A 41,564-nucleotide genomic window follows, 5' to 3' on the forward strand; every position below is an offset into this window, starting at 1 on the left:
ACACCGTCGATGTCTTCGTCACTCGCACCCTTCAGGACCCGGCAGGCGGCGGCAGCCAGCAGATCACCGACGTCCTGCTTCAAGGCACGCGGGTGATCGCCATCGACCAGAACGCCAATGACACGTCCAAGGACCCGGCCGTCGGCAAGACCGCGACGCTGGAGGTCAACCAGGTCGACGCGCAGAAGCTGGTTCTGGCGCAGCAGGTCGGGCAACTCACGCTGGTCCTGCGCAATATCACCGACAAGCCCAATCCCGCCGTGCAGACCGTCGGCATAGAGGATTTGCGCGACGGCGCCTATGTGGGCGGTTTTGCCGGCCCGCGCGCCCGCGTTGCCGACCTTGCCTATCTGCCGCCGCGTCCGGCCTCCTCGTTCCGTCCCGCACGCCGCGCGATTCCGAAGAACACGAACGCTCTGCCGTCGACCGCATCGGTCGAGATCGTGCGCGGCACGACCGGCACCAGCTATGAGGTGAAGCGCTATGGTTCCCGCTAAGTCCTTGCCGATGCTGGCATTGTCTCTGGCGCTGGGCGCCGGTGCGTCGCTGCTGCCCATGCAGGCGCAGGCGCAGGTCGCCTCGCTCAACGTCAATAACGCCAACCATGCCGGCCAGCTCGACGTGCCCCTCAACAAGAGCCAGGTGCTGACCGTCGACCGGCCTTTTTCCAAGGCGTTGGTCGGCAATGCGGAAATCGCTGACGTCCTGCCCATGACCAACCGTTCGGTCTATGTGCTGGGCAAGAAGATGGGCACCACCAGCCTGACGCTCTACGACAGCCGCAACATGATGATCGCGGTAGTCGATGTGGCCGTAGGCCCCGATGTCGTGACGTTGAAGCGGCAATTGTCGGAACTGTTGCCCGGTCAGCCTATCGGCGCCCGCATTTCCAATGACGCTGTGGTGCTGACCGGCACCGTGTCGAGCGCGGCGGCGGTCGACCGTGCGGTGCAGATCGCCAAGACCTATGCCGGTGACAAGGTCGTCAACATGATGTCGGTAGGCGCCGCTCAGCAGGTGATGCTGGAGGTGCGCTTTTCCGAAATGACCCGCAGCGCGGCGAAGCAGTTCGGCATCAACACCGCTTTCCTGTCCGATAGCGGCAAGGTGGTGGGCGGCATCGGCAACGCGGCGCAGTCCTCCGCCATCCTGTCCGACACCAATGGTCGGCCGATTGTGGATCTGAGCAAGATTCTGGACAGCTTCGGCATCGGGGCGGCGAATTATTCAGTGGGCAGCCTCAACCTCACCACTGCACTGGACGCGCTGGAGCGCAAGGGCGTCGTGACCACGCTGGCCGAGCCGACACTGGTCGCGCTGTCGGGCGAAACGGCGTCTTTCCTGGCGGGCGGCGAGTTCCCGATACCGGTATCGCAGGGCGGCAATAGCGGCGGCAGCGGCAATAACGGCGGCAATTCCATCACCATCGAATTCAAGCCCTTCGGTGTCAGCCTGGGTTTCACGCCGACAGTGCTGGAGGATGGCATCATCAATCTGGTGGTGGAGCCGGAGGTCAGTTCCATCGATCCATCCGCTTCGGTGACGATCAACGGTCTCACCATCCCGGGCCTGCAGACGCGGCGCGCCAGCACCACGCTGGAATTGCGCGATGGGCAGTCCTTCGCCCTGGCAGGGCTGCTGCGCAAGGATTTCCAGGACACGGTGCGGCAGTTTCCGATCCTGGGTTCCATCCCGATCATCGGCGCACTGTTTCGTTCCAGCGGTTTCCAGAAGAGCGAGAGCGAGCTTGTCATCATCGTGACGCCGCGCCTTGTGAAGCCGATGCGGGCAGAGGATGTGCGCCTGCCGACCGACCGGGTCGCGCCCCCGCACGAACTCGACCTGTTCCTGATGGGGCGGACGGACAAGGCGGTGGGGATCAATCCGCTCGATCCCAATGCGATGCCGCCCGAAGCGCCCAAGAACGCGCCTGCGCCTGCCAAGGAAGCGCCCGCGACAGGCAAGGCGCCCAGCGGATATGAGCTGTGAGCAGGAGGTTGACGATGCGTGCACTTTATCTTGCCCCGGCTCTGCTTCTGCCCCTGCTGGCAGGCTGCACGGCGAACGACCCGACCTTCGGCGGCGCGGTGCGCAGCAATTATGCGATGCAGGTGATCGATCCCGACCCGCATTATGAAGGTACGTTGGTCGAGGGCGGTGATGGCCAGCGCTCGGCCGCGGCGGTGGAACGCTATCGCACCGACAAGGTGAAGAAGCCCCAGTCGATCCGTACCACCAGCGGTACTGGAGGCGGTGGCGGCGGTTCCGGCGGTGGAGCCAACTGAACGAGGAGGATGAGAGATCCCATGTCTCGCGCTCGGAAAAGCTTGCTGCAGTCAACAGGGGGTGCGGTCGCTCCGACGGTTGCGCTGTCGCTTTTCGCGCTGATCGCGGCAGGCGGGATTGCTTTCGATTATGCACGGCTCGCCGGAATGGACAGCGAGTTGCAGAGCGCGGCGGATCAGGCGGCTCTGGCAGCGGCAAGTCAACTTGACGGTGCGACTGGCGCGTGCAGCAGAGCTGCAAATGCGGCAAGGAACCTGATTGCCAATAACAGCCGTTTCGCAAATGATGGCTCAACGCCGCGCATCACGATTGCGGATGAGCCCGCCTGCGATGCTACAGGGGCAATCCGTTTCTACGAGACCAAGGACAAATCCAAGGCCGCAACGAACGACGCAACAGCCAATTTCGTTGAAGTCACCGTTGGCACGCGATCCGCCTTTTATGCCTTGACGCCGATAGTATCCGCAATTTCCTCCGGCCCTGTTTCGGGGACAGCTTATGCGGGTGTGGGTTCCGCCATCTGTGGAGCCGTTCCATTCTTCATCTGCAATCCTGACGAGCCTGATGGCAACACCAATTCCCATTACGCGGTTTCAATTCCATCCGGCACAGGCATCGTGATGGCGGAAGGAGGCACGCAATGGGGGCCCGGTAATTTCGGCTTCGTCGATCAGGCAGGCAGGGGCGCAAGCAGCGTAGCAGAGGCTCTTGCTTCTAATGCCTTGTATAGCAATTGTGCGCCGACCGAAAATGTGACGATGGAAACGGGCAACCTACTCAACGCCGTGCGGGATTCGCTCAATATGCGGTTCGACTTTCCGCCCGGCAATAGTTCCGCATGTTCCAATCCTCCCTGCTCACCTTCCACTAATGTGCGCAAGGACGTGGTTCGCGGTGCAACCTGTTCCTGGCAGGAAAATCCGGCTGACAATACCAACTATGAGAGCAAACGTTACCGGCCAACGACCGCCGCTGTGCTGAGTCCTACCATTACGCCGGAAATCATGGGCTTCCCGCGCGACCTGATGCATTCCATCGGCGCGAGCAATTATACCTCGCGCATCGGCAACGGCGTGTGGGACAGGGCCGCCTATTTCCGATCCAATCATCCGAGCGTTGATTGGCAAAACACCGCTGGTCTGGGGCCCAATGTCACCCGCTATCAAACCTATCTTTGGGAAGCGGAGGATCCAGCGGCCCGCCTGGCACCAAGGGCGACGACGGGTAATCCCAATCTTTCCACTTACAGCACGCCTCAGGCGGGACAGTGCAATTATCCGGGCGTCGCGCCCAATACGAACAACATAGACAGGCGACGTCTGACCGCTGCCGTGGTCAATTGCAAACTTGCCGATAAGAACAAGCAACTGAATGGCAAGAAGACGATTCCGGTGGCGGGTTACATCGACGTCTTCATGGTGGAACCTAGCATGGATCGCACCAAATGTGGGGGCACTCCGAGCAACCAGACTGGCTGTTCCGCTTCCTACACGAGCAGAAATGACGTTTATGTGGAAGTCATCGGCTCATCGGGCACCGGCGAAGGTGGCGGCACCCCGCAGATCACGCGGCGCGATACTCCGCGTCTGATAGAGTGAGGCGGAGCGATGTTTGTGCACCTTTTCAGGGAGCAGTCGGGTTCGTCCGCCGCCGAAATGGCGCTCGTGACACCCTTGCTCATCGCGCTGATGTTCGGCGCTTTCGAACTCGGCAATTATTTTCTGAGCGAGCATGTCGTGGTCAAGGCGGTGAGGGATGGCGCCCGCTATGCCGGCCGGCTGAGTTTCTCGAATTTCAGTTGCACCACGGCGTCGACCGATAATGTTCCGGGCGGCACCGTCGAGGCGGACACGCGCAATCTGGTTCGAACCGGGCAACTGACCGGCGGCAATGCGCGTCTCACCGGATGGACCGATCCGCAGTCGATCAGAGTCACCTATGATTGCGTCGATCCGGCAAGTGTCAGCGCTTCGGGTATTTACGAAGGGATGAATTTCATTCCCGTCGTGAAGGTGGCGACGTCAACCGACAATGCTCACCGGCTTCAATATCAATCGTTATTCAATAAGCTGGGATTCGACAGTAGCACCTTATATCTGAACGCAAGTTCTCAATCGCCGGTGATGGGGTTATGAGCAAATCCTTCACCGCCCTGATCAGAGACAGCCGGGCCTCCTCCGCAGCCGAGTTTGCGTTAGTTTTGCCGCTGCTGCTTATCTTCCTGCTGGGTATCATTGATGTCGGGCGATTGATGTGGACCTGGAACCGTGCGGAAAAGGCTACCCAAATGGGCGTCCGTTACGCCGTCGCCACCGATCCGGTGGCAACCGGCATCGCGACATACAGCTTCGCGACCGGGAGTAGCAGCATCGCACAGGGGTCATCGATAGGCACATCCTATTTTTCATCGATGACATGCAATTCCACTGCCTGCGGTTCATGCAGCGGCAGCGCATGCAATTCCCTGATAACACCCTATAACTCGGCGGCTTTCACCAATATTGTCAATCGGATGAAGGCATTCCTGCCGGAATTAGGTGCGGCCAATGTCGAGGTTCAATATGATAATTCCGGTATCGGTTATTCCGGTGATCCAAATGGCCCAGATATAGCGCCGCTGGTCACGGTACGAATAAAAAACATGGCCTTTCGGCCCATAGCGCTCATCCTTTTCAGGGCATCGATTCCATTACCCAGTTTCAGCGCCGCTCTCACCATGGAAGACGGCCAGGGCTCGGCATCAAATTGAGGGACAAGATCGTGGGCATCGTGACGAACGCAACGGAACCCGTCGAGAGCTGGACCCTCAATATCGGGGATGAAGGCCTTCACCTCATCCTGTCGGAGCAGGAGGTGCAGGCATCCGACATATTGGGCGATCGCCTGACGGGCCAGTCGCTCACCCTGTCCATGCTGGGCGCGGGGGAGGCTGTGCCGGCGCAACTGGTGGCCGATGCCAAGGCGATCATCATCGAGGTTCAGCCAGACAATGAAGCCTCCATGGTGCGGCTCGCCGGCCTTCGCGCGGCTCATCCGAAGCTGATGCTGGTGGCGGCCGTGCGTGGCGCGCAGATCGCGGTTGTGCGCGCCCTGTTGCGCAGCGGGATCAACGACGTCATCGAACTGCCGCTGCGCGCCCATGATCTGGCGGCGATATTGGACGATCTGCGCAGCCGCATCGCAGCCAGCCGTCAGGACGACGTGAAGACCGGACAGCTCGTGTCCATCATCAAGAGCGTTGGCGGCGTCGGCGCGACGACCATAGCGACGCAGGCGGCCAGTCTTCACGCACGCTCGACAAAGCAGGGCAGCGGTGAGGTCTGCCTGTTCGACTTCGACATACAGTTCGGCAATGCCGGCACCTTCCTGGGGATTTCCTCGCCCCTGACACTGGCGGACCTTCTCAACGCGGGCAGCCGCGTCGACAATGAGCTGTTGCGGACCGTCACCGTGGAAACTTCGACCGGCCTCAGGGTCGTGACCGCGCCGGCGGACATCATGCCGATCGAGGCGGTAAACGCCGATCAGGTCTTCCGCATCGTCGAACTGGCGCAGCGCAGTTTCGATACGGTCTATCTGGACCTGCCGGGCAACTGGACCAACTGGTCGATGTCGCTGGTGGCGCGTTCGCAGGTCGTGTTTCTGGTGTGCGAACTCACCATCGCCAGCCTGCGGCAGGCGCGCCGTCAGATTTCGCTGCTCCGCGATCAGGACATCGATCCCGCGCGCATCCATGTCGTCGCCAACCGCGTGGAGAAGAAATTCTTCCGCGCCATCGGTCTGGAGGATGCGGCGGCGGCGCTGGATCATCCGGTGAAGCTCAGCATCGCCAACGATTTCCCGCTGGTCAGCTCGGCGCTGGACCAGGGCGTATTGATCCAGGAGCTGAAGGCGCGCAGCCGCATCTGCAAGGATATGCAGGACATCGTCGATTGCTGCATCCAGGCTGCTGAGGCCGAAGGTCAGGCGGAGAAAGGCTGATGTGGCAGATCCGAAAAGGCGAACGCGGCGACCCTAGGGACGAGGTGGGACCGGTAGAGACCGAGGCCGCCCATCTGGAGGAGGACCGGCATACCGAACTCAAGGTGGCGCTGCACCAGAAGCTGATCGACATCATCAATCTTTCCGCGCTGGAAACCATGTCGCGGGCGCAGGTGGAAGCCGAAGTGGGCGAGATCGTCCATGAGCAGCTCGCGCTGCAGAAGCATGCGCTCAATCTGGAAGAGCGTCGCCGGCTGGTGTCGGATATATTGGATGAGCTGCTGGGACTGGGACCGCTTGAGCCGCTGCTCAAGGACCATAGCATCACCGACATATTGGTGAACGGGCACAAGGTCGTCTTCGTGGAGCGCAATGGCCGGCTGGTCGAAACCGCGACCCGGTTCAAGGACGAGAAGCATCTTCTGCGCATCATCCAGAAAATCGTGGCGGCGGTGGGCCGGCGGATCGACGAATCCTCCCCCTTTGTCGACGCGCGCCTTGCGGATGGCTCCCGCGTCAATGCCGTGGTTCCGCCGCTGGCCATCGATGGATCGCTGCTTTCCATCCGCAAGTTCGCGAAGGTGCCGATCAGCATGGCGCGCCTCACCGAACTGGGCAGCGTGCCCGCGCCGATGGCGCAGGTCCTGTCCGCCGTGGTGGAGGCGCGGCGCAACGTGCTGATTTCCGGCGGCACCGGTTCGGGCAAGACGACCCTGCTCAACGCGATGTCAGCCGCCATCGATGAACATGAACGCATCGTCACCATCGAGGATTCGGCCGAACTGCAATTGCAGCAGCGCCATGTCGCGCGGCTGGAAACCCGCCCCGCCAATATCGAGGGCAAGGGAGAAGTCACGCAGCGCGACCTGGTGAAGAATGCGCTGCGCATGCGGCCCGACCGCATCATCGTGGGAGAGGTCCGCGCCGGTGAAGCCTTCGACATGCTTCAGGCCATGAACACCGGCCATGACGGATCGATGACGACCGTGCACGCCAACACGCCGCGCGATGCGCTGTCCCGGGTCGAGCAGATGATCGGCATGAGCGGCATCGACATCTCGCCGCGTTCCGCCCGCGCGCAGATCGCTTCGGCGCTGAATGTGATCGTGCAGGTGGGACGGCTGGCCGATGGCCGCCGCCGTCTGCTCAGCCTGTCGGAGATCACCGGCATGGAAGGGGAAGTCATCACCATGCAGGAAATCTTCCGCTTCAAGATGACGGGCCGCGACGAGAACAACATGGTGCGCGGCCATTTCGAGGCGACCGGCATCCGTCCCAAATTCATGGGCGAACTGGCCGACCGGGGCATCGCCCTGCCGGCCGAATTGTTCCGGCCCGATGCGGTGATCCACTGATGAACCCGCTTTACATCCGCGTCTTCGTCCTCGTCCTGCTGTTCGCGGCGGTGATCCTGACGATCGAGGGCATTGCAGGCTGGCTGCGCGCGCGTGCGACGACCGATCGCGTGGTGAACCGGCGGTTGAAGATGATCGCGGCCGGTTTCGAGCGCAGCACGGTACTCTCCAAGCTGCGGCGAAGCGACGAGGCGGTGAGCTTCGACCGCGCCTCCCTGTTCGGACGGGCGGGGCTGGGGGTGATGCGGGTGCTGCATGGCGCCGGGCTGACCTTTCCGGCGCGCACGGTGCTGATGCTGATGCTGATCGCCGCGGGCGTGCTGTTCCTGCTGGTGATGGTGGGCGGCATGGCGGCGGGTTACGCCCTGACGGCGGGGATGTTCGTGATGGCGCTGGCCTTTGCGGGCGCACTGGGCATCGCGCTGCCGATGATGGTGCTGACGCGGCTTGCCCAACGGCGGCGCAAGAAGATGGAGGAGCAGTTTCCGGTCGCGCTGGACACCTTCGTCCGTGGTCTGCGCGCCGGCCATCCGATTGCCGCTGCGCTGGACCTGCTGACCAAAGAGATGCGCGATCCGATCGGCAGCGAATTCGGCATCGTCGTCGATGAAGTCACCTATGGCGCCGACCTGCGCGATGCGTTGCAGCGCATGGCGGAGCGCTGGGACATGAACGAGATGCATATGTTCGTCATCTCCCTGTCGGTGCAGAGCGAGACGGGGGGCAATCTTGCGGAGATCCTGGAAAATCTGTCGACCGTGATCCGCGAGCGGGCGAGCCTGTTCATGAAGGTCCGGGCGCTCAGTTCCGAAGGACGCATGACGGCGGTGATGCTGACCGCCCTGCCGATCCTGGCCTTTGTCGGCCTGTTCCTGGTCAATCCTGCCTTCTATCTCGATGTCGCGCAGGACAGCATGTTCATCATCGGCTTTGTCGGCTTGATCGTCCTCTACCTGATCGGCTTCGTCACGATACGCCGCATGGTCGACCTGAAGGTGTGATGCGATGTTGAGTTCGGCACTGTTCATCCAGTTGCGGCCTTTCCTGTTGGGCTTGCTGTTCATCGCCATCGTTGCGCTGGTCTTCGGACTGTCGGAAGTCGTGATGCGCAACGCGCGGGTGCGCAGCCGGCTCGACCTGGTCGGGGAAGGCGGGGCGTCCCAGAATGACAGTCAGACGCTGCGCGGTGAACGCAACAGCAGCGAGTGGAAGAAGCTGGTCGACCGCATCGAGAAGATGGGGATCTCGCTGGTCGATACGAACAATGTGAACCTGCGCCGGCGCCTGATCGCGGCGGGTTACATGTCGCCCGAAGCGCCGAAGCTATTCACCCTTTTTCGCCTTGTGCTGACCTTTGCCCTGCCTGCGATATTCGTGATCACATCGCTCGGCAATCCGGAACCGCCCGCTCCGATCACCCTCTATATGATCGCATCGCTGCTGGCGGTCTCGGGGCTTTACATGCCCAACCTCTATATTTCGGCCAAGGCAGCGCGCAGGCGGGAAGAAATCGTCCACGGTTTTCCCGATGCGCTGGACCTGATGCTGGTCTGCGTCGAGGCGGGCCTGGGCCTGGAGGCGGCGATGGATCGGGTGGGCCGCGAACTGGCCCTGTCCCATCCGCTGGTATCGGCGGCGCTGGGCAAGGTGGTTCTGGAACTGCGCGCGGGGCGCAGCCGGCAGGATGCTTTGCGGCGCATGGCGGACGATGTCGACGTGGACGAAATTCGCTCCTTCGCGACGCTGCTGATCCAGTCCGATCAACTGGGTTCGAGCGTGGGTCAGACCTTGCGCGTCTATGCAGCGGAGATGCGGGAGAAGCGGCGTATGCGCGCCGAGGAGAAGGCGCATCGCCTGCCGGTCCTGCTGTCGGTGCCGCTGGTCGCCTGCATGCTGCCGGTGATGATCGGCGTGCTGATGCTGCCGGCGGTAGTGCGGGTGGTGCGCGACATCCTGCCGGTCATGACTCGTTAGGATAAGGGGGAGGGGGGACCATGAGCAAAGGGATAATGGCAGTCGCTCTCATCATGGCGACGACGGCGTGCAGCGGGCCGCAAAAGGGCGTCCTTTCGATAAGGCCCGTCAATCAGCAGCCTGCCGGACCGGCGCAGGATGCGCTGGCGCGGGGGGATCTGCTGTTTTCGCGGGGGGAATATGCGCTGGCGCTGGATGCCTTCCGCCGTGCAGTGCGCAACGATCCGACCGATGCGCATGGCCTGAACGGGGTGGCGATCAGCTATGCGGCCATGGGGCGGCATGATCTGGCGCGGGAATTTTTCGAACTGGCCCTGTCGCAGGCGCCGGAAGATGCCCGCATCGCGCGCAACTTCGCGCGGAGCCTGTCGGCGCAAGGCCTGAAAGGCGAGGCCGATGCGCTGCTTGCCCAGGCCGGCGCGGCGCAGGCGGGTGCGGCCGTCGTTGCTCGTCCGACGCTGGCTCAACTGGCTTCGGCTGCGCCGGCCGCGCGCCCGGCGCCGGTCGCGGGCGTCGAGTTGGAACGCCTTTCCTTGGGCGAGGTGCGGTTGCGGACGATGGAAGCAGCCGCACCGGCGGTACGCACCAACCCGCAGCTGACGACCCGGATCGTCACCGTGGCCGAAACGCAGGCCCGGCCCGAACTGACGGCCCCCATCATCGCCGTCGGCAGGCCGGATGCGGCGGCTTTGCCCAATCTGGCTGCACGCGAAGAAGCAAAGCCCGCTTATGACGGTCTGTTCGAGCACTTGTGGAAGAGCATGGTGCGGCCCGACCGGAAAGGCGCTCGGGGATGATCCGGGCGCTGCTGCTGGCGGTTGCGGCGCCATCCGCCGGGGCGGTACCGCCGCCGCTGGACTATGCCCGGCTGGTGGACGAGGCGATAGATGGCGGGCGGATCATCCAGGCGGATGCGATGTTGAGCCAATGGCGGGCTGGCGCGCAATCGGGCGACCTGCAAGCGATAGAGATTGCGGATGCGCGCATGGCGCTCGAAAAGCGGCGGGATGAGGAGGCGCTGGCGCGTTTCACCGCGCTGGAACGAAGTGGCCTCAACAACTGCCGCGTCGATGAGGGGAGGGGGATCGCCCTGCTGCGCCTCGGCCGGTCGCAGGAGGCGCTCGAGCCATTGCGCCGGGCTGTGACCGGTTGCGACGGTCGCTGGCGCTCGTGGAATGCGCTGGGCGTGGCCTATGACCAGGCGCAGTCCTGGGCGTTGAGCAATGCGGCTTATGAGCGGGCGTTCCAACTCACCGACAAGCCTTCCCAGGTCCTCAACAATTACGGACTGTCGCTGCTCAAGCAGGGCAAGGCGGAGAAGGCGGCGGTGATATTCGACAAGGCGCGCGAAAGCGCACCGGACGATGCGTGGGTGATCGCGAATGGCGACACGGCCTATGTGATGGCGGGACAGGACATCAGCCGCCGGCCTGCCGACACCGCCGATGAGTGGGCGCGCCGGCTCAATAATGCCGGGCAGGTGGCGATGCGGATGGGCGATCTGCCGAAGGCGCAGGCCTATCTCAGCCGTGCCGTGACCGAAGCCGACAGTTTCGTGCCCGAAGCCGCGGCTGCGCTCGACACCTTGAAGACCACGGGGAAGTGATGAAGGATCTGGTGCTGCTTGCCGTTTCGCTCGTCCTCATCGCGGCGGCGGTGGAGGATATGGCCCGGCTGCGCATATCCAATATCTTCCCCCTGTTGGTTGTCGGGCTTTATGCGGTCTGGGTCGCTGTGGCGGGGTGGGAAAATGACATCTGGCGGAACGGCACCGTTTTCCTGGGCATGTTCGCGGTGGGATGCGGCCTGTTCGCCATACGCGCGATGGGCGGTGGCGACGTCAAGCTGATGACGGCCTGTGCGCTGTGGTTCGACTGGGCGGGGGTGATTCCCTGGATCGTCTATGTCACCGTCGGGGGCGGTGTGCTGGCGCTGGTGCTGATGGCCGGCCGGCGGCTGGTGCCGCAGAGCGTGCGGGAAGGTTCGTCCGTTGCGCTGTTCGGCAAGAAAGGGCCGATTCCCTATGGCGTGGCGATTGCGCTGGGCACGATCATGGCGCTGTATATGGCTGGACCCAATCCCAGCGGCGTGGCGCGTCTGCCGGATTTCGTGCATGGGCTGAGTTAGCGCATCGTGGGTTGAATCGGATCGCGCATCGGGTACGGGTTGAGCCATTCGGCAAGCCCAGGCCGAGGGGTGTCGGGTGATCCGGATACAGGGCATGATGGCGTTTCCGGCTCGCCTTTCGGCTGGTTGGCGCCATTATGCGCCCGCGCAGGCACCCGAATTGATCGGGTGGCTCGTGCAATCTCAGTTCAACCGGTGCGATGACATGCTGGCGGCGGGATTGAATTCCAGCCAGTGCGGGAGCACGCGACGCCGCAAGGGAAAGCAGACGATCCGCTTTCCGCTATTTCGCCGCCAAACAGCCGCTCAATGCTCCATCCCTACGGCGGGCATTTCACTGTCCATCGACATCATCATGATGATCAGTTCCGAGCGCGACTTGATGTTGAGCTTCTGGAAGATGCTGTGCAGGTGCACCTTCACCGTGCCTTCGGTGAGGCCGCACCGGCTCGCTATTTCGCGGTTGCGCAGGCCGGCGCGGATCAGGCCGGCGATCTCCAGTTCCCGCTCCGTCAGCACCGCAAGCACATTGGCTTCGCTGGCGGGCGCGGAAATGCTGTGCACCAGCGCCTGTTCCATGACGAAGGGGGCGATGCTCTTGTTGCCGCTCATGACCTGCTGGATGCAGCTTAGCAGGTCGTTGGGATCGCTGTCCTTCAGCACCACTCCGTCGACGCCCAGCTTGATCGCTTCCAGCGTCTGTTCCGGGCGGATATGCACGGTCATGAAGATGACCGGCACGGTGCTGCCGCTGTTGCGGATGGCGGACAGGATCGCAAGGCCGCCGCCACTCTTCATGCTGACATCCAGGATCAGCAGGTCCGGTTCGCCGGCCTGCATCCGCTCCAGCGCTTCTTCGACCGAGCGGGCGCAGAACAATATGTCATGGCCGTGGGAGTTCAGGAACTGCGCCATGCCGTCCAGGAAGATCGGATGATCGTCGACTATCGCAATCTGGGTCATCATATCGGAGACCTTGGTAAGGAGGAGGGTAATCTGATCGAGATCAGTGAATTCATGCTCAGATTATGAAAATATGCCGTTCCGCCGATCTTGCCCAGCCGCTTCATGATTGATTGCGACTGGAGTTCGAAGTCGCCGGTATAGTTTTCGCGGGCGACCGCCTGCGGTCCGGGATTGTCCTTCAGCGCGATCAATATCTCGTCGTCGACCTGCGCGATCGACACGGTGATGTGGCGCGCATGGGCGTGCTTGACCGCATTGGCCGCGGCTTCGCGGATCAGATATTCGACCTCCGCCGCCGTTTCGGCCGACACGGTCATGGAGCGTTCGGCCAGGTTCAGGCGGCAATCGATCGCCCATTGCAGGGCGATGAAGCGGCAGCAGCGTTCGACTTCGCGGCCAAGGTCCACATCGGTTTCGGCCGACACCGGACTTTGCTGGCTGAGCAGCCGGCGCAGATGCGCCTGTTCCGCCGTCACCAGTTCCTCCATCGACCTGAGTTCCGCCAACTGGTCCGGAACGGCGGCATCCGACAGGCCGTGGATCGTGGTCGCCAGTCTGACGCGCAGCGCCGCCAATGTCTGCAGCACGCTGTCGTGCAGATCGCGGCTCAGCGCCTGACGCGCCTCTGCAAAGGTGCGCTGGCGCCAGGCGAGGAAGAAGAAGTGGCGTTCGAGGAAAAGGTCGATCCCCTCCTGTATGCGCAGGCAGCGCAGCAGAACGGCGGGCGACCAGCCATGGCTGGTCCCGATGAACAGCCGGCCGCGCAGTTCCCCCGCCTGGATATGGATACTCGCGCCCTGCCCGGGGCCGAACACGTCCGATATGCTGTCGATCAGGTCCGGCGCGCGCTCGTTCCGCAATATGCCGAGGCGGCTGCGCAGCAGCATCCGCGGCGACTGGGTGGAATAGAGGAAGGGCGCCTCCCGCGGCGTCACGTTGGACAGGCCGTCGATCTGCTTCTGCGGCAGGGCGAGGTGACGCACGCCGTCGGCATCGTACAGTTCGCAATGGACGGCGGTATCGTCCATCATCTCCCACACGAACGCGCAATAGCGGGAGTTCATCAATTGGGAGACCTGCTCCACCAGAAATTGCGCCAGCGACTTCTGGAAGGAAAGGCCGACGCCCTGTAGCCGTTCCGACCAGCTTATCAGCCGCCGCTCCAATATGTTCATGCTCAACATGGAGGCGGCGATGACGCAGCCGATGACGATGGTCAGGCTGTCGATCGCGCGGTCCACCGCCGGCACATGGCGGGCCGAGGCCCAGCTTTCATAATATCCCCGCGCGATGAAGGCGAAGATCAGGCAAATCCCCAGGATGAGGACCGCGCCGCGTCCGAACCGGTCGGATGCGGACCAGGCGACGAAGAACAGGCAGCCCAGCGCCGCGATCTGCAAGGGTTCGCACAGCACGATCACCGTCAGGAAGGCGATCAGGTCGAATATCAGGAAGATGGGCCGCAGCAGCAGGCCCAAAGGCGGCGTGAGCGAATTCTGCGCGATGCTGATCGCCGTCCACGTCCACACGGCTGCCTTCAACAGCAATGCCGTGCGGGCAAAATCCGGCTCGTTGCTGAACATCGCTTCGATCTGCCACGTCGCCGCAGCGGAAAAGGCGACGCGGGATATGGCGAAACCCAGCGTCGGTGAACGTCCCAGCCAAAGCACCAGGCGGTCCATCACGGAAGATGACGCCAAGGGCATATGATACATGGCGAAAGTTGTCCCCCGACAAGTCCCCGCCGATAATTGTGCGCATGACCTGATCGAAAAGCAACATATATCAAAAGGCAGAAGGGCCCTGTGCGGCGATTTTGCGCGATTTCGGGACAGTTGGGCTGCGAAAGGTCATGGATGGCGCCCCGGGCCGTTGGCCGATATGGAGTGGGCATGGCGACGCTGATCACCCCGGCCCTGGTCTGCGCGTTGCGGCCCCATGGCGAACATGGGGCGATCGCGCGTCTTCTGACGCCCGGCCATGGCCTGCTGGCCGGCTATGTGCGGGGGGGGCGTTCGCGGCAGTTGCGTCCCGTCCTGTTGCCAGGCAATGCCGTCAAGGCCGAATTCCGCGCCCGGACGGAGGAGCAACTGGCCGGGCTGACCGTCGAACTGGAGCACAGCCGCGCTCCCCTTCTGGCGGAGCCGTTGCCTGCGGCCGCGATCGATTGGGTCTGCGCGCTCACCGCCGTGGCCCTGCCGGAAGGGACGCCCTATCCCGCGCTCCATCAGGCGCTGGACGGCGTGCTGGGCGCCGTGGAGGCGGCGCCGGCTGCGCGGGGCTGGGCGGTGGCGCTCATCCGCTATGAGTTGCTGTTGCTGGCGGAATTGGGCTTTGGGCTGGACCTTACCCGTTGCGCTGCGACCGGCGGGAATGAGGATCTGGCCTATGTCAGCCCTCGCAGCGCGGCGGCGGTCAGCCGGGCGGGGGCCGTCGGCTATGAGGACCGGCTGTTGCCCTTGCCCGCTTTCCTGCTGGAGGGCGGGGCAGGGGACTGGCCCGCCTTATTGGACGGGCTGCGGCTGACGGGCTTCTTTCTCGAACGGTCCGTCCTTACCGACTGGCGCGTCGATGTCCTCGCGGCGCGGGAGCGCCTGGTGGACAGGCTGAAAAGAGCGGTTGCCTGAATTTTAGCGGTCGGTGTTCCTGCGCCGCGCCTCCTTCTCCCCTCGCCTAAATGCTTGCGCTGGCGGCGGCGGCTTCATAAGGGGCAGCCACGCGTTTGAAGGAGTTGCCCATGTTGATCGCCCTGTTCCCCGGAGACGGTATCGGTCCCGAGATCGTCGCGCAGGCGAAGCGCGTGCTGGACGCGCTGGCGATCCCCGGCATCACCTATGAGGAAGGGCTGGTCGGCGGCGCGGCCTACAAGGCGGTGGGCCATCCGCTGCCGCCCGAGACGCTGGAACTGGCCAAGCGCGCCGACGCGATCCTGTTCGGTGCGGTGGGCGATCCCGATTGCGACTCGCTGGAGCGCCATCTGCGCCCGGAACAGGCGATCCTCGGCCTGCGCAAGGAACTGGGCCTCTTCTCCAACCTGCGCCCGGCGAAGGTCTTCCCCGAACTGGCCGATGCCTCCGCGCTCAAGCTGGAGGTGGCGAGCGCCATCGACCTGCTGATCGTGCGCGAGACCAATGGCGACGTCTATTTCGGTGAAAAGGGCATGCGCAAGACGCCCGAGGGCCTGCGCGAAGGCTATGACATCATGTCCTATAATGAGGAGCAGGTGCGCAAGATCGCGCATCAGGGCTTCCAGGCGGCGCGCGCCCGCCGGGGCAAGCTCTGCTCGGTGGACAAGGCCAATGTGCTGGAGACGAGCCAGCTCTGGCGCGACGTGGTGATAGAGGTGTCGGCGGACTATCCCGACGTGGCGCTCAGCCACATGTATGTCGACAATGCCGCGATGCAGCTGGTGCGCAATCCCGGTCAGTTCGACGTCATCGTCACCGGCAACATGTTTGGGGACATCCTGTCCGATCAGGCGAGCATGTGCGTGGGTTCGATCGGCATGCTGGCTTCGGCCACGCTCAACGACAGCAACCAGGGCCTGTACGAGCCGATCCACGGCTCCGCGCCGGACATCGCCGGGCAGGGCAAGGCCAATCCGCTGGCAACGGTCCTGTCGGCGGGCATGATGCTGCGCTACTCGCTGAACCTGCCGGAACAGGCCGACCGCATCGAGGCCGCCGTGGCCAAGGCGCTGGCCGATGGCGCCCGCAGCTTCGATCTGGGCGGCACGATGAGCACGGTCGAAATGGGCGATGCCGTGCTCGCGGCTTTGATCTGAGGGTAAGAAAATGAAGCGCAAGAGCGGGCAGAATCCCGAAATCACCCGGAACTGGCGTCCGGCCACTCTGGCAGTACGTGGCGGCAGCGCCCGTACCGAATATGGCGAGACGTCCGAGGCGCTGTTCCTGACCAGCGGTTACAGCTACGACCGGGCGGAGGACGCCGCGGCGCGCTTCGCCGGGGAACAGGAGGGCATGACCTATTCGCGCCTCCAGAACCCGACGGTGGAGATGCTGGAACAGCGCATCGCCCTGCTGGAAGGCGCCGAAGCCTGCCGCGCCACCGCGACCGGCATGGCGGCGATGACGGCGGCGCTGCTGTGCCAGTTGTCGGCGGGCGACCATGTCGTCGCGGGCAAGGCGCTGTTCGGCTCCTGCCGCTGGCTGACCGATACGCTGCTGCCCAAATTCGGGATCGAGACGACCACTGTCGACGCGACCGACAATGCGGCGTGGGAAGCGGCGGTGCGGCCCAACACCAAGGTCTTCTTCTTCGAGACCCCGGCCAATCCGACCATGGACGTGGCGGACCTTGCCGCGATCTGCGGCATCGCGAAGGCGCACGGCATCACCAGCGTCGTCGACAATGCCTTCGCCACGCCCGCGCTCCAGCGGCCGATGGAGTTCGGCGCGGACGTGGTGGCCTATAGCGCGACCAAGATGATGGACGGGCAGGGCCGCGTCCTCGCGGGCGCGATCTGCGGCACGGAGGATTTCATCCTCAACACGCTGCTGCCCTTCCACCGCAACACCGGTCCGACGCTGGCAGCCTTCAACGCATGGGTCGTGCTGAAGGGTCTGGAGACGCTGGACCTGCGCATCCGCCGCCAGAGCGAGAATGCGCTGAAGGTTGCTGAATTCCTCGAAGGCCGGGTGGCGAAGGTGCTCTATCCGGGCCTCGAAAGCCATCCGCAGCATGCCCTGGCCATGAAGCAGATGGCGATGGCTGGCCCCATCTTCTCGCTCTATGTCGGCGGCGGCCGGGCGGAGGCGCACGGTCTGCTCAACGGCCTCGAACTGGTCGACATCAGCAACAATATCGGGGATTCGCGCTCGCTGATGACGCATCCGGCCTCCACCACCCATTATGGCATGGCGGAAGCGGCGCGGCTGGAGGTCGGCATTACCGAGGATATGCTGCGCCTCAATGTCGGGCTGGAAGACCCGGACGATGTGATCGAGGATCTGGATCGCGCCCTGAAGTCGATAGGGCGTTGACGGAAGAGGGGTGAAAGGCGCATTTCTTAAGCCGTGAACGCACTTTTCCCCTTCCATGCGACGACGCGCGACATCAACGTGCACGTCGCCGTCACCTTCCTGCCCGAACAGTCGGAGCCGGACCGGGGCCGCTGGTTCTGGGCCTATCATATCCGCATAGAGAATGACGGGGACCAGCCGGTGCAACTGCTGACCCGTCACTGGATCATAACCGATGGACGGGGCACGCAGCATCGGGTCGATGGAGACGGCGTCGTGGGGGAACAGCCAGTGGTGCAGCCGGGCAAGAGCTACGACTATGTGTCGGGTTGCCCGCTCAACACGCCGACGGGATCGATGAAGGGGCATTATCATATGATCGGCGCGAGCGGCGAGACGTTCGACATCGCCATCCCGCATTTCGCGCTGATCGCGCCGGCGGTGGCTGAATGAAGCGTACCCATTTGCCGCTCAACGGCCTGCGCGTGCTGGATGCGGCGGCCCGGCATCTGTCCTTCACCCGCGCGGCGGACGAGCTGGCGGTGACGCCTGCGGCCGTGGGCCAACAGATCCGCGCGCTGGAGGACCTGCTGGGCGTCGTCCTGTTCCGCCGCACGCCCAAGGGGCTGGAACTCACTCCCGAAACCGAGGCAGGCCTTGCGGCCCTTCGCGCCGGTTTCCTGGAGTTTGAGGAAGCGGTGCGCGCCATGCAGGCTGGCCAGTCCAGCAGTTCCCTCACCATCGCCGCGCCGCGCGACATCACCGCCAAATGGCTCCAGCCGCGCCTTGCGGGCTATGCCGCAAGCCAGCCGGACCTCAAATTCGCATTGGTCGCGGCGGACGAGACGCTGGACTTCACCGAAGCCAATCTCGACCTCGCCTTGCGACTGGCCGAGGGGCCGGGCGAGAATGAAGGCATCAAGCTGGGCGAAGCGGCCTTCGTCACCGTGGAAGCGACGGAAGGCGGCCCTGACCATCGCATCGAATGGCCCGGCTGCCCGAAGGGGGACGCGCCCGCGACGATCCGCGTGGCCGATGCGGGGCTGGCGATAGAGGCGGCGGCCCATGGCTTCGGCCATGCCTGCGTGCCGTTCCTGCTGGCGCAGGCGGATATTGACGCAGGACGCATCCGGCAGGTGGGCGACGCTGCGCCGTCCCCGCTCGCCTACTGGCTGATCGCGCCCTTGCCGCAATGGCGGCAGAAGAAGGTCAAGGCTTTGGTCGAGGCGCTGACGGGGTAAGTGCTCATCCGTCATGCCGAACTGGCTTCGGCGTAGATTTCTTCTCGCGCCTTAGGCGGGCGGGCTCCACGTCGCGCTTGCACTTTCTTAATCCTGTCGCGCATAGCCTGATATAGGGAAGGCTTAGCGCGGGGAGGATGGCCATGACCGGCGGCAACAGGGGCTGGATATTGCGGGGCGCCTTGCTGCTCTGCCTCGCGCCGCCGTTGCATGCGCAGGCCCCCTATGTCCCCGATGTTACCGAGGCGCGCGAAAAGGAGTGGCGCAAGCTGGTGGCCGCATCCCAGGCGGCCTATGCGTCCGGCAATCCGGCCGACGGCGTCGATCCCGCGCGCAGGGGGCTGACGCTCGCCGATGAGTTGTTCGGCGCGGACGATCCGCGCACGCTTATCTCCGCCAACGATCTCGCGCTGCAACTGGAGTCGACCGGTCGCTATCGCGAGGCGGAAGGCCTCTACCGGCGCGTGTTCGACAGCTATTTGCGAACGCGGGGAGAGGACGATCCCAATACCCAGCTTGCCGTGGAAAATCTCGTCGATTTCTACATCGCGCGCAAACGCTATGATGCGGCGGAGCCATTGGCCGATTATGCGATGGCCAGCTTTCGGCGGACGACCGGATCGGGCAGCGCGCGCAGCCGGCGGATGGAACAGATACTGGCCGCCATGCCCAGACCTGCGCCGCCCATCGCCGCCGCCGCGCCCACGCAACCGTCCGGGATCGTCGCGAACGGTGCGATGAACGGCACGGACGGACCAGTAACCTCAATGTCTCCGGCGGCCACGCATGAAAATGATGTGGAAAAAGCTCCGTCCGAGGGGTCGGAGGCAACAAGAGAATCCAGTCCTTGAGGACGGATGTCCTTGTCTTTCTTCATCGTGTCTTGAGAAATTATCCTTGGATATAAGTCATCGGGTTAATTGTTAAAACCGCCATAGCCGCTATTCCTGATTCCTGTCGGAGGGGGGTTGATTTTCCATAGCTTATCGCCAGTCACAGGCCGACTGGACGAAGCCGGGGAAAGGAACGCACGGCTCCGCACGATAAGTCTATGGGTCGCATTTTGGACGGGCGGCCGGCTGCACAAGCCGGTCGCCCGTTTTCATTCCTTCCTTGCAACTTCCAATCCGATTGGGGCGGTCGGGAAGCCCTGTCGCGGCAGCCATTGAACGAATGGAGCAAGATCGACTCGCCCGAGTCGCATATGTCGTAAGCCTTGTTTGTTAACCAAATCCAAGTTCAGCATAGGCTGAAGGATATAAGTATGAAATTCCGCCTATATCGTTCGTAATAGAGCATAAGTTATTTTTTCCGCCGTATCGCGTTTAAATGGTTAACAAAACTGGAATCTTCGTGACTCATTTTGCAGGCGGAGAATAAGATCGGCCATCGGGTCAGTAAAAATACAGATGCAGAAGGTTAATCCGGGGCGGCGGTCGACTTGGCAAAAGGGTCCTGCCGGCGGGAGAACGTTGACTAGGGGCAATAGCTGATCCGCTGATTGCCGCAATGTCGGGAAAAGATGTCAGCTCCGTATGCACTGTGCATTCTGGGCCAGGCCTCTTGCGCGCTCCTTCCATGCCCCCATGGCGACAGGTGGGATGGACAATGGATTTCGAGCGCGATTGGGATAGCAAAGACGCCGCTGACCATCAGCAGGCCCTTCATCCGGAAGCGGCTGCTCTGGCCGCAAGGGGCAAGGCGGTCCATCCCGGCAAGATGCATCGGGCGGAGGTTGTCCGCACGGTCGAACCCAATCCCGACGGCACCGTGGTCCTGCCAGCCGGCACCGACATCAATGGGATCGAGGTTTCCGGACGCAATCTGATCGTCCACCTGCCGGACGGCACCGATTTGGTGATCCTGGACGGCGCGGTGGTCATGCCGCGCCTGGTCGTGGGCGATGTCGAAATTCCCTCGGTCAACCTGGCGGCCTTGCTGATCGGGGAGGAGCCGCAGCCTGCAGCCGGTCCGCCGCGCAGCTCCGGCGGCAATTTCACCGGTCCCGACGGCGATGTGGGCGATCCGCATGGCCTGGGCGACCTGCTGCCGCCGACGGAATTGCTGTTTACCCAGCCCGAGGAGCGCGAGATCCTGCCCATCGCGCCCAATGAGGAGCCGGAAGTCACCATCATCACCCCCGATCAACCCGCTGGCGCGACTGCCGCGACCGCGGGTGTGAGCGAGGCTGGGCTTCCCGCGCGCGGCAACGAGCCGGCCGGTTCGGCCGCGGCAGGGGATGGCGAGCGCACCACGGGCACCATCGCGATCACCGCCAGCGACGGCCTGGCGGGCGTCACCATCAACGGCGTCGCGATCACGGCGGTCGGGCAGACGGTCACGACGCCGCTCGGCGTGCTGACGATCACTTCCATCGCGGACGGTGCGATCGGCTACAGCTATGTGCTGGGCGACAATGTGGTCGGCACGCCGCCCGCCGAAGTCTTCACCGTAGTCGTAACCGACAGCGACGGCGACCAGGCGAGCGCCACGCTCACCATCTCGATCGCGGACGATGCGCCGACCGCCGTCAACGATGCCGACAGCGTGACCGAAGACGGCCCGCTGGTCGCGGACGGCAATGTCCTGACCGGCAGCGGCGGCAGCGACGCGAACGCCACCGATGGCGTTGCCGACATCCAGGGCGCGGATGGGGCGGTCGTGTCGACCACCGGCACCTTCCAGGGCACATATGGCACGCTGACGCTGAATGCGTCGGGCGCTTATAGCTATACGCTGGCCAACGGCAATGCGGCGGTGCAGTTCCTGGTCCCCGGCCAGACGCTGACCGACAGCTTCAGCTACACGATCACCGACGCCGATGGCGACACCTCCACGGCGACGCTGACCATCACCATCAACGGCGCGGATGACGGCATCACCATCACCGGCCTCAATGGCGCGCCGGGGATAGAGGGCGCGGAAGTCGTCCTGCTGGAAAACGACCTGGCGGACGGCAGCTCGCCCGATGCGGCGGGCCTCACCAAGACCGGCTCTTTCGGCGTCAGCGGCGCTGACGGCCTGTCGGGCGTCACGGTCGGCGGCGCGTCGGTGCTGGCCAATGGCGCCTTCGTCGCCGGGCAGGCGGTGACGACGCCGGTCGGCACGCTGACCATCACAGGCTTCACCGCGACCGCCACGCAGGGCGGCGTGCCGACGGCCGGAACCTTCACCTACAGCTTCGTGCTGACCGACAACAGCCTGGGCCATGGCGCGGCGGGCGCGGACAGCATCCTGCAGAGCTTCGCCGTCGTCGCCACCGACCGCAACGGGTCGACCGCCAATGCGACGGTCGACGTGCAGATCGTCGACGACGTGCCGACCGCCCACAATGATGTCGATGGCGTCGCCGCCGGCACCTATGGTCCGGAAACCGGCAATGTCATCACCGGGGCGGGCACCGTCTCCGGCGCGGCGGGCGCCGACGTCAAGGGCGCGGACGGCGCCGTCGTGACGACCACCGGCACGTTCGAGGGCACTTACGGCACGCTGACGCTGAACGCCGACGGCAGCTACAGCTATGTCCGCGCGGCTGGCACGCCGGGCGGGGTGAGCGACAGCTTCAGCTACACGCTGCGCGACGGCGACGGCGACACCTCCACCGCGACGTTGCGGATCGACATCGCCAACAGTGACGTCATGATCATTTCGATCCCCAAGGTGGGCGACGGCACGATCGTCGACGAATCCGGCCTAACGAATCCGATGGGTTCCAATGCGGGCAGCGGCGTCGACACGACGGACGGCACGATCACCTATACCGCGCCGGACGGCCCGGCGAGCGTCACCATCAACAATATTCCGATCACCGGCGTCGGGCAGGAAATCGTCACCGACAAGGGCATATTGACGATCACCGGCCTCAGCGAAGGCGCCATCGACTATAGCTATACGCTGACCACCAACACGGCTGGCGACGATGTGACCGACAGCTTCGTCGTCACCGTCACCGATGTGGACGGTGACCAGGCGACCGACACGCTGACCATCACCATCATCGATGATGTGCCGACCGCCGTAAACGATGCGGACTCGGTGCGCGAGGATGGCCCGCTGGTGGCCGATGGCAACGTCATCGCCGGTTCGGGCGGCGCGGACGCCAACGCGACCGACGGCAATGCCGATGTGCAGGGCGCCGACGGCGCGCATGTCAGCGCCATCGTCTTTGGCGAGACCGCCGGAACCGTCGGCGCGCCGCTGGCCGGGCTGTACGGATCGCTCCTGATCCAGTCGGACGGCAGCTATGCCTATACGCTGAACAATGAAAATGGCGTGGTCCAGGGCCTGGACAAGAACCAGACGCTGACGGAGACCTTCACCTACACGCTGACCGACGGGGACGGCGATAACAGCAGCGCGACCATCACCATCACCATCCAGGGCAGCGACGATGGCGTGACCATCAGCGGCCTGGACGGCGAGGGCGCGGAAGAAACCGTCTTCGAAAACGACCTGCCGGGTGGCAGTTCCGAAAATGCGGCGGCGCTGACCCAGACGGGCAGCTTCACCCTGTCCGCGCTTGACGGCGTGGCGGCCATCACGGTCAGCGGCCAGCCGATCTTCGGCGCGAACGGCTTCATCAGCGGCGTCACCCTGTCCAACGCTTATGGCACGCTCAGCATCACCGGCTTCACGCCGACCGTGGGCGCGGACGGCGATGTGATCGGCGGAACCGTCAGCTACAGCTATGTCCTTACTGACAATACGCTGCTGCACAGCGGCGTCAATGACGGCAGCCTGACGGACAGCTTCGCGGTCGTCGTCACCGACACCGACGGGTCGACCGACAGCGCCAGCCTGGACATCCGCGTGGTCGACGATGTGCCGACTGCGGTGAACGATGTCGCGGGCCAGCTCACCGAAAATGCGGCGGTCACGATCGACGTCTTCGCCAATGACGTGGCGGGGGCCGACGGCGTCAACCTCGCCAGCGGCGTGGCGCTGGAGACCGGCGCGGCCAAGGGCACGGTGGTCTATCAGGGCAATGGCGTCTTCCTCTACACCCCCAATGCGGGCGCGGAGGGCAGCGACAGCTTCACCTACACCATCACCGACGGCGACGGCGACAAGTCGACCGCCACGGTGACGATCAACCTGCTCCAGGATTCGACGCCGACCGTCAGCGTGACCGACATGACCGTGTCCGAAGCGGGCCTGCCCGGCGGCACGCAGGAGGCGGGGAACAGCGAGACGGCGACCGGCGCCATGACCATCGCGACCGGCGGCGACACGCTGACCAGGGTCGAGGTGCAGGACAAGAACGGCGCCTGGGTCGACGTGACCGCGGCGACGGCGGGAACGCCGGTGGTGGTCGCGGGCGCGGCGGGTGCGCTGACCGTGACCTCCGACGGAGCGGGGCATTACAGCTACAGCTATACGCTGGCGGTCAACGACCCGGCCCATCCGGACAATGTCACCAGCGACGGCGACGGCATCAGCGGCGCGGCCGACCCCAAGGCGGGCGACGCCTTCGCAGTGCGCGTGACCGACAGCGACGGCGATGTCTCGCCGGTCGACACGATCAATGTGACCGTGCTGGACGATGCGCCGGTCGCCACGGCCGACAGCGGTTCGGTGAGCGAGGGAGACTCGCTGATCGTCGCCACGGCCGACGGCGTGCTGCACAATGACCAGCCGGGCGCGGACGGCTATGCGGCGGGCGTGGTCGGCGTTGCCAAGGGCAGCGATCCGTCCAGCCCGGTCAGCGGCCATGTCGGCACAGCGGTGGCAGGCGATTACGGCACGCTGACGCTCTTCGCGGACGGCAGCTACCGCTATGACGCGACTCCCAACGCCATCTCCGCCGACAAGCAGGATGTGTTCGTCTACACCATCCGCGACGGGGACGGCGACCTGGCGACGACGACGCTGACCATCAACGTCGCCAATGTCGCGCTGGCGGCGGACAACCAGACGAAGACGGTCTTCGAGGCGGCGCTGGACACCGGCATCACCGGCGACGACATCGCGGCGGGCAGCGTCACCGGCAGCACGCCGGGCGAGCCCACCGAAACCGCGACCGGCCAGCTCAACGTCGTGGGCGCGGTCAGCTACACGCTGACCAGCTCCGCGACCGGCAGCCATGGCCAGATCCTGCTCAACAGCGACGGCAGCTATACCTATACGCTGACCTCGCCGGTCGACGGGCCGACCGCCAATGACGGGCCGCAGACCTTTGGGGGTGCAGAGGTCTTCACTTATCAGGCGGTCGACGGCTCCGGCAATATAGCCAACGGCACCATCACCATCGACGTGGTGGACGATGTTCCGACGGCGGCCGATGACACCGCCCGCACCGTGGCGGAGGACGGCGCCGACATCGGCGGCAATGTCCTGACCAACGATACGCTGGGCGCTGACGGCGCCACCCTGACCTCGGTCACGATCGGCGGCGTCACGACGGCGATCAACGCCGTGGGCACGACCAACGTCAGCACGGCCTTCGGCGCCTACACCTTCACGGCGGCGGGGGCGTGGACCTTCAACCCGTCGACCAACCTCAACAATGCGAGCGGGGTCAGTGCGGGCTTCTCCTATGTCATCACCGACGGCGACGGAGACCAGTCGACCGCCGTGCAGCCGATCACCGTCACGGACGGCGCAATCCCCACCGCAAGCGGCCCGATCACCCTGGCGCTGGACGATCAGAATCTGGCGGGCGGCACCAGCGCCGGCAATCCGGACTCGGCCAGCGGCACCATCACCTTCACGCCCGGTTCGGACGCCATCACCTCGATCGTCTTCGGCGGCACCGGCGGCCTGACTGGCGACCTGACCTGGCTGCGGGTATCCGACACGCAGATCACCGGTTCGGACGAGCGCGGCGTGGTCGTCACGCTGGACCTGTCGGTCACCGGCAATGTCGCGACCGTGACCGCCACGCTGAACGACAATTACGACACCCATCCGGGCGTCAATGTGGACGATCTGGTCGCGCTCGGCTCGGTGCAGGTGATCGCGCAGGACACCGACGGCGACACCGCCACCGGCACCGTTTCGGTCAGCGTGTCCGACGACCTGCCGGTTGTCAGCGCCAATCCGGTGGTGCAACTGGACGACGACGCGCTGTCGGGCGGCAATCCGAACGGCACGGGCGACGACGCGAACAGCCTCAACGCCACAGGCACGCTCGGCCATGACTATCGCGCCGACGGTCCGGGCGGCATCACCCTGCTCGGCACCGGGGCCCCCGCTGGCTTCACCTATGAAAGCAACGGCACCGTGCTACTGGTGAAGCAGAATGGCACGACCGTCCTAACGGTGACGCTGACCGATCCGGTCGCGGGCACCTATTCGGTGGTCCAGAACGCCGCCATCGTCCATCCGGCGGGCGGCGATGAGAATAACGTCAGCTTCGACATCGGCTATCGCGTCACCGACGCCGACAATGACACGGCCACCGGCACGCTGACCATCAATGTCGACGACGACACGCCGGTCGCGGCCAACGACACCGACATCGTCAAGGAAGACGTCACGCTGACCGCCAGCGGCAATGTGCTGACCGGCGCGGGCAGCGACGGCAATCCGGCGGGCGCGGACTCGCTGGGCGCGGACGGTCCTGCGGCGGGCGGCGCGGTGACGGCGGTCACTGGCGGTACGGTTGGCGGCAACGCGACGGGCAACTATGGCACGCTCGTCCTCAACGCTTCGGGCGGCTACACCTATACGCTGAACAACGGTCTGGCGGCGGTCCAGCATCTGGACGACGGCCAGACGCTGACCGACAGCTTCACCTACACCATCACGGATGGCGACGGCGATAGCACCACCGCGACCCTGACCATCACCATCCAGGGCACCAATGACGCGCCGCAGGTCGGCAGCGGCATCGCGGTCGTTTCGGAAGAGGGGCTGACCGGCGCCAATGCCGACACCGCGCCCGGCCTGCCGAACGACACCACCAATGCGACGGTCGCCACCGGCACGATCACCGCGAGCGACGTCGACGGCGACAGCATCAGCATGACGCTGGGCAATCCGGGCGCGGTGCTGACCGCCGACGGCCTGCCCGTCACCTGGAGCGGCGTCGGCACGCAGACGCTGACCGGTTCGGTCGGCGCGGTGCCGGTGATCACGATCACTATCACCAACGGCGGCGCCTATACGGTGACGCTGCTGCAATCGGTCGATCACAGCGGCATCAATGTCGAGGATGTGAAGAACTTCCTGGTCCCCGTGAACGTCAGCGACGGCACCGCCACGGTCGCCACCAGCATCGCCGTCACGATCGAGGATGACAGCCCGATCGCCGTCGACGATAATGTGACGACCATCGAAAAGGCAGCTGCCTCCACCGGCAATGTCCTCACCAACGACCATGTCGGTGCGGACACGCCCGGCGCCGTCATATCGGTCGGCGGCAACGCCATCGCCCTGGGCGGCAGCCAGACGATCGTCGGCGCCTATGGCACGTTGCAGCTATTCTCCGACGGCAGCTATACCTACACGCCCAAGGCGTCGGTGCCTTCGGGATCGTTCGACAGCTTCACTTATGTCATGCGCGACGCCGACAATGACACGGCCAGCGCGACGCTGAAGTTCACCTTCCAGGGCGACGCGAACAAGCCGACGGCGGACAACACCGCCGCCAAGCTGGATGACGACGGCCTGACCGGCGGCAACGCGGCCAGCACGACCGGCGACGTCGACGCCAATGTGGGCGACACCGGCGCGGCTGGGCCCAGCGAGGCCAGCTTCAGCGGCACCTTGCCCTTCACCTTCGGCGCCGACGGCGGCGGCAGCGTGAGCTTCGCCAATCTGAACGGCACGACCGGCACGGTTGGTACGGACACCGTATCCTATAGCTGGAACGGCACGACCAACACGCTGACCGCGACCATCACGACGGTCGGCGGCCGTGGCACGCCGCTGTTCCAGGTCGTCGTCAATCCGACGACCGGCGCCTATACGGTGACGTTGCTCGACAATGTGCTGCACGCGGCCGGCGGGAATGAGAATGACGCCTCGGTCAGCCTCAATTTCCTCGTCACCGACAGCGACTATAACGCGACGACCAACCCGACCTCCTCGGCCATCGGGCAGCTCAACATCTCGTTCAACGACGATATGCCCAGCGCCTTCACGCCGGCGGCTGGATCGGTGGCGAACAATGACAGTCCCGCCACGGCCTTCAACCTCAACTTCGCCAGCGTGGCGGGCGCCGATGGCGTCGGTAATGCGCTGTTCACCATCACCGACGGCGCGCTCGCCAAGGATACCAGCGGCGCCACGCTGCGGCTGGCCGGCGAAGACCTGTTCATCTTCGGCAACGGCACGAATGTGCTGACGGCGAAGACGGCGGACGGAGACATCGGCTACACCATCACGCTCCAGCCGGGGACGGACAAATATGTGTTCGACCTTCACGGCACGATCACCAACGGCAGCGAGATTTCGATCAGCAGCTTCAGCGCGGCGAAGGCGGGCAACACCGACTATCGCGGCCTGGGCGTCGATACCACCGATGCCATCGACGTGCTGTTTTCCGGCCGCAGCGCTTCGGGCGCCCGGGGATCGGTCAACACCGACAGCGACTCCATCGGCGTCGACAACCAGTCGGTCAATCCCGACGAGGCGGTACGCATCGATCTCATCAAGACGCTGGTCGGCAATCCCGCCACCACCACCGGCTTCTCCTATGCCGATCACCAGAGCGTGATCAGCTTCGAGCAGAATATCGCTCAGGTCGGCGGCAATCCCAACAGCACCGTGTCGATCAAGGTCACGGCCATCGATGCCGACAACGACCAGGATCTGGGCTTCTCTTCCGTGACGCCGGAAGCGGGCGAAAGCTTCGTCCCGATCGCCAAGGTAATCGTCACGGATGTGAGCACCGGGAATATCTACAGCTTCACCGGCTCGGGGACGCAGGGCAGCATCGGTGTGACCTTCGCTTCCGGCAGCGTCACCATCACCGGCCTGCAGGTGAACGACAAATATGAGATTGTCGGCACCAAGGGCTTCGATGCGGTGCTGGTGGAATCGCCGCACGTCAACAATCCGTTCGACCTCGGCGTCTTCTCGGTTGAGACGCTGAATAGCGGCACGCCAATCAACATCAACCATGCCATCGTCGCCTCGGATGCAGACGGTGACAGCGTCAACAGTTCGGTCAGCGTCACGCTGAACCCGGTTGCCGTTCCCCCGGTCGCCATCGACCTGGATGGCGACGGGCTGGAATTTGTCGGTCTGTCGGCGGGCGTCACCCACGACTATGGCCATGGCGCGGTTGCGACCGCCTGGGTTTCCTCCGACGACGGGCTGCTCGCCCATGCGACGGGCGGCGGTTACGACATCGTCTTTGCCGACGATGCGCCCGGCGCCGCGAGCGATCTGGAGGGCCTGCGCCTTGCCTATGACAGCAACGGCGACGGCGTATTCGATGCCAAGGACGCGGCCTTCGCTGATTTCGGCGTCTGGCAGGATGCGAACGGCAACGGCGTGGTCGACGCGGGCGAGTTCAAGTCGCTCACCGCTATGGGCATCGCCGCGATCAATCTGACCGCGGATGGCAAGGGCTATACCGCCGCCAATGGCGACGTCACCGTGCTGGGCGAGGCGAGCTTCGTCCGCACCGACGGCACCAAGGGGACGGTCGGGGACGTCATGTTCGCGACCGGCGCCAAGGCAAGCGACACGAGCAAGACGGATAGCACGGCCAGCGGCTTCAACCAGGCGCTGGTAGCCGCCAGCCTGGTCGCGGCGGCGGGTGCGGCCGAGCATGTGACCGAGCAGCAGCCTGCACCCGCTCCGGCGGAAACCGCTCCGCCCGTTACGGAGACCGCACCGGCTGCTACGACCACGACCGAACCGGCGCCTTCGCAGGAGAGCCAACCGACTTCGCTCGCCACGACGGACGATCAGGCGACGCATGAGCAGCCCACTACGTCCACCGGCCATGCCAGCGAGGAGGCTGCGCCGGAGCATGCCACCCTGTCCGGCGGCGGCGAAGCGCATGCGGCGACAGCCGATACGGCCCAGGCTCCGCAGCCCGACCTCAGCGGTCATCAGGGCCTGTTGGCCCAGTCCATCGACCTGCCGCCTGCCTTCGACGGCAACGCGGCGGCGGTTCTGGCCGCACAGCAGGCCGCTCCGGCGGCCAATGCGGCCGAAGTCGTGAAGGAAGCGCTGGGCACCCATGACGCGCCGCAGATCGACGCGCTGCTGGCTGCCCTGCCGGGTGGCGAGCATCCGGGGGCGCCGGCCTTGCTGAGCCCGGCTGCCGTCGAAGTGGCGGACGCAGGGCACATGGCCGCGGCCACCGCCATCTTCGAAGCGGCGATGGTCGCGCATGAAGCGATGGCGGTCGCCCATGGCTGACAATTCGATTTTCTCGCGGGGAATTTTGGGGAGAGTGAATATGCGAAATGCAGTTGGAAGGGCGGCGGCTGTCGGGCTGGTAACCGCCATGCTGACGACGACTGCGGCCTGGGCGGCGCCTGCTTCGCCCTTGCTGCAACTGGGCAAGTCCGAACTGAGGGATGCGCTCACCAGCCGTTACGACACGGCGGTCAAGGCCGTGGGCGACGCCAGCGTGCGCGCGGCCCAGGACAGCCGCTGGACCTACGCGGTCGAGGCGAAGAACCAGTGCGGCATCGCCATCGGTTTCATCAAATCCGGCACGAAGGATGCGGAGAGCATCAACAAGTGCGACGACTTTGTGGCACGCCTCTCGGCGCCGCCACCGCCGCCGGTGTCGGCAGCTTCAGCCCCACCCGCGCTGGACTGTACGGCACCGGCGGTGTCCATCTTCTTCGACTGGAACATGGACGCGCCGCTTCCCGAAGGCGTCAATACCATCTCCACGCTGACGCAGACGGCGGCGCAGTGCGGGTGGAAGCGCTTCGGCGTCACCGGCTACACCGACACGTCGGGCACGACCCGCTATAATGACGGCCTGTCGCTGCGCCGCGCGCAGAATGTCGCCAGCCTGCTGAGCCAGGGCGGCATCGCGACAGACGCCATGACCGTCAATGGCCTGGGCGAGACCCAGCTCAAGATCGAAACCGCCGATGGTGTGCGCGAACCGATGAACCGTCGGGTCGAAATCACCGCCAGTGCGAATTAAGGGGAGGAAGGCATGACTATCATGCGCAAGACATGCGGCAGCCTGATCGCCCTTTGTGCGGCGGCCATGGTTTCGACGGGCTGGGCCCAGACCACCGATCTCAAGAGCGCGATCGCCGCAGCGATCGACAGCCATCCGGAAATCAACCAGGCGATCCAGAACAAGGAAGCCATCGAATTCGAGCGCGAACAGGCGCAGGGGCTTTATCTGCCCCGCGTCAGCGTTGAGGGATCGGCGGGCGTCCGCCGTCTGGAAAACGCCACCCGGCGCGCCCTCAACCTCGATAACCAGACGCTCTGGCCGCTGGAAGCCAGCGTGCGGGCCGAGGAAACCGTCTGGGACTCCGGCTATCGCAGCGCGGAAAAGCGCCGGCAGGCCGCCCGCACCGACGGCGCGGCGCTGCGCGTTGGGGAGCGTTCGCAGTTCGTGGCGCTGAACGTCACCCGCCAATATCTCGACTATATGCTCCAGCAGCGGGTCGTGGCGGCGGCTGAGGACAATATCTCCTTCCACCGCAAGCTGCTGGGCGACCTGGGGGAAGGCGTGAGCAAGGGGTCGATCAGCATCGCCGATCAGCAGCAGGCGGAGGAAAGGCTGCAAGCCGCCCTCGTCCGCAAGAGCGAGGCGGAGCAGGACATGACCAATGCGGCTATTTCCTTCCGCACGCTGACCGGCCTGTCCATCGATCAGGTGGTGATGCCCGATCCGGTGACGAGCGCCGTGCCGCCGACGCTGGACGAAGCGATCGCCGCCGCGCGCACCCACAATCCGCTGGTCCGCGAGGCGGAAGCCGACATCCAGGCGGCGCATGCCGTGGTGGATGAGGCCAAGTCGGAACTGGGGCCGACGGTCTCCGTCGAAGGAACCGGCCGCGTCGGTCAGGATGTCGACGGCTTCAAGGGCAATACCAATGACATTCAGGGCCGCGTCGTCCTGCGCTGGCAGATCTTCAACGGCGGCATCAACCGTGCCAAGGTCCAGGAGATGACCCGCCGGGCGAGCGAGGCGCGCTTCCGCCTGAGCCAGCGGCTGCGCGAGGCGGAGGAGGATGTCCGCACCGCCTGGAACCGTTGGGACACGGAAAAGAAGCGCGTGACTGACCTGTCGCGTCAGGGCACGGTCTCCGACGGGCTGCTCGTCTCCTATCGCGAGCAGTTCAATGTCGGCCGGCGTTCGCTGCTGGACGTTCTGGACAGCCAGAACACCCGCTTCAACACGCAGGTGCGGACGGAAACGGCCCGCTTCTCGGAGATTTTCGCGCAATATCAGATTCTGGCGGCCACCAACACGCTGCTGGATACGCTGGGCCTCGCCGCGCCTTCGGACGCCAAGGCCGATGCGCGGAAGACCTATAATGTCCCCGATCTGCCGCCCGCTGAGTTGCAGCGGCGGCGCTATCCGGGCTGAGTTTCATTATTGGGGGTCATCCCGGCGCAAGCCGGGATGGCGCGGGGTAAACAATGTTGGAACGAAGCACACTCAGTCTGGCCGAATGGCTGGACCATCAAGGCACGCCTAGCGACGAGCTGGTGGAGAGCATCGCCCATGCGGCGCGGCATTTCGACCGGTCGCCGGGTATCGTAAGCCTCCGCGCGGGGTTGGCCGTCGATGAATCCGGGCGCTTGCCCTTTCATCAGGCGGAATCCGCGCTCGACCAGATCGGCCTTTTGAGCGATCACGTCCGGGGACGGCTGGACAAATGGCGGCCGGGCAATCTGCCCGCCATATTGCCGCTTCGTGGCGGACGCTTCCTGCTGCTGCTGGACATCAAGGCCGGCGACGCACTGGTCCAGCTTCCGCATGCGGATGAAGCCGTCTGGGCCCCGCTCAGCGATCTCGAAGGCTATTTCACCGGTGAGGCGCTGGTGGTCATGGCCGATCATGGCCGTGAACGGGCCGAGGAACGCCCCTGGGACGAACGCGCCCGCCAGCACTGGTTCTGGCGCGAAGTCTGGCGCGCCCGCAGCGGCTTCGGCTATGTGATGCTGGCAGCAGGAATCATCAACCTGCTCGCCTTCGCGCTGCCGCTGTTCACGATGAACGTCTATGACCGGATCATCCCGAACAAGGCGGCTTCCAGCCTCTGGGTGCTGGGCGTCGGCGTCATGCTGGCCTTCAGCCTCGATTTCGCGCTGCGCATTGCCCGCGCGAGACTGGTGGACGAGGCGGGGCGGGAGATCGATGAGCGCCTTTCGCAACGGCTGTTCGAAAAGGTGCTGAACACGCCGCTGGCAAGCCGTTCGGGCAGCACCGGGGCGCTGGCGCGGCGGGTGACGGAATTCGAATCCGTGCGCGAATTCTTCACCTCGACCACCGTGGTTCTGGTGGTGGACATCGCCTTCCTCTTCTTCTTCGTCGGCATCATCGCCCTTCTGGGGGGCTGGCTGGCCATCGTACCGGTCGTCATGATGGGGATCATGGCGAGCGCAGGCTGGGTCCTGCAACGATCGATGGCCCGCCTGTCACGCGATGCCCAGGCGGACTCCAGCCTGCAAAGCGCGGCGTTGGTCGAAGCGATTGGCGGCATCGAGACGCTGAAGGCCTGCCGCGCCGAAGGACGGATGCTGGAGCGCTGGCGCCGCTACGCCCGGATGAGTGCGGCCACGCAGGAAAAGCTGCGGCGGCTTTCCTCCAAGAGCGTCACGCTGGCCGCCCTCTGCCAGCAGGTGACGAGCATCGCGCTGGTCATCGGCGGCTTCTACATGTTCGCGGCGGGCAACATCTCGATGGGCGCGATCATCGCCATCGTCATGCTGGCCGGGCGCTCGCTCGCTCCGGTGGGGCAGCTTGCCTTCGTGATCGTGCGCGGGCGTCAGGCCATGACGACACTGGACAGCCTGCAAACGCTGATCGATCAGCCCGACGAACGGCTGGACGGGGCCCGCGGCATCATTCCGAAGATCCGCAAGGGCGCCATCGTCGCGCAGGGTCTGGAGTTCGCCTATCCCGGCGCCAGCCAACCGAGCCTGCGCGGCATCGACCTGCGCATCGAACCGGGCGAGCGCATCGGCCTGATCGGCCGCGTGGCGTCGGGCAAGTCGACGCTGGGCCGGGTGATCTGCGGCCTTTATCCGCCCACCGGCGGCCTGCTGACCATCGATGAGGTGGACAGCCGCCAATATCATCCGCATGAGCTGCGCTCCGCCTTCCGCTATGTCGGGCAGGATGCCGAACTGTTCAGCGGTTCGGTGCGGGAAAATCTGCTGCTGGGGGCGCGGGAAGCCAGCGACGAAAAGCTGCTGGAGGCGCTGGAACGTTCGGGCGCGGCGCGTTTCTTCGGACGCGATGCGGCGGGGTTCGACCTGCATATCGGGGAGCGTGGAAGCCGCCTTTCCGGCGGACAGCGCAGCTTTCTGGTCATGGCGCGCGCCTTAGTGGAACCGGCCAAGCTCCTTTTCCTCGACGAGCCGACCGGCGCAATGGACAACCAGACCGAGAATCTGTTCATCGACCATCTGGAAAGGGCGCTGGAGCCGGACCAGACGCTGATCGTGTCGACCCACCGCCATGCGCTGCTGCGGATCGTAGACCGGCTGATCGTCATCGATCAGGGCGTGGTGCTGGCCGACGGCCCGCGTGACGAGATCATCGGCCAGCTCCAGCGGGGGGCAGGGCAATGAGCGCGGTACAGCCTGCCCATTCAACACGGAGCGCTTTTATCCTTGGTGCGGGACTTGCTACGACGGCAGCCTTCGCCGTGGCGCTGCTGTGGCACCACGACCAGCCCCAGCCCACGATGCAAGCCAAGATCGTGGAAGCCGCTCCCGCCATCCCCCGCCAATATCTGGCATTGGTTCAGATGACCGGGCAAACCGACCCGACTGCGGAAGGCGACAAGGCCCGCGAGGAAAACCAGCGCCTCGGCTTCTCCGGCACGATCAGCGCCGCCAAGCCCTTCCGTGCCCTCGCCACGGCGGGCGAGGACCATGACCGCGCCCTCCAATGCCTGACCCAGGCCGTCTATTATGAAGCCGCCCGGGAGCCCGAAAGCGGCCAGCGCGCCGTCGCGCAGGTGGTGCTGAACCGCGTCCGTCACCCCGCCTTCGCCAAGACGGTGTGCGGCGTCGTCTATCAGCGTTTCGACGCCTCCGTCTGCCAGTTCAGCTTCGTCTGCGACGGTTCGCTGGCGCGCCGTCCGCTGCCCGACCTCTGGAACCGGGCGAAGCGGATCGCCGCCGATGCGCTGACCGGCCGGGTCGAGAAGGAAGTGGGCACCGCGACCCATTATCACGCCGATTATGTCTTCCCCCGCTGGGCGCCGCATCTGGCCAAGCTGGCGCAGATCGGCGCGCATATCTTCTACCGCTGGCCGGGCGGCTGGGGCCTGCCCGCCGCGTTCACCGGCCGTTATGCGGGCGGGGAGCATATCCCCGCCTTCGACCCGTCGCGCTTCGCCATAGCGGCCGAACCGGCCATCGATTATCCGCCCGTCGCGGCCCTTCCGGAACGGCGGGCGGCCAATGATGTCGGCGGCCGGATGGACCCGACCAAGGGCTGGAAACTCTCCATCCCCGATCCTTCGACAGGCGGCGGCGCGCTGAGCGAGATGCTCGCCCGCCAACAGAAAGCCGCGCCGGTCACTCTGGCGGCGGACGACCATCATATCCAAGGGGTGCAACCATGATTTCGCGCTGGATAGGCTGGCTGCGGGGGCAACCGGGCAACAAGCAGGTCATTCTCTACAGCGGCGGCGGCATGCTGGTCTTCCTGATGTGGGCCAGCCTGGCGCCGGTGGATGAAGTGACGCACGGGCAGGGCAGGGTGATCCCGTCCAGCAAGGCGCAGGTCATCCAGTCCGCCGAACCGACCACGATCGAGGAAATACTAGTTCGCTCCGGTCAGAAGGTCAGCAAGGGCCAGCTTCTGGTGCGGCTGGACGATGCGATGCTGGCGTCCGAACTTGGGCAGTTGCAGGCGGAGACCCGCTCCTTGACCGCGCGCGCCGGGCGTCTGGAGCGGGAAGGCACGGGCGAAGGCGCGGCCTGCACGACCGGCGGGCCGGAATGCCAGCAGGAGCAGGCGCTCGCCGCCGTCCGCCAGTCGGCGCTTCGCAGCAAGCAGGACGCGCTTGCGGCCCAGGTAGACCAGCGCCGCCGCGAACTGGGCGAGGCGCAGGCGACCATCGACAGCCTGGGCGGCAGCGTCCAGCTTGCGCGCCAGCGGGTGGCGATGCTGGAACCACTCGCGGCGAAATCGATCATTCCCCAGACCGAATTGCTCGACGCCCGCCGCGAACTGGTGGACTCGCAGGGGCGGCTGAACGCCGCGCAGCAGCAGGCTTCGCGTGCGTCCGCCGCGATCCGCGAGGCGCAGGCGCAGCTTTCGGAAGCCAATTACCAGTTCCGTCAGGACGCGCTCAACGAGCGTAGCCAGTTGGAGGCGAAGATCGCCGTCAACAGCGAGTCCCTTCGGGGCGCAAAGGGACGGGCGCAGCGGGCGGAGATCCGCTCGCCCGTCGATGGCGTGGTCAATGACGTGCAGGTGACGACCATCGGCGGTTTCGTCAGTCCCGGTCAGAAGATCATGCAGATCGTCCCGGTGGGCGAAAAGCTGCTGGTCGAGGCGCGGGTGAAGCCGAACGACATCGCCTTCATCAAGACCGGCGACCGGGCCGTGGTGAAGGTGACGGCCTATGACTTCTCGATCTATGGCGGGCTGACGGGCACGGTGCAGCAGGTCTCCGCCGACAGCGTCTATGACGAAGCGACACGAGAAGCCTATTTCACCGTGGTCGTGGAGACGGACCGCGCCTGGCTCGGTTCAGGCGCACACAAGCTGCCGATTACGCCGGGCATGGTTTGCGATGTGGAAATCCTGACCGGCCGCAAGTCGGTGCTGGCCTATCTATTAAAGCCGATCATGAAGGCGCGGTCGGAAGCGCTGCGGGAGCGGTAAGCTTGTCCTCAACAATGCGAAGGACGATGCACCAAGGGGGCGCGCTCACCGCGCCGCAAACTGCACCGGCTGCGGCGGCGTCACCCGATAGCCATGAGTCCAGCGCCCAAAGGCATTGAAGCTCATGATCGGCCGATAGTCGCTGACGCTGGATGAAGGCAGCACCCGGTCGGTCATATTGTCGAGGATCATCAACTCGTCCCTGATCCGCACCGCCAGCACGGCATGGTCCGCCTGCCGCACCAGGTCGCGGGCGATGACCAGGAACATGGCGCGGCGGTCGAAACCCGCCGCCTCCAGCAGCTTCATCTTGGCGATGGCATAATCCTCGCAATCGCCAGCGCCGCTCTGTAGCGTCCGCGCCGCCGAAGCCCAGTTGTCGCCGCCCTGCCGGTCATCGACGAAATGCAGCCGGCGATTGACCCAGCCATTGATCATCTCGACCTGCTGCTGCGCCGTCGATCCGCGAGCCGCGTTCAGGACACCGCTCCAGACCCCCTTGCCGGGCAGCGCCGCCGAAACGGAAGCCCATTTGCTGTCGAGCAGCGTCCGGGAAATCGGCATGGCGACCGATCCGAAAACATCGGGTTGCCCATTGCGCGGCATGATCTGGCCCGAAAGCGCCGGAACCGGGCGGGCCGGCATGACGAACGCGCTGGCCCGTGGAATTGCGGCAGCCGTCGGCTCTGGCGAAAATCCCTGCATGAAGCCGGGCACCAGCACCGGCTGGCGATAGCTCAGCACGGAAAGCTGGACCCCCTGCAACCGCCAACCGGGCAATTTGCCGCTGAAGTCGTTGATGCGCCGATCGTTGATGATCATCGCTTCCGGGACAGGCGGTTGACCCACCCAGGGCGCTGGACTGGCCGTGCCGCCTTGCTGCGCACTGATTGCTGCCAGACGGCTCATGCCGCCCGCAAGAAGATTGGCGGCGACGCGTTCGGCGGGCGTATAGGCCGGCCGGCTCTGCGTGAAGATGTCCGGAATAGCCCCCAGCGGCGCCTGCGCCAGAGCATGGCCGCTCGCCGCCAGCAGCAGGGTGGCGCTGGCGCGAAGCGCGAAGCGACGCAGAGCCGATGAGGGAATGGGCGGGGCGAAGCCTGACATGCTTGCCCGTATCCCGCCGAAAATTGAACATCCGGTGCCCCGCGCTGGTTAACGCGGCGGTAGGCAAAAAATTGCCGGCAGATTTTTGCCCGGCAGTTTTCAGGCAATCGCGAAAATCCGCTTTGCCGCAATCAAGAAGAAAATCGCTTCTCAGGCGTCGATTGTCTCCTCATCGACCGTTGCCGCATTCTCCTGGATGAAGGCAAAGCGATGAGCCGGATTGGTGCCCATCAGCCGGTCCACCAGTTCACGGACCTGCTGCCGGTCCTCTATGTCGTCGGGCAGGGTGACGCGGATCAGGCTGCGGGTCTTGGGGTCCATCGTCGTTTCGCGAAGCTGCGCCGGGTTCATCTCGCCCAGGCCCTTGAAGCGGCTGACGTCGACCTTCTTTCCCTTGAACTCCTTGGCCAGGATTTGCTCCCGATGGGCGTCGTCCTTGGCATAGAGGCTCTTGCCCCCTGCTGTCAGGCGGTAGAGCGGCGGCTGCGCCAGATAGAGATGACCCCGCCGCACCAGTTCCGGCATCTCCTGGAAGAAGAAGGTCATCAGCAGCGTCGCGATATGCGCGCCGTCGACGTCGGCGTCGGTCATGATGACGATGCGTTCGTAGCGCAGATTGTCGGGATTGCAGTCCTTGCGCGTGCCGCAGCCCAGCGCCAGGATCATGTCGGCAATCTCCTGATTGGCAAGGATCTTGGCGGTATTGGCGGAGGCGACGTTCAATATCTTGCCGCGCAGGGGCAGGATCGCCTGCGTCTTGCGGTCACGCGCCTGCTTGGCGGAGCCGCCGGCCGAATCGCCCTCGACCAGGAAGATTTCCGCTCCCTCCGGATCATCGTTCGAACAGTCGGTCAGCTTGCCCGGCAGCCGCAACTTGCGCGCGCTGGTGGCGGTCTTGCGCTTGACCTCCTTCTCCTGCTTGCGTTTCAGGCGCTCGTCCATCCGGTCGAGCACATAGGCGAGCAGCGCCTTGCCGCGCTCCATATGGTCGGAAAGATAATGGTCGAAATGGTCGCGCACCGCATTTTCGACCAGCCGCGCCGCCTCCGGGCTGGTGAGCCTGTCCTTGGTCTGGCTCTGGAACTGCGGATCGCGGATGAAGACCGACAGCATGATCTCCGAAGAAGTCACGATGTCGTCGGCGGTGATGTCCTTCGCCTTCTTCTGCCCCACCAGTTCGCCGAAGGCGCGGATGCCCTTCACCAATGCGGCGCGCAGGCCGGTCTCATGCGTGCCGCCATCGGGCGTCGGAATGGTGTTGCAATACCAGGAGTAGCTACCGTCCGACCAGAGCGGCCATGCCACCGCCCATTCCACACGCCCGGCCGCATCGGGAAAATCCTGTGAGCCGGAGAAAAAGGCGCTGGTCGCGCATTCGCGGTCGCCCACCTGTTCCTTCAGATGATCGGCCAGTCCGCCGGGGAACTGGAACACCGCCTCGGCCGGCGTATCGTCGGTGATGAGTTCCGGCGCGCATTTCCAGCGGATTTCCACGCCCGCGAAAAGATAGGCCTTGGACCGTGCAAGGCGATAAAGACGGGATGGCTTGAACTTCTGCTCCCCGAAAATCTCCGTGTCGGGAATGAAGCTGACCGATGTGCCGCGCCGATTGGGCGCCGCGCCGACCTTCTCCAGCCCACTGGTGGGCAGGCCCTGGGCAAAGCTCTGGCGGAACAGTTCCTTGTTGCGCGCTACTTCGATAACCGTGACGACCGACAGCGCATTGACCACGCTGATGCCAACGCCGTGCAGACCGCCGGAGGTCGCATAAGCCTTGTCGGTGAACTTGCCGCCCGAATGGAGCGTGGTCAGGATCACCTCCAGCGCCGACTTGCCGGGAAATTTGGGATGCGGGTCGACCGGGATGCCCCGGCCGTTGTCGGTGATGGTCAGCCTGTTCCCTGGCTCCAGCAGCACCTCGATCCGCGTCGCATGGCCCGCGACCGCCTCGTCCATGCTGTTGTCCAGCACTTCGCTGGCAAGATGGTGCAGCGCGCGCTCGTCCGTGCCGCCGATATACATGCCGGGGCGGCGGCGCACCGGCTCCAGCCCCTCCAGCACTTCGATGGCGGAGGCGTCATATTGCGGGGTGGCGGAGGGATTGGCGGCGAACAGGTCTTCGGACATGGGCACAAGCTATAAGCCGGCGGATGGCAGGCGCAAGCGCGCGTTGTTCAGGGCAGCGGATCGCGCAACGCGGCCCACAACTGCTTCACCCGCTCATTGAGGTCGGCCAGTTGCATCCCGTCCATGCCGGACCGTTCGAGCAGGGTTTCGCCCAGGCAGCCGCATTCCTCCCGCATCGCCGCGCCGCGCTTTGTCAGGCGCACGTCGACGCGCCGTTCGTCGGCCGTGCTGCGGGCGCGGGTGAGGAAGCCTGCCGCCTCCAGCCGCTTGACCAGCGGCGTCACCGTGCTGGATTCGAGCGACAGACGCTCCGCGATCTGGCCGATGGTGCGGCCGTCCTGTTCCCATAGGGCATGCAGCACCAAATATTGCGGGTAGGTGATGCCCAGTCGGTCGAGCATGGGCTTGTAGGCGCGGCCGATCGCCATGCTGGCGGCATAGAGCGAGAAGCAGACTTGATCGTCGAGCGGCAGGGCGGCGGGCATGGGCGGTCTCCTTTGCAGGTTCCATAGCACGAAAATATATATCGTGATAAATAAAATGCTGGACAAGGGGCCGCGCCATATCTATCTAAAGATTATCGCGATAATGATTATCGTGAAATATGAAGGGAAAAAGGCCATGTCCGTCGATGTCAAATATCGTACCCGCGCCACCGCCACCGGAGGCCGCGATGGGGAAGCCCGTTCGGAAGACGGCCGCTTCGCCGTAAAGTTGTCGACCCCGAAGGAACTGGGCGGTCCCGGCGGCGATGGCAGCAATCCCGAGCAGCTTTTCGCCGCGGGCTATTCGGCCTGCTTCATCGGCGCTCTCAAGGTTGCAGGTGGTCAGTTGAAGATCCGCGTGCCGCAGGATGTAGCCGTCACCGCGACCGTCGGCATAGGTCCGCGCGCGGCGGGCGGGTTCGGCATCACCGCCGATCTGGAGATCAGCCTGCCTGGCGTGGAGCGGGCCGACGCGGAAAGGCTGGTCGCCGCGGCGCACCAGATTTGCCCCTATTCCAACGCCACGCGCAACAATGTCGATGTCGGGCTGACCATCGCCTGACGCGCCACAGCCAATGAAAAGGGCCGCTTCCAAATGGAGCGGCCCTTTTCCATCCCGGTCTGCTCTGGCGATCAGCGAACTCGCGGACCACCGAAGGGCAGGGGCGGCGGCGGACGGCGAGTGCCGCGCGGCAACTGCGCCTGATAGGCGCGGCCGCAATGTTCGACGCAATAGGGGAAGCCGGGGTTCACCGCTTCGCCGCAGAAATGGAAGTCCGGCTCGCCCGGATGGCCCATCGGCCATTTGCAGATGCGCTCCGTCAGGTCGAGCAGCGTGGTCTTGCCGGCGATTTCCGGGCTGGGCTTTGCGGGGACCAGGCGACGCGGCGGGGCAGGGGGAATCGGTGCCTGCTGGTCGCCCGGACCCTGACGCAGGAAGCCGCCGGGGCCCACGGAGATGATGCGCG

Annotated in this window: 32 protein-coding genes (1 of these 32 only partly in view); 26 read left to right on the forward strand and 6 right to left on the reverse strand. The window is 64.8% G+C overall.

Annotation, left to right across the window (positions count from 1 at the left end; all coding sequences use genetic code 11):
* The 13 genes in view from cpaB to A8G00_RS06325 are tightly spaced (at most 21 nt apart) and all read left to right on the forward strand, a layout consistent with a single transcriptional unit that may run on beyond the window.
* Window positions 1-497: the 3' portion of a Flp pilus assembly protein CpaB gene (cpaB, locus tag A8G00_RS06265; protein WP_172451800.1), read on the forward strand. The gene continues 433 nt to the left of window position 1, outside the view; 497 of the gene's 930 nt are visible here — the last part of the coding sequence; the start codon falls outside the window, past its left edge; the stop codon is at window positions 495-497.
* Between the two features lie 10 nt (window positions 498-507).
* Window positions 508-1,989 carry a type II and III secretion system protein family protein gene (locus A8G00_RS06270; protein WP_044661950.1) on the forward strand — a complete coding sequence of 494 codons (1,482 nt, stop codon included), beginning with the start codon at window positions 508-510 and terminating at the stop codon, window positions 1,987-1,989.
* A gap of 14 nt (window positions 1,990-2,003) precedes the next feature.
* Window positions 2,004-2,285, forward strand: coding sequence for a hypothetical protein (locus A8G00_RS06275; RefSeq protein WP_044661951.1), 282 nt, complete (start codon window positions 2,004-2,006; stop codon window positions 2,283-2,285).
* Between the two features lie 21 nt (window positions 2,286-2,306).
* Window positions 2,307-3,884 carry a pilus assembly protein TadG-related protein gene (locus A8G00_RS06280; RefSeq protein WP_172451801.1) on the forward strand — a complete coding sequence of 526 codons (1,578 nt, stop codon included), beginning with the start codon at window positions 2,307-2,309 and terminating at the stop codon, window positions 3,882-3,884.
* A gap of 9 nt (window positions 3,885-3,893) precedes the next feature.
* Window positions 3,894-4,421, forward strand: coding sequence for a TadE/TadG family type IV pilus assembly protein (locus tag A8G00_RS06285; protein WP_103000306.1), 528 nt, complete (start codon window positions 3,894-3,896; stop codon window positions 4,419-4,421).
* Window positions 4,418-5,035, forward strand: coding sequence for a TadE/TadG family type IV pilus assembly protein (locus A8G00_RS06290; RefSeq protein WP_044661953.1), 618 nt, complete (start codon window positions 4,418-4,420; stop codon window positions 5,033-5,035). Before A8G00_RS06285 ends, A8G00_RS06290 begins: the two co-directional genes overlap by 4 nt.
* A 20-nt stretch (window positions 5,036-5,055) precedes the next feature.
* Window positions 5,056-6,267: a pilus assembly protein CpaE gene (locus tag A8G00_RS06295; RefSeq protein WP_253257930.1), complete on the forward strand. Its 1,212-nt coding sequence runs from the start codon at window positions 5,056-5,058 to the stop codon at window positions 6,265-6,267.
* Window positions 6,267-7,622 carry a CpaF family protein gene (locus A8G00_RS06300; protein ID WP_044661955.1) on the forward strand — a complete coding sequence of 452 codons (1,356 nt, stop codon included), beginning with the start codon at window positions 6,267-6,269 and terminating at the stop codon, window positions 7,620-7,622. Before A8G00_RS06295 ends, A8G00_RS06300 begins: the two co-directional genes overlap by 1 nt.
* Window positions 7,622-8,623 (forward strand): type II secretion system F family protein, encoded by a 1,002-nt coding sequence (locus tag A8G00_RS06305; protein ID WP_061938724.1) that lies wholly within the window; start codon window positions 7,622-7,624, stop codon window positions 8,621-8,623. The genes A8G00_RS06300 and A8G00_RS06305 overlap by 1 nt, the downstream gene beginning before the upstream one ends.
* A gap of 4 nt (window positions 8,624-8,627) precedes the next feature.
* Window positions 8,628-9,596, forward strand: a complete 969-nt coding sequence (locus tag A8G00_RS06310) for a type II secretion system F family protein (RefSeq protein WP_103000307.1) — start codon at window positions 8,628-8,630, stop codon at window positions 9,594-9,596.
* Between the two features lie 20 nt (window positions 9,597-9,616).
* Window positions 9,617-10,393, forward strand: a complete 777-nt coding sequence (locus A8G00_RS06315; protein ID WP_103000308.1) for a tetratricopeptide repeat protein — start codon at window positions 9,617-9,619, stop codon at window positions 10,391-10,393.
* Entirely contained in the window at window positions 10,390-11,202 is an 813-nt protein-coding gene (locus tag A8G00_RS06320) for a tetratricopeptide repeat protein (RefSeq protein ID WP_103000309.1), read from the forward strand. The genes A8G00_RS06315 and A8G00_RS06320 overlap by 4 nt, the downstream gene beginning before the upstream one ends.
* Window positions 11,202-11,723, forward strand: a complete 522-nt coding sequence (locus tag A8G00_RS06325; protein ID WP_226870014.1) for a prepilin peptidase — start codon at window positions 11,202-11,204, stop codon at window positions 11,721-11,723. The genes A8G00_RS06320 and A8G00_RS06325 overlap by 1 nt, the downstream gene beginning before the upstream one ends.
* Window positions 11,724-12,029: 306 nt before the next feature.
* Here the strand turns inward: A8G00_RS06325 and A8G00_RS06330 are convergent, their stop codons facing one another.
* Together A8G00_RS06330 and A8G00_RS06335 are read right to left on the reverse strand one after the other, a co-directional pair.
* On the reverse strand, window positions 12,030-12,689 hold the full coding sequence (locus A8G00_RS06330) for a response regulator transcription factor (protein WP_044661959.1): 660 nt from the start codon (window positions 12,687-12,689) through the stop codon (window positions 12,030-12,032).
* Window positions 12,686-14,395, reverse strand: coding sequence for a sensor histidine kinase (locus A8G00_RS06335; RefSeq protein WP_253257932.1), 1,710 nt, complete (start codon window positions 14,393-14,395; stop codon window positions 12,686-12,688). The genes A8G00_RS06330 and A8G00_RS06335 overlap by 4 nt, the downstream gene beginning before the upstream one ends.
* A 186-nt stretch (window positions 14,396-14,581) precedes the next feature.
* Between A8G00_RS06335 and recO the strand changes: the two genes are divergently transcribed.
* From recO to A8G00_RS06395, 12 genes are all read left to right on the forward strand, one after another.
* Window positions 14,582-15,316 (forward strand): DNA repair protein RecO, encoded by a 735-nt coding sequence (recO, locus tag A8G00_RS06340; RefSeq protein ID WP_103000326.1) that lies wholly within the window; start codon window positions 14,582-14,584, stop codon window positions 15,314-15,316.
* 110 nt (window positions 15,317-15,426) lie between these two features.
* Window positions 15,427-16,473 (forward strand): 3-isopropylmalate dehydrogenase, encoded by a 1,047-nt coding sequence (leuB, locus tag A8G00_RS06345; protein WP_103000311.1) that lies wholly within the window; start codon window positions 15,427-15,429, stop codon window positions 16,471-16,473.
* A 10-nt stretch (window positions 16,474-16,483) separates the two neighbouring features.
* Window positions 16,484-17,692 (forward strand): O-succinylhomoserine sulfhydrylase, encoded by a 1,209-nt coding sequence (metZ, locus tag A8G00_RS06350; RefSeq protein WP_044661963.1) that lies wholly within the window; start codon window positions 16,484-16,486, stop codon window positions 17,690-17,692.
* A 33-nt stretch (window positions 17,693-17,725) separates the two neighbouring features.
* Window positions 17,726-18,124, forward strand: coding sequence for a Co2+/Mg2+ efflux protein ApaG (gene apaG / locus A8G00_RS06355; RefSeq protein WP_025546552.1), 399 nt, complete (start codon window positions 17,726-17,728; stop codon window positions 18,122-18,124).
* Window positions 18,121-18,912, forward strand: a complete 792-nt coding sequence (locus tag A8G00_RS06360) for a LysR family transcriptional regulator (RefSeq protein ID WP_044661964.1) — start codon at window positions 18,121-18,123, stop codon at window positions 18,910-18,912. Before apaG ends, A8G00_RS06360 begins: the two co-directional genes overlap by 4 nt.
* A gap of 143 nt (window positions 18,913-19,055) precedes the next feature.
* A complete protein-coding gene (locus A8G00_RS06365; protein WP_103000327.1) occupies window positions 19,056-19,763 on the forward strand; it encodes a tetratricopeptide repeat protein in 708 nt (235 codons plus the stop codon).
* 757 nt (window positions 19,764-20,520) lie between these two features.
* Entirely contained in the window at window positions 20,521-30,234 is a 9,714-nt protein-coding gene (locus A8G00_RS06370) for a VCBS domain-containing protein (RefSeq protein WP_103000312.1), read from the forward strand.
* Between the two features lie 40 nt (window positions 30,235-30,274).
* A complete protein-coding gene (locus A8G00_RS06375) occupies window positions 30,275-30,982 on the forward strand; it encodes an OmpA family protein (protein ID WP_172451802.1) in 708 nt (235 codons plus the stop codon).
* A gap of 12 nt (window positions 30,983-30,994) precedes the next feature.
* Window positions 30,995-32,389 (forward strand): TolC family protein, encoded by a 1,395-nt coding sequence (locus tag A8G00_RS06380; protein ID WP_103000313.1) that lies wholly within the window; start codon window positions 30,995-30,997, stop codon window positions 32,387-32,389.
* Window positions 32,390-32,442: 53 nt separating this feature from the next.
* Entirely contained in the window at window positions 32,443-34,602 is a 2,160-nt protein-coding gene (locus tag A8G00_RS06385; RefSeq protein ID WP_103000314.1) for a type I secretion system permease/ATPase, read from the forward strand.
* Window positions 34,603-34,718: 116 nt separating this feature from the next.
* Window positions 34,719-35,606 carry a cell wall hydrolase gene (locus A8G00_RS06390; RefSeq protein WP_103000329.1) on the forward strand — a complete coding sequence of 296 codons (888 nt, stop codon included), beginning with the start codon at window positions 34,719-34,721 and terminating at the stop codon, window positions 35,604-35,606.
* Window positions 35,603-36,877: an HlyD family type I secretion periplasmic adaptor subunit gene (locus tag A8G00_RS06395; RefSeq protein ID WP_103000315.1), complete on the forward strand. Its 1,275-nt coding sequence runs from the start codon at window positions 35,603-35,605 to the stop codon at window positions 36,875-36,877. Before A8G00_RS06390 ends, A8G00_RS06395 begins: the two co-directional genes overlap by 4 nt.
* A 45-nt stretch (window positions 36,878-36,922) precedes the next feature.
* Here A8G00_RS06395 and A8G00_RS06400 read toward each other — a convergent pair whose 3' ends face one another.
* The 3 genes from A8G00_RS06400 to A8G00_RS06410 form a co-directional block, all read right to left on the reverse strand.
* Entirely contained in the window at window positions 36,923-37,984 is a 1,062-nt protein-coding gene (locus A8G00_RS06400; RefSeq protein WP_103000316.1) for a transglutaminase-like cysteine peptidase, read from the reverse strand.
* 150 nt (window positions 37,985-38,134) lie between these two features.
* Window positions 38,135-40,111 carry a DNA topoisomerase IV subunit B gene (gene parE / locus A8G00_RS06405; protein WP_103000317.1) on the reverse strand — a complete coding sequence of 659 codons (1,977 nt, stop codon included), beginning with the start codon at window positions 40,109-40,111 and terminating at the stop codon, window positions 38,135-38,137.
* A 47-nt stretch (window positions 40,112-40,158) separates the two neighbouring features.
* Window positions 40,159-40,596, reverse strand: coding sequence for a MarR family winged helix-turn-helix transcriptional regulator (locus A8G00_RS06410; protein WP_103000318.1), 438 nt, complete (start codon window positions 40,594-40,596; stop codon window positions 40,159-40,161).
* A gap of 136 nt (window positions 40,597-40,732) precedes the next feature.
* Between A8G00_RS06410 and A8G00_RS06415 the strand changes: the two genes are divergently transcribed.
* The gene (locus A8G00_RS06415; protein WP_025546570.1) at window positions 40,733-41,158 is read left to right on the forward strand and encodes an organic hydroperoxide resistance protein; all 426 of its coding nucleotides are present in this window, start codon (window positions 40,733-40,735) and stop codon (window positions 41,156-41,158) included.
* A 71-nt stretch (window positions 41,159-41,229) separates the two neighbouring features.
* On the opposite strand, the gene A8G00_RS06420 is transcribed toward A8G00_RS06415, so the two are convergent.
* Window positions 41,230-41,564 (reverse strand): GcrA family cell cycle regulator (locus A8G00_RS06420; RefSeq protein WP_216365600.1); only part of this gene is annotated, 335 nt, incomplete at its 5' end.

The sequence above is a fragment of the Sphingobium sp. SA916 genome (assembly GCF_002894065.1).
In the GTDB taxonomy this organism is placed as follows: Bacteria; Pseudomonadota; Alphaproteobacteria; order Sphingomonadales; family Sphingomonadaceae; genus Sphingobium; species Sphingobium fuliginis.

What these genes read in the sequence shown, in the direction of transcription:
- A8G00_RS06270 (WP_044661950.1), top strand. Translation starts at nt 508, where the DNA reads ATGCTGGCATTGTCTCTGGCGCTGGGCGCCGGTGCGTCGCTGCTGCCC.
- A8G00_RS06275 (WP_044661951.1), top strand. Translation starts at nt 2,004, where the DNA reads ATGCGTGCACTTTATCTTGCCCCGGCTCTGCTTCTGCCCCTGCTGGCA.
- A8G00_RS06280 (WP_172451801.1), top strand. Translation starts at nt 2,307, where the DNA reads ATGTCTCGCGCTCGGAAAAGCTTGCTGCAGTCAACAGGGGGTGCGGTC.
- A8G00_RS06285 (WP_103000306.1), top strand. Translation starts at nt 3,894, where the DNA reads ATGTTTGTGCACCTTTTCAGGGAGCAGTCGGGTTCGTCCGCCGCCGAA.
- A8G00_RS06290 (WP_044661953.1), top strand. Translation starts at nt 4,418, where the DNA reads ATGAGCAAATCCTTCACCGCCCTGATCAGAGACAGCCGGGCCTCCTCC.
- A8G00_RS06300 (WP_044661955.1), top strand. Translation starts at nt 6,267, where the DNA reads ATGTGGCAGATCCGAAAAGGCGAACGCGGCGACCCTAGGGACGAGGTG.
- A8G00_RS06305 (WP_061938724.1), top strand. Translation starts at nt 7,622, where the DNA reads ATGAACCCGCTTTACATCCGCGTCTTCGTCCTCGTCCTGCTGTTCGCG.
- A8G00_RS06310 (WP_103000307.1), top strand. Translation starts at nt 8,628, where the DNA reads ATGTTGAGTTCGGCACTGTTCATCCAGTTGCGGCCTTTCCTGTTGGGC.
- A8G00_RS06315 (WP_103000308.1), top strand. Translation starts at nt 9,617, where the DNA reads ATGAGCAAAGGGATAATGGCAGTCGCTCTCATCATGGCGACGACGGCG.
- A8G00_RS06320 (WP_103000309.1), top strand. Translation starts at nt 10,390, where the DNA reads ATGATCCGGGCGCTGCTGCTGGCGGTTGCGGCGCCATCCGCCGGGGCG.
- A8G00_RS06325 (WP_226870014.1), top strand. Translation starts at nt 11,202, where the DNA reads ATGAAGGATCTGGTGCTGCTTGCCGTTTCGCTCGTCCTCATCGCGGCG.
- A8G00_RS06330 (WP_044661959.1), bottom strand. Translation starts at nt 12,689, where the DNA reads ATGATGACCCAGATTGCGATAGTCGACGATCATCCGATCTTCCTGGAC.
- A8G00_RS06335 (WP_253257932.1), bottom strand. Translation starts at nt 14,395, where the DNA reads ATGCCCTTGGCGTCATCTTCCGTGATGGACCGCCTGGTGCTTTGGCTG.
- recO (WP_103000326.1), top strand. Translation starts at nt 14,582, where the DNA reads ATGGCGACGCTGATCACCCCGGCCCTGGTCTGCGCGTTGCGGCCCCAT.
- leuB (WP_103000311.1), top strand. Translation starts at nt 15,427, where the DNA reads ATGTTGATCGCCCTGTTCCCCGGAGACGGTATCGGTCCCGAGATCGTC.
- metZ (WP_044661963.1), top strand. Translation starts at nt 16,484, where the DNA reads ATGAAGCGCAAGAGCGGGCAGAATCCCGAAATCACCCGGAACTGGCGT.
- A8G00_RS06360 (WP_044661964.1), top strand. Translation starts at nt 18,121, where the DNA reads ATGAAGCGTACCCATTTGCCGCTCAACGGCCTGCGCGTGCTGGATGCG.
- A8G00_RS06365 (WP_103000327.1), top strand. Translation starts at nt 19,056, where the DNA reads ATGACCGGCGGCAACAGGGGCTGGATATTGCGGGGCGCCTTGCTGCTC.
- A8G00_RS06370 (WP_103000312.1), top strand. Translation starts at nt 20,521, where the DNA reads ATGGATTTCGAGCGCGATTGGGATAGCAAAGACGCCGCTGACCATCAG.
- A8G00_RS06375 (WP_172451802.1), top strand. Translation starts at nt 30,275, where the DNA reads ATGCGAAATGCAGTTGGAAGGGCGGCGGCTGTCGGGCTGGTAACCGCC.
- A8G00_RS06380 (WP_103000313.1), top strand. Translation starts at nt 30,995, where the DNA reads ATGACTATCATGCGCAAGACATGCGGCAGCCTGATCGCCCTTTGTGCG.
- A8G00_RS06385 (WP_103000314.1), top strand. Translation starts at nt 32,443, where the DNA reads ATGTTGGAACGAAGCACACTCAGTCTGGCCGAATGGCTGGACCATCAA.
- A8G00_RS06390 (WP_103000329.1), top strand. Translation starts at nt 34,719, where the DNA reads ATGCAAGCCAAGATCGTGGAAGCCGCTCCCGCCATCCCCCGCCAATAT.
- A8G00_RS06395 (WP_103000315.1), top strand. Translation starts at nt 35,603, where the DNA reads ATGATTTCGCGCTGGATAGGCTGGCTGCGGGGGCAACCGGGCAACAAG.
- A8G00_RS06400 (WP_103000316.1), bottom strand. Translation starts at nt 37,984, where the DNA reads ATGTCAGGCTTCGCCCCGCCCATTCCCTCATCGGCTCTGCGTCGCTTC.
- parE (WP_103000317.1), bottom strand. Translation starts at nt 40,111, where the DNA reads ATGTCCGAAGACCTGTTCGCCGCCAATCCCTCCGCCACCCCGCAATAT.
- A8G00_RS06410 (WP_103000318.1), bottom strand. Translation starts at nt 40,596, where the DNA reads ATGCCCGCCGCCCTGCCGCTCGACGATCAAGTCTGCTTCTCGCTCTAT.
- A8G00_RS06415 (WP_025546570.1), top strand. Translation starts at nt 40,733, where the DNA reads ATGTCCGTCGATGTCAAATATCGTACCCGCGCCACCGCCACCGGAGGC.